The 57,671-nt window shown below is 41.0% G+C and carries 45 protein-coding genes and 1 pseudogene (1 of these 46 running past the window's edge); 2 read left to right on the top strand and 44 right to left on the bottom strand.

The window, feature by feature from the left end; translation table 11 throughout:
• Positions 1-1,407: the 5' portion of a PLP-dependent aminotransferase family protein gene (locus tag ACRRU2_RS15700; RefSeq protein WP_432503099.1), read on the bottom strand. 12 nt of this gene lie to the left of the window's left edge; the window shows 1,407 of its 1,419 coding nt (coding positions 1-1,407); it begins with the start codon at positions 1,405-1,407; its stop codon lies off the left edge, out of view.
• Positions 1,408-1,526: 119 nt separating this feature from the next.
• Here ACRRU2_RS15700 and ACRRU2_RS15695 point away from each other — a divergent pair, with 119 nt between their 5' ends.
• The gene (locus tag ACRRU2_RS15695) at positions 1,527-2,468 is read left to right on the top strand and encodes a DMT family transporter (protein WP_432503097.1); all 942 of its coding nucleotides are present in this window, start codon (positions 1,527-1,529) and stop codon (positions 2,466-2,468) included.
• Positions 2,469-2,515: 47 nt separating this feature from the next.
• On the top strand, positions 2,516-3,076 hold the full coding sequence (locus tag ACRRU2_RS15690; RefSeq protein ID WP_432503095.1) for an AAA family ATPase: 561 nt from the start codon (positions 2,516-2,518) through the stop codon (positions 3,074-3,076).
• A 211-nt stretch (positions 3,077-3,287) separates the two neighbouring features.
• On the opposite strand, the gene mutT is transcribed toward ACRRU2_RS15690, so the two are convergent.
• The 43 genes and pseudogenes from mutT to ACRRU2_RS15475 form a co-directional block, all read right to left on the bottom strand.
• Positions 3,288-3,674, bottom strand: a complete 387-nt coding sequence (mutT, locus tag ACRRU2_RS15685; protein ID WP_432503093.1) for an 8-oxo-dGTP diphosphatase MutT — start codon at positions 3,672-3,674, stop codon at positions 3,288-3,290.
• A 13-nt stretch (positions 3,675-3,687) separates the two neighbouring features.
• Entirely contained in the window at positions 3,688-6,840 is a 3,153-nt protein-coding gene (locus tag ACRRU2_RS15680) for a DUF3427 domain-containing protein (RefSeq protein WP_432503091.1), read from the bottom strand.
• Positions 6,841-6,956: 116 nt separating this feature from the next.
• The gene (locus ACRRU2_RS15675; RefSeq protein ID WP_432503089.1) at positions 6,957-7,148 is read right to left on the bottom strand and encodes a hypothetical protein; all 192 of its coding nucleotides are present in this window, start codon (positions 7,146-7,148) and stop codon (positions 6,957-6,959) included.
• A gap of 445 nt (positions 7,149-7,593) precedes the next feature.
• Positions 7,594-7,875, bottom strand: a complete 282-nt coding sequence (locus ACRRU2_RS15670; RefSeq protein WP_432503087.1) for a hypothetical protein — start codon at positions 7,873-7,875, stop codon at positions 7,594-7,596.
• A gap of 67 nt (positions 7,876-7,942) precedes the next feature.
• Positions 7,943-10,429, bottom strand: a complete 2,487-nt coding sequence (locus ACRRU2_RS15665) for a pPIWI_RE module domain-containing protein (RefSeq protein WP_432503085.1) — start codon at positions 10,427-10,429, stop codon at positions 7,943-7,945.
• Positions 10,395-13,508, bottom strand: coding sequence for a hypothetical protein (locus tag ACRRU2_RS15660; protein WP_432503083.1), 3,114 nt, complete (start codon positions 13,506-13,508; stop codon positions 10,395-10,397). Before ACRRU2_RS15660 ends, ACRRU2_RS15665 begins: the two co-directional genes overlap by 35 nt.
• Positions 13,505-14,566 carry a hypothetical protein gene (locus ACRRU2_RS15655; protein ID WP_432503081.1) on the bottom strand — a complete coding sequence of 354 codons (1,062 nt, stop codon included), beginning with the start codon at positions 14,564-14,566 and terminating at the stop codon, positions 13,505-13,507. The genes ACRRU2_RS15660 and ACRRU2_RS15655 overlap by 4 nt, the downstream gene beginning before the upstream one ends.
• A 232-nt stretch (positions 14,567-14,798) precedes the next feature.
• On the bottom strand, positions 14,799-15,197 hold the full coding sequence (locus ACRRU2_RS15650) for a hypothetical protein (RefSeq protein WP_432503079.1): 399 nt from the start codon (positions 15,195-15,197) through the stop codon (positions 14,799-14,801).
• A complete protein-coding gene (locus tag ACRRU2_RS15645; RefSeq protein WP_432503077.1) occupies positions 15,198-17,036 on the bottom strand; it encodes a DUF2357 domain-containing protein in 1,839 nt (612 codons plus the stop codon).
• Entirely contained in the window at positions 17,020-19,146 is a 2,127-nt protein-coding gene (locus ACRRU2_RS15640; RefSeq protein ID WP_432503075.1) for an McrB family protein, read from the bottom strand. The genes ACRRU2_RS15645 and ACRRU2_RS15640 overlap by 17 nt, the downstream gene beginning before the upstream one ends.
• A 5-nt stretch (positions 19,147-19,151) precedes the next feature.
• Complete coding sequence (locus ACRRU2_RS15635; protein ID WP_432503073.1) at positions 19,152-20,483, bottom strand: hypothetical protein; 1,332 nt, start codon at positions 20,481-20,483, stop codon at positions 19,152-19,154.
• A gap of 584 nt (positions 20,484-21,067) precedes the next feature.
• A complete protein-coding gene (locus tag ACRRU2_RS15630; RefSeq protein ID WP_432503071.1) occupies positions 21,068-21,805 on the bottom strand; it encodes a hypothetical protein in 738 nt (245 codons plus the stop codon).
• An 18-nt stretch (positions 21,806-21,823) separates the two neighbouring features.
• Positions 21,824-23,344: a DUF2357 domain-containing protein gene (locus ACRRU2_RS15625; RefSeq protein WP_432503069.1), complete on the bottom strand. Its 1,521-nt coding sequence runs from the start codon at positions 23,342-23,344 to the stop codon at positions 21,824-21,826.
• Positions 23,345-24,103: 759 nt separating this feature from the next.
• Positions 24,104-24,797 (bottom strand): annotated as a pseudogene (locus ACRRU2_RS15620) (hypothetical protein); the annotation flags it as partial.
• 1,399 nt (positions 24,798-26,196) lie between these two features.
• Positions 26,197-26,382 (bottom strand): hypothetical protein, encoded by a 186-nt coding sequence (locus ACRRU2_RS15615; RefSeq protein WP_432503068.1) that lies wholly within the window; start codon positions 26,380-26,382, stop codon positions 26,197-26,199.
• Positions 26,383-26,497: 115 nt separating this feature from the next.
• Positions 26,498-26,716 carry a hypothetical protein gene (locus tag ACRRU2_RS15610; protein ID WP_432503066.1) on the bottom strand — a complete coding sequence of 73 codons (219 nt, stop codon included), beginning with the start codon at positions 26,714-26,716 and terminating at the stop codon, positions 26,498-26,500.
• Positions 26,717-27,131: 415 nt separating this feature from the next.
• Positions 27,132-28,079: a hypothetical protein gene (locus ACRRU2_RS15605; protein WP_432503064.1), complete on the bottom strand. Its 948-nt coding sequence runs from the start codon at positions 28,077-28,079 to the stop codon at positions 27,132-27,134.
• Positions 28,076-28,597: a DUF6932 family protein gene (locus tag ACRRU2_RS15600; RefSeq protein WP_432503062.1), complete on the bottom strand. Its 522-nt coding sequence runs from the start codon at positions 28,595-28,597 to the stop codon at positions 28,076-28,078. Before ACRRU2_RS15600 ends, ACRRU2_RS15605 begins: the two co-directional genes overlap by 4 nt.
• Positions 28,598-28,770: 173 nt before the next feature.
• On the bottom strand, positions 28,771-31,824 hold the full coding sequence (locus ACRRU2_RS15595; RefSeq protein ID WP_432503060.1) for a type III restriction-modification system endonuclease: 3,054 nt from the start codon (positions 31,822-31,824) through the stop codon (positions 28,771-28,773).
• Positions 31,825-31,839: 15 nt separating this feature from the next.
• Positions 31,840-33,705 (bottom strand): site-specific DNA-methyltransferase, encoded by a 1,866-nt coding sequence (locus tag ACRRU2_RS15590; protein ID WP_432503058.1) that lies wholly within the window; start codon positions 33,703-33,705, stop codon positions 31,840-31,842.
• A gap of 23 nt (positions 33,706-33,728) precedes the next feature.
• The gene (locus tag ACRRU2_RS15585) at positions 33,729-34,385 is read right to left on the bottom strand and encodes a DUF4391 domain-containing protein (RefSeq protein WP_432503056.1); all 657 of its coding nucleotides are present in this window, start codon (positions 34,383-34,385) and stop codon (positions 33,729-33,731) included.
• Entirely contained in the window at positions 34,382-36,490 is a 2,109-nt protein-coding gene (locus tag ACRRU2_RS15580) for a helicase-related protein (RefSeq protein ID WP_432503054.1), read from the bottom strand. The genes ACRRU2_RS15585 and ACRRU2_RS15580 overlap by 4 nt, the downstream gene beginning before the upstream one ends.
• 90 nt (positions 36,491-36,580) lie before the next feature.
• A complete protein-coding gene (locus ACRRU2_RS15575) occupies positions 36,581-37,636 on the bottom strand; it encodes an SNF2-related protein (protein ID WP_432503052.1) in 1,056 nt (351 codons plus the stop codon).
• 135 nt (positions 37,637-37,771) lie between these two features.
• Positions 37,772-40,747 (bottom strand): UvrD-helicase domain-containing protein, encoded by a 2,976-nt coding sequence (locus tag ACRRU2_RS15570; RefSeq protein WP_432503169.1) that lies wholly within the window; start codon positions 40,745-40,747, stop codon positions 37,772-37,774.
• Positions 40,693-41,076, bottom strand: a complete 384-nt coding sequence (locus ACRRU2_RS15565) for a UvrD-helicase domain-containing protein (protein WP_432503050.1) — start codon at positions 41,074-41,076, stop codon at positions 40,693-40,695. The genes ACRRU2_RS15570 and ACRRU2_RS15565 overlap by 55 nt, the downstream gene beginning before the upstream one ends.
• Positions 41,069-43,972, bottom strand: a complete 2,904-nt coding sequence (locus ACRRU2_RS15560; RefSeq protein ID WP_432503048.1) for a PD-(D/E)XK nuclease family protein — start codon at positions 43,970-43,972, stop codon at positions 41,069-41,071. Before ACRRU2_RS15560 ends, ACRRU2_RS15565 begins: the two co-directional genes overlap by 8 nt.
• 92 nt (positions 43,973-44,064) lie before the next feature.
• Positions 44,065-44,418, bottom strand: coding sequence for an HIRAN domain-containing protein (locus ACRRU2_RS15555; protein ID WP_432503046.1), 354 nt, complete (start codon positions 44,416-44,418; stop codon positions 44,065-44,067).
• Between the two features lie 126 nt (positions 44,419-44,544).
• Positions 44,545-45,495 (bottom strand): helix-turn-helix transcriptional regulator, encoded by a 951-nt coding sequence (locus tag ACRRU2_RS15550; RefSeq protein ID WP_432503044.1) that lies wholly within the window; start codon positions 45,493-45,495, stop codon positions 44,545-44,547.
• Between the two features lie 89 nt (positions 45,496-45,584).
• Entirely contained in the window at positions 45,585-45,929 is a 345-nt protein-coding gene (locus tag ACRRU2_RS15545) for a hypothetical protein (RefSeq protein ID WP_432503042.1), read from the bottom strand.
• A gap of 14 nt (positions 45,930-45,943) precedes the next feature.
• Positions 45,944-46,150, bottom strand: a complete 207-nt coding sequence (locus ACRRU2_RS15540) for a hypothetical protein (RefSeq protein ID WP_432503040.1) — start codon at positions 46,148-46,150, stop codon at positions 45,944-45,946.
• 79 nt (positions 46,151-46,229) lie between these two features.
• The gene (locus ACRRU2_RS15535; protein WP_432503038.1) at positions 46,230-47,480 is read right to left on the bottom strand and encodes a vWA domain-containing protein; all 1,251 of its coding nucleotides are present in this window, start codon (positions 47,478-47,480) and stop codon (positions 46,230-46,232) included.
• Positions 47,458-47,811 carry a hypothetical protein gene (locus ACRRU2_RS15530; protein WP_432503035.1) on the bottom strand — a complete coding sequence of 118 codons (354 nt, stop codon included), beginning with the start codon at positions 47,809-47,811 and terminating at the stop codon, positions 47,458-47,460. Before ACRRU2_RS15530 ends, ACRRU2_RS15535 begins: the two co-directional genes overlap by 23 nt.
• A 174-nt stretch (positions 47,812-47,985) precedes the next feature.
• A complete protein-coding gene (locus ACRRU2_RS15525; protein WP_432503033.1) occupies positions 47,986-48,705 on the bottom strand; it encodes a hypothetical protein in 720 nt (239 codons plus the stop codon).
• Positions 48,706-49,434, bottom strand: a complete 729-nt coding sequence (locus ACRRU2_RS15520; RefSeq protein WP_432503031.1) for a hypothetical protein — start codon at positions 49,432-49,434, stop codon at positions 48,706-48,708. It lies immediately after the preceding gene.
• A 6-nt stretch (positions 49,435-49,440) separates the two neighbouring features.
• Positions 49,441-49,887 carry a hypothetical protein gene (locus tag ACRRU2_RS15515; protein WP_432503028.1) on the bottom strand — a complete coding sequence of 149 codons (447 nt, stop codon included), beginning with the start codon at positions 49,885-49,887 and terminating at the stop codon, positions 49,441-49,443.
• A 16-nt stretch (positions 49,888-49,903) separates the two neighbouring features.
• Entirely contained in the window at positions 49,904-50,830 is a 927-nt protein-coding gene (locus ACRRU2_RS15510; protein WP_432503026.1) for an AAA family ATPase, read from the bottom strand.
• Positions 50,831-51,261: 431 nt separating this feature from the next.
• Positions 51,262-51,639, bottom strand: a complete 378-nt coding sequence (locus tag ACRRU2_RS15505) for a hypothetical protein (RefSeq protein WP_432503023.1) — start codon at positions 51,637-51,639, stop codon at positions 51,262-51,264.
• A gap of 158 nt (positions 51,640-51,797) precedes the next feature.
• Positions 51,798-51,980: a hypothetical protein gene (locus ACRRU2_RS15500; RefSeq protein ID WP_432503021.1), complete on the bottom strand. Its 183-nt coding sequence runs from the start codon at positions 51,978-51,980 to the stop codon at positions 51,798-51,800.
• Positions 51,981-52,243: 263 nt separating this feature from the next.
• Positions 52,244-52,987, bottom strand: a complete 744-nt coding sequence (locus tag ACRRU2_RS15495; RefSeq protein ID WP_432503019.1) for a hypothetical protein — start codon at positions 52,985-52,987, stop codon at positions 52,244-52,246.
• A 564-nt stretch (positions 52,988-53,551) separates the two neighbouring features.
• Entirely contained in the window at positions 53,552-54,277 is a 726-nt protein-coding gene (istB, locus tag ACRRU2_RS15490; RefSeq protein ID WP_432503017.1) for an IS21-like element helper ATPase IstB, read from the bottom strand.
• A 1-nt stretch (position 54,278) separates the two neighbouring features.
• Positions 54,279-55,595 (bottom strand): IS21 family transposase, encoded by a 1,317-nt coding sequence (gene istA / locus ACRRU2_RS15485; protein WP_432503015.1) that lies wholly within the window; start codon positions 55,593-55,595, stop codon positions 54,279-54,281.
• A 25-nt stretch (positions 55,596-55,620) separates the two neighbouring features.
• Positions 55,621-55,770, bottom strand: coding sequence for a hypothetical protein (locus ACRRU2_RS15480; protein ID WP_432503013.1), 150 nt, complete (start codon positions 55,768-55,770; stop codon positions 55,621-55,623).
• A gap of 361 nt (positions 55,771-56,131) precedes the next feature.
• The gene (locus ACRRU2_RS15475; protein ID WP_432503010.1) at positions 56,132-56,500 is read right to left on the bottom strand and encodes a hypothetical protein; all 369 of its coding nucleotides are present in this window, start codon (positions 56,498-56,500) and stop codon (positions 56,132-56,134) included.
• Positions 56,501-57,671 lie beyond the last annotated feature (1,171 nt).

Genomic DNA, 57,671 nt, shown 5'->3' with positions numbered 1-57,671 from the left:
AGATTGTGACACTGCAATAAACCTTTTTACCCCTTCACTTAATTGTTTTTCATTTGCGAAAGAATAGCTTAAACGTATCCAGGATGATAGTTGTTTTAACGGATCACAAACTTGACCTGGGACAAAGGATATAGATTGTTCGATACTTTTGGTTAATAATAACTCAGTAGGAAGGTTATCCGGGAGCTGCACCCATAAATTAAGACCGCCGTTGGGACTGGTCCATTTCCAATCGGTTACAGATAGCTCTTCCTCCATGATCTCCTTTCGGATCTGCAGGGCGATCCGGATTTTCTCCAAGTGCTGCTGCAATCGCAGTGATGAAAAGTAATGAAGAAAAATTTTTTGATTGAGAAGCGGTGAGCCATTATCAGCTAACGATTTGACTGTTAGCAGGAACTTCATTAATGAGGATTGACTAAAAACAGCCGCAATTCTTAAACCAGGTGAGATATATTTGCAAAAGCTTCGGATATAAATAACTGTCCCAGCAGTATCATAAGTGTAAATTGGCGGTGGCGGGGCCTGATCAAAATAAATGTCGTGATAGGCATCGTCCTCAATTAATAAACATCGGTATTGTTCAGCTAATTCCACCAATTTTTTGCGCTGCTCGGCTGGAACCGTATAACCTGTCGGGTTATGGAAGGTTGGATTGAGATAAAACAGGAGCGGTTTATATTGTTTAAAATATAATTCAACCTGCTGTAAATCGTACCCGTCCGGATAGATATCAACCGTTACAATCTGAGCTCCTTGCGCTCTAAAAATATCAATCGCAGCGCTATAGCTTGGACGTTCAAATAAAACGACATCTCCTGGCTTAATAAAAGCTTGAGCGATTAAGTGAATCGCTTGCTGTGAGCCAGAAGTGATTAACAGATCATCTGCACCTAGATGAGTTTTATACTGGTTGATAAAATATTGAGCGAGTGTTTCGCGCAGCTCCAAATCACCTTGCACAGTTGAGTAGGTTGCAAGCACCTTTGGATAAAGGTCAAACACCTTCTTCACGTAATCCGAAAAATAATGATTAGGCAAAAGATTAGGATCAATCAACGCCTGAGAAAAATGATAGGAGGCAGGAGATTGGTGGATTTCAGATAAATGATTTTTTTGTACGTATGCAGAAACAATCGGATTATCCAAATATAGATATTCAACATTTTTCGTCGCATGTGATTGGACAAAATAGCCCGATTTATCTTTTACATAAACCTTGTCATGCTGTTTCAGCAATTGATAAGCCTTAAATACCGTTAATCGATGAACATTCATTTCAGATGCTAATTGCCGGATGGAGGGAAGCTTTTCATCTTCTTTCCATTCTTTACGCTCTATTCGACGCAATACATAATCGTAAACTTTTTTAAAAAGATAATCTCCATTTTGCACCGCTTTGCTCATATCGATTCCTCCTCCCCCTATTTAAAACGATTGTACCACGATCCAAGCTAATCTGTTCTATCTTTCTCAATCTGTTCTACCGTCTTTCTTTTATGATAGAAAAAGAGGAGGCGTTTCATATGGTTATTATTAATTATTTGTTCATGTGTTTGATTTTTGGAACGACATTTTTAGCGATTAAAATTGGTGTTGATGCAGGCGTGCCTCCATTTTTATCAGCTGGACTTCGTTTTTTCATTGCTGGTTTGCTGCTATTTAGTGTTATGGTTTGGAGAAAAAAAACGACAATATCGTTATTATTTCGGAAAGAGATGCTTTTTACAGGAGCAGGTTTAACCTTTGGGACTTTTGCCACATTATACTGGGCAGAGCAGTATGTCACATCAGGGATTGCAGCTGTCTTATCTGCTACAGGTCCTATGATGATCATCGTTATTCAGACATTCCTATTGAAGCAAAAAGGAAATCGCAAATCATTCATTGGTTGTGTCGTCGGAGTTATTGGTGTCACCTTCTTAATCTTACCCAGTTTCTCAATTGAGATTAGTCCCTTCTGGATGGTTGCTTGTTTGGCCATTATATTGGGTGAAGTTTTTTACGCATCTGGTACGATTTATACGAAGCATGTTATCCGGAAATTTGAAACGACATCACCGATTGCTTTAAATGCAGCGCAAATGATGCATGGCGGGATTTTATTACTCCTTTTATCATTTTTCACCGAGAACATTCAGCTTGATTATCTTATAAGCCCAGCTTCAATTGGCTCTCTTCTTTATTTAACTATTGTTGGTTCCATGATCGGCCATAGCATTTATTATTGGCTTGTCTCACGGACAAATCCTGTTTTTCCTTCTACATGGCTGTATATCTCGCCATTAATTGCCGTTATACTAGGAGTTGCCTTCTATCATGAATATATTTCTTGGCTAACCGGCATAGGCACTTTGACAATTATTGCAGGAACGGTTTTAGTTAATTTCGAAACATTACGGAAGCTGCTTTGGGGGAAGGGGACAATTCTTCAGGATGTTACCACGGGGGATAAAGTAAGTAAATAGTAATGATCAGATGCAAAAAGTAAGAATAATTGAAGGAGTATTTAATAATGGAAAATAATAATTTATTAAGGGATGACTTTATAATTATTACTGGCGGACCAGGCGCCGGTAAAACGACACTATTGGATGAATTACTGAAAAATAATTATAAATATGTTCCTGAGGTTGCCAGAAAAATTATTCAAACCCAAATTTCTTCCAATGGGGATGCGCTGCCTTGGGGAAATGTAACCAATTACCGTGATCTAATGCTGGATCAATCCATAGAAGGTTATCTTTCAGCAATGTCGAACCCTTCCAATCAACCTCTTTTTTTCGATCGGGGTATTCCAGATACCCTTGCCTATTCACATTTGATAAACATTCCTGCTTCGGAAAAACTTGAATCTGCCGTCAAAAGATACAGGTACAACAAAAGGGTATTTATTTTACCCCCTTGGGAGGACATATACCAAACGGATGATGAGAGAAAACAGGACTTTGAAGAAGCCGTCGCAACTTATCAAGTCCTGTTTAGAACTTACGAGAAGCTTGAATATGAGCTTATTGAGGTACCTAAAATTGGGGTGAAGGAGAGAGTGGGGTTTATAATTAAGAATTTACTGTAAGGGCACTTTCGAAAACTTTGGCGCAAAGGGTGTGATTGTTGAATAAAACTTTATTTTCCCCATCCAAAATAGGATGGGGGTGTACAAACCTTGATCCTTAGAAGTTTAGCGGTCTGCTTCTGCCAGATTACGATAAGGATAATATTTTCCCGGTGTAATAAAAAGACAGCGGGGGATATTTGACATTTAACGCATAGATGCTGACGGGGAATCACATCTCTGCTTTCAACATTCCCAAGAATGGAACATCCGCCGGTGCAAATATATACTCTCCTAACTCCTCTTTTCTGACCCAGCGGTAGGCATCATGATCCGTAAGCACGATCTCGCCACTCACGAACCTTGCTTTATACGCAATAAGATGAATCTTCGCCGTCCCGTAATCATGCTCGTTGTCGCCAAAATAAGCATAGGGCTCGATCGTTATCCCCATTTCCTCCAGCAGTTCTCTCCGTAGGCATTCTTCCGGCGATTCACCCGACTCCAGCTTACCACCGGGAAACTCCCACATGCCCTCCTGCGACTTCCCCTTCGCTCGTCGGGCAATCAACATTCGACCGTTGCCATCCTCAATAATGGCTGCAGCCACTTCAATCATGTTTCTTCACGTCCTATACAATCACTTTGTTTGCCACTGGGACCAGCGCTGCAGGCATGTCCTCCTTCAGACACCAGATGATACTCATCGGCTTACTTCCCTCGTGCCTGACATACTCAGCCTCACCTAAGAATACGAATGAAGCAGTATAGTTGTATTCCTCTTTATATTCTCTCACAAAAAGCACGATTCGATTGCCCGTCTTTCTATGGTTAATGTATCGTTGAGCTGTACTTGTTTGCTCGGAAATCCGACTCTGAGTCTGCCAGTGAAAGAGACGCTCATTCACCGCGTAATCCTCGTACAACGTCGAAGGGGAGAAATCTTTATCCGATTTATTCAGTGTTATAAAGAAAATATCTGTCTTCTTATCATCAAAATATTTCACACCCTCGCGGAAGCTTGGCGCTTTCTCCTCGTTCCAATAACCGAACGCTGCCAGCACCTGATCGGTCGAATACTTGCAGTGCAGATCGAGCGGACAAGCATAAGGCAACTCGTTTCTTTTATCCACAAAATCGATATGTGTACTATTAAATCTTAGAATGTCCAATACCTCATCCTTGAAAGCCTGACAATCCATAACTGATTGTATTCCATCTTCAATCCCATCAAAGCCTAAATTCGCTGGAGCTGTCCGATAGAATGTGTAGTAGAACATATTCAGCATCAGACGATCTTCTTCCGACTCCGCTTGCGCCCCGCCCTCCAAATAAGCAATTAAAAAATTCAACAGCCTGCGTGAATTCAAGCTCAATAAAGCTGGAATCCGCTTTGTCAGCTCACCTTCTTTGGGAAAAGTATAATTATCAAGAAGTCCAGCCTCCACCATCAGCCTCCGGAACATCCTCTTGCCGGAGCGCCCACCATAGAACTCGAACAAGGACATGCCGTGATATTGAACGAAGTTTTCCAGCGTTAGCTTAAGACCCGTATCTTCCTCAAAATACTTCATTTTATTCACCAAGCGCGAACGATTGGTTGTTGCTTGCTTCAGATTGCTGAGGATATAGTCCTTAGACTGCTTCTCTAACTGAATAAAGCTTCCACGCGGCAGACTAGAAAAACCATGCTCCACGTAGTGTTGAACGGAATGCTTCGTTTTGCCGAGCAGGGCACGGAACTTGTCTTGAAAGTTGTAGTCCTTATGAGCCTGTCCGATAAAATCAAGGACGGTCAAACACTCTTTCTCGTCTGCTAAGCGTAATCCCCGACCAAGCTGCTGTAGAAACACAGTCAAGCTGTCCGTAGGTCGAAGGAACAGCACCGTATTAACCTCCGGAATATCCACACCTTCATTATAGAGATCGACGACAAAAACCATTTTGATCTCGCCGCTCACCAGCTTGCCCTTCACGAGCTGACGATCCTCGTCGCTTGAACCACCATGTAGCGCTATTGCAGGTATGCCCGCATCTACAAACACCTTGGCCATATATAACGCATGATCAACACTAACGCAGAAGCCAAGTCCTTTGACATCATCTATGTCGGTGACGTATTTTCTCAAACTGTTCAAGATTTGGGTTGCTCGAATCTTATTATGCGTATACAAATCCTCTAACTCTTGCAGATCGTAGCCGCGTCTAGACCATTTCACCTGAGACAAATCTACGCTATCTGTTACGCCAAAATATTGGAACGGAGCAAGCAGCTTGCGATCGATAGCATCCGTCAAACGAATTTCCGCAGCGATCGTGTCATCAAAGAAGTATAAAATATCTTTTCCATCCATCCGCTCCGGCGTAGCCGTCAGGCCAAGCAATATTTTGGGCTCATAATGGGCGAGCAGTTTCTGATACGATGGCGCCGCCGCATGATGAAACTCGTCCACGACTATGTAGTCATAGAAATCAGTTGTAGTAAGCTCTGCTAGTTTCATCGAGTTAAAGCTCTGTATGCTAATAAACAAGTGATCGATGGACTCCGCTTGATTGCTACCCACATGCAGTTCGCCGAAGTTCAGATCCTTCATAATATATCGGAACATGTCTATGCTTTGCTTCAGGATCTCTTCGCGGTGCGCAACAAAGAGCAGACGTGCTCTCGGATTACGCTGAGCGAATCGCCTGTAGTCGAAGGCGGATATAACCGTTTTCCCGACGCCTGTCGCCGCGACGAGGAGGTTCTTCATTCTGCCGTACAACGTCCTCTGCGCTTCTAGCTTCTCGAGAATATCCTTCTGATAGTCATAAGGCATAATGTCAAAATGAAACGTCAGGTCGTTCCGTCCCTGCTCCCTTTTCCTTCCGAGTGCTTCCTTGAGTAGCTGTTCATGCTCCTCATCTGCGCTATGAAAGGTCTTGAATTCCCTATCGTTCCAGTAGCTCTCGAAGGTAGCTTCGATCTTCTTCAGCACATCATAGGAATCCTTCTCGGTTACTTTCAAGTTCCATTCCAAACCGCTCGTAAGTGCAGGGTTGGATAGATTCGAAGAGCCCACATATGCCGTCGTAAAGCCAGTATCCCTTTTGAACATATATGCTTTGGCATGAAGCCTCGTACGCTCCGCATCATAGGAGATTTTGATCTCCGTGTTCGGAAGCTTGCTGAGCTCCATGATCGCTTTATAATCAGTAGCTTCCATATAAGTTGTCGTAATGATGCGGAGACGGCCGCCGTTTACAGTAAACTGCTCAAGCTGCTCCATCAGAACACGAAGCCCGCTCCACTTGATGAACGAAACGAGAAAATCGATATGATCCGACGTTACGATCTCATGCTTTAATTCACTCATCATATTCGGCTCCGAATGCGCCCCAGTGAACAACGAGCTTTGCGATAACGGTGTTGTTGGACGAAGTACCTTTTCCAATCGAACGCCTCGAATATGGTTCAGTTTCGAATAAACGTAGGTCAGCACCTCGCCCTGTTCATCCAGCTGCAATTCCTCGTATTCTGCTTGCCCTAAGCTATCTTTGAGGGTAGAGATAATTTCATTACAGGTTCGTACCTGTGCGAATATCGCATCCTCGTCATTGCTATTCTGCTCCCGTACCGCTTTCAGCGCCCTGCGAGTGACCATTGCCAAATAATTCGAAAGCAGTTTCCTCGCTTCCTCGGCATCTAGAAATTCCTTTCCGATATCATACAGAGCAGGATCAAGCTCAGCAAGCTGCTTCCTTGTAACGTTATTAATGATTTGTTCGTAAAGACCTTGTTTCATGACTTCACCTACTTACATACCTAGCATTCCAGCGTGTAATTTTTCGTTAACTTCATGTATAGTGTTCGATTGTTCCAAATTTCATTGTCGGATTATATTGGCCTAACCTCTTTCCTTCATCTATTTTGAGCATTCAAATGCTGGCATTTCTTTGGTAGTTGATCTAGTTGGATATTGATTTTATACTCGCCTAGCTCCCCGATACGGGCGGGTTCGACCTTCGGTTTGTTTGGCTTTATAACTTTAGTAACTTCTGTTTCTGGCTTTGCCTGCTTTGATTGAAATAGGGCTACAATTTTTTTGAGCATAGTATAACTCCTTCAATCTTTTGTCCTGGTATTATTCAACAAATTGAATAGGAAGTCCTGCCCGTAAGAAGAAACTGGAAATAAAGTTGTCGGATATTGTAAACCCACGCTGAAAAAAGTAATTCCTTAGTCATATCACTGATTCAGAAAGTGGACAAAGCCGCTGCCTATCCATCGTCATCAAGCCCAAGCCAAGTGTGGGTGCTGGATATAATGAGGCTTGCTCCATACAAAAGAAAGCATCCGGGGGCTATACAAGTCAATCATTCAGCGGCTCCAACGGCATCGCATTGCCAAAAGTCGGATTCGGCCGACTGCTTGGCGCCGCCCAATCAACAGCGTTGTGAATCACTCATCGAACTCGTTCATTGCAATAGGTGGGTTAAGTTCCGTAAAAGTGGCAAATAGATATGATGACTTAATGAGATCATTGAGCTCCAACTTTTTATTGCATCGAATTAAGTAGTGCTTTAGCCTTCTCTCGTGCTGCCTGATTAACTCGGGAAGAGCTTTCTATTACCTTTAACGCTTCAATTTGGAGCCCATTTTCCGCTATTCTTCTGGCTGCATGAATGCACATTTTAATCCCGTTCTCGCCTTTTCCAACTTTTTTCATTTTTTCACGTATTGTTCTTTCGTCGAACCCCGGCTTATTCCAAAACTCAAAATATGTTATATAAACACTTTTCCCACACATTTTCAAGTCAAAATCCAGATCTGTTGCCATTATTCCTTCTCCTTTCGCTTAAAGCGACTAACTTGTCGCCACCTTTTAAGCTTCTTAAAAAGTTCGTTCATATTTTCAATTCTATCAGTTCTTCCTCTAACTCCACTTCAACTTCTTCGTCAAACTCAGCATCGTAATCATATCCGTCTTCATTACCGGATATATATTTTGATAATGAGTTTAGGACCCGCATCGTATATGGAAGAATGGTGTGCTTATCATATGTCAATCCTATACGTCTTAAATGATCTGCTAGAATCGCGAGCTCATCCATTTCCTCCTCGTCCTTTGCTCCTAAAGGAATGTATTCCACAGCCCTTTGCTGAAGCAGCTGTTTCGATGGTGATGAAAACTTTGTTGCATCGTTTGAGATCCCTTTCCATGCACTAGGTCTGCCGCCCACACAGTAAAAAGCACCAATAGTGTCTTTAAATATTCCTGATGCTTTGTTATAGTTTTTTAATTCATCATCGATAATGATTCGATATTGAGGAACATCTTCCGTTGCATTAATACGAATGAATTTTAATCGAGACTCATTGGCCAATCGTTCATTTAGAAAAGGAACTCGATCACGTTGTATTTTGGCATTACCTATGGATCGTAGCCAACCGTTTCTTAATGTAACATTTACTAGTACAATTACTTGCCCTGAACTACGATCTAGTTCATCTTGGATCGCATTTGAAACAAATGCTTCAAACACTTCGCTGCTTCGATTTTCTTTACGTGGTCTATCGAGAAACTTGGCGTCATCCATTTTCAATGCCGCTTCTTGTAAGGTCATCCAAGAATCGACACCTAATATCTTTATACTTAGTTCTGCGTCTACTAGTCTTGAAATAGCAGGTAAAAAATTATTGCCTGCTTTTAAGACAGTTATGGATAGCAATGTTCCTGGAACATTGATTTTATTGACATTATTACTAAACAGACCATAATCATTAAAGAGGTCCAATGCTGCATTAATAATTCGAGACATATCTCCAGCCTCATCTTCTGTTAATGGATAGATAAATTGAGTGAGACGTCCCGTCTTTTTCATTCCTTCCCTGACAGCTTTCTTTGGATCAGAACCTTCTCTCCATTTATCCTTTTCTTCGATTTCTACGAATGCTAGAACCGGATTGTCCTGCCGTTCCGCCCTGGAAAATTGTTTTGCAATTTGATTGACACGTTTGCTTTGAGCAAGTGATTTCTCTTTGTACTTATCTATTTCTAATTCAGCGACTATCTCTTCGTTGCTACAATGAACAAGTTCGACAATAACCTCTTTATTGCAGTTAAGTCTGAAGAGAGAGTCAGAAAGCTCTTCAAGAATAGTAACAGTTTTAGTATCTATTGACTTTTGCTCTGTAGTTAGCACCCTCTTAACCGTATCGAACATTTCATTAGAACTATAAATCTCGATAGTTAATCTTTCTTCATTTGGAGAAACTACTGGAAAGCGAATATCATTCATAGTACGGCCAGTAATGTCAGGAATTAACTGAAGCTCCTTTGCGCCAAAGTTAACTAATAAGCTTTTGACCAAGTTAAACAAGGCGCTTTTTTCAGGAAGACCAATTCCTGCTTTTACACTTTTCCCATAAAATAAATTGTTATTTACGACATAAGCAGTTATTTCGCCGTTTCCTTCATAATATGCCTTTGGATTTACGAGCAACGAATCTGATTCAAATGATTCTCCATTTAACACATCCCAGTATAATCCATCCAAAGCGGTCTCCCATGCTGTAAAGAAAGAGCTGCTTCCATAACGCTTCTTAAATTTCAACTGTGAGAAAGATCTGTCCTTGTTCGTTATATATGGATTTTTAACGGATACAAGTACCGAACAGGCATGCCCGGATCTCATAAAACATTTTCCATCTTTAATTTGTTCTTTGCCCAAATACCTTCTTGTCCCCAGAGAAACATTTAATATCGTTCGACCAGCATCTCCGCCACGGGTCTTTAATTCAAGCCGAATCACATAAGAGAAGGACTCATGACGATTGGACTTTTGAAGCGGATTGGAAATGCACTCATGCTTACCATTAAAAATAACATGATTGAATTCCAGCTCTTCACGCAGCTCATTTCCAAGATCAAGAAACTTGGGTTCTTGGCAAAACTTGATTGCAGCCATACCGGGAATCCACTGATATTTATCTACAAATTGATGGACTTCGCCGAAAGTACAGGACACCCAAGTAGGTTCCAAATCTCTTATATCTTGTGGTAATTCAGAAATCGAAAATCTTTTTAAATGAGCCAACCATCCAAGAGTCAGTTGTTTAATATAAAACTGAGGGATAGGTTTTGTTGAAACTAACCACGGCTGATCATGGATCAGCATTTTGTTATCAGAAGAAACACTGATTATCTCAGGAAATATACTTTTAAGCTTCTTTCCTAACGGTTCGACTTTGTAGACAAGTTTATAACCTCCATCTATACGCTCTTTATTAAAGAAATTACGCCAGCTTTCCGGCATTTTCATATAATAAATGTTTTCCTTATAAAATAAGGTTTCATCAATTTCTAGCGCAAACAGCTCCATCTTCTTCATTACAATTTACCTCCCGAATCATTTTATTTATCCCCTCTATAAAAGGACCATACAAGCTTTCAAATAAAGGATCCCTTTTGTGTTTCTGCATGATTGAAGCCCAGCTATCCAACATCGACATTCCTTCTGGTTTTCCAGCCGGCTTAGCATCAAATTTCGAGTCGCAGTAGAACACTCTGGCATTCTTGCCGCCACGCAATAATCGTCCGATCATTTGCCAAATCGGTATAAACGTAAACCATGCCATAATTTCTCTTTCTGAATCACTCAGAATCGACCAAAAATCAGGTTTTTTATACATCGTTTCAAACTTGGCACTACTAATTTGACGTAATTTGGACACAGCCTTCTCATAATAAATACTCTGCTCCTCTATTCGTTGCAAATATCTAGGCAAATAAGCGTGGAGAATTTGAACCATGTAATTCATGTCGTTAGGAATAGGATAAGGTCGTACTAGGAAAAAGACTGATCCGAATAACGCCTCTCCTTTTTGATCTAGTATGTTATAACCTCTTCCTACTGACATTAGCGGAACAACTAATACTTCAGCCTTTTCTTTATGAAATGATTCAATCATTGATCTTGAATAGTGATCAGTCTCTTGGCTTTTTTCCCTTGATAGAATCATATATCGACCTTCCCAACTATGATGACTACGAAATACTCTGCCGACAGTAGCGACATCGTCATAGGAGTTAACCACCAAGAGAACTCTTCTTTTAGTGCCGTTGCTTTTCCAATGATTCAATTCGTATTGAATATCGGATTTAAGTTGCTGGACCATCTCATACAGATTGCTGCTTCTAGTCTCTTCATCTCGAATTCCTGATACCTCCAGAAAGCCGACTTGACGGACTTTAAGTAATGGCTTGAATGTCATGCTAATTTCCGAGGGTAATCTTTCCGCTTTGAGAACCCATTTTGATCCTGTGCTCAAGTGATAATGTGCTGAATCGGGTGCATGGCTTGTACCGGATAAAAAGATAACCGCTGGCCCTTGTTTCTGATCAGAGTCCTTATAAACACGATACCAGTCATGAAGCAATAATCTGCCTACTCCAGTATATTCAACTAGTTTAAATGCTCCTGTTGATTCCCCATCTTTCAAGTCATATTTGTATCCTATCATTGTGCCTGTCATGGCTTCTTTCATGAATGGTTGATAATCTCTTTGCATTGTAAATAATGGAGAAAAATTAGCAGACATTCCAAGCTTTACTTGTATCATAGTGAAAGAAGTTAAAATGAATTTAATGCATTCTTCCGCTCGGCTTAAATAGATAAAAAACTCTAATTGGGCATAAAACAACTCACGGCTTACCCTTGGTTGAATTGTTCCTTTTAGCAGCTTCTCTGTAATTTTAGTAAGCAGCTTTTGCTTCTCTTCGATATTTTCCGTTTCAATTAACTTGTCAACAATACTAAACAAGGTAGGATCTTGATATGGTTCACTTGCATAATTCAGCAGGTGCTTTCGTATTTTGTTTTGACTTTCTTCATTATCTGAGATTTTGTCGCTTAATGAATCTGCTAGCGCTGCTACTCTAATAAGATTTCTGCTGATATTTTTACGCAATGTGTGAGAATAATCTAATTTGTTATATATCCTCCAAATCATGTGATCCAATTGACGGAGCTTATCCTTCCACTCATTTACTATAGGATCACCAGCAAATTGATACTGTCCGTTAGTCAGTTGATTAGATTCGTTAAATAACCGTTCAAAGATATCTTCTACATTTCCAAACACATTATATTCCGATAGAAAAGTCTCATCGAATTGTTTTTGGACTTCATCGGCTTCGTCTATGAATACGATATCCATCAAATCGTACATTGCTTCATAAATTGTTCTTTCGAGCGGATCTATCATAGCCGGTATTCTTGTTTTGAGAACACTTGCAGACGTAGCCACCCATACATCGGCCTCGGCAAGTCGTGAAAAATCGTGATAAACTCCACAGTGATTCGCCAATGGGCATTTCACAAATTTATTGTTTTGCTTTAGCTGAGTGCAGGGAAATTGATTGTTCCGTTCGTAATCCTCAGATAGTGCCTTAAGTACGCAAACGTCTGATAAGTGTTTTAAAGCTTGAAATTCGTCCTTAGACCAGTCACTAGTTTCAAAAATCTCGCTAGAGTTTGCAAATAAAAAGTTTTCTTGATGTGACTTCCTTGATGACTTACCAATGATCGGAACAGCATTTATACCTAACTCACGGAGAACTTTGACACGCTCTATAACTTGAGAAACACTGCCTTCTATAAACCCAATTCGGGCACCTTCCTGCTTCACAAGGCGATACGTTTCCATAAGCATGAATGTTGATTTTCCTGCCCCCAGAGCACCGCCAATATGCTGGTTTCCTTTATATACAAACTCACTAGCCCAATCTATAGACTCCAGTGCAACTGAACTTACTCTGTTCTCCCATGCCGAAGATTTACCAACGATTTTATCCATTTCCTTTGCCAATGAAAGTCCATTGAACGGCAGCTCTAAACTTAGTGTCTTTTTCTCACGATAGGAGGGCAGCAAACGTCTTTCATTTTCAATTAAAGTTTCCGGAATGCTTCCAAAAAAGCTTTGAGCTATCCCTCCTCGTATAATTCTTGAATACTCGAATTTCCCCTGAATGGCAAATGGGATATCGTTGATTTGCCTTGGGATTGGTTTATTTAGAATTTGTTCATAGGTGGTAATCCTATTGGTTAGAAATCGCGGAATCAGTTTGCTGGTTCTTCTCTCTTCATCGATTTCAAATATTCGATATTTCTTATCAATAGTTCGATAGGCTTCAACTCTTCGGGTCAGTATCTTCTTACTTCTTAACTCAGGAAACAGTATTCTAAGACGGACTATGATATCCATACGCTCGATGTTCTTTAAAATCGGTTCATCATAACCAACCAAAATTGACCAAGCTTTATCTATATCTAGTAACGGTTCAATCAAAAGACAACCCGTAATAAATATTTCTGTACTTATTATTGTTGAGATATCGGCTTTTGGAAGTTCTAGAGAAAAAAAATCCTTTGTTATATCTCCAGTTAAGTCCCAAAATGTTTTTCTCATAAAAGCACCCTCTTTAACATTTTGTCCACTTCATTTTCCATAATGATATTAATAAATTTCTCCGTGTCTTCTTTTAGAAGTACTGAAGCCCTTTTGCCGTAGGAGGGAAATAATATGTTTCGATACTCAGGAACAACGACGTATACTTGATGGCCATACTTGTCCAAATATGTTAGTGATTTTTGATTGAAGAAATTTGCCAGTGTTCTTGGATCTTTGAAATCTTTTACATCAAGAAATATTTTGTTGTTGTTAAGTGAGACAGCGAGATCATATTCATCAATGTTGGGAAATAATTCAACTCCATATCCTTTCCGTTTTAAGAAATCAGCAAGCTTCATTTCAGACATTCCAGGCAACAAGACGTATCTCTGTATACCGGGGAGCAGTCGGTAGACACGATTATTTTCAAAGTCGAACTGTTCAAACATTTCAAAATCAGCCAATGCATAACATATATTTTCTTTGTTGCAACGCCATCGATCATTCTTATATTCAAGTGTCCATCCACAATATGGGCATTTCCGAAAATTAACCAAGAGTGTAGTCACCTCTTCATAACATTGGCGAACGAGTGTACTCAATTCACGATCACGAAACGACTCAACGAATTGAGCAAGTTGGAATGACGATAATACAGCGTTTTGGGAATGTGACAGAAATGTACGGATTTGAGCATACTCTGTCTGCAATTTCCGACTTTCATCTCTACAGAATTGTAAAATGGCATACATATTTCTCTGCTGCGCTTCATTGGGAGAGATATACGTGTTTATAAAATCCTCCGCATCTGGAGTGATTCCAATGAATTCCTCAATCACTGGTGCTTCGCCTGGGTAATACTCTATTAATCCCTGTATTCCCCATTCATTTGATGGCTTATGTAAAATTTGAAGTAGTTTATGTAATTCGGCAGGAATCTCACCTCCTGATCTTGCAACTTCTTGTATAAACATAAGCATTCCCTTGTGAAGCTCATCCGGGATTTGCGCATAGTTATTTGGCCATTTTTGTAACCCAATAATAAGGTAATAAAGCATATTTTGAATTTTATTCAATGGACACACTCCTCGAAAGTACTTAACAATAATTGTAACCTAGCCATTTGACAACAACTTGTCACCGAATGTTTGTTCTATATAAAAAAACGTGTATTAACTTGGCTCTTTATATATTGCCAAATTAATACACGTTCTCTAAATACGGAATAATGCAAATGATCAATTCATTATTTTGTCTAGCTCGAAATGGCAAGGGTCTCTCCTACACATCAGTATATAATCCACCAAATTATGTCTCCAAATCATAGAAATAATGATCCTTAACAAAGTTAGCCCACAAATATTCAAACTGTCGCAGGCTTTCATCGTTTAGGTGCGGGAAAATGCTTTGCAATTGCTCAAGCAGGCTGTCATTTAAGGAGACAAAGCCTCCGACTAGTTGATTATCCTCCACGATAAGCAGGAACAGCAAATGGTTTTTCCCTACAAATTTTGAGGCATAAAGATTAGGAGTTGGTTTCACAATGACGAAACGAAAAATCTCTTTGTCTCCCCAAAGCTCATAAAATGCGGTGTTTTTGTTGCCTGAGCAGAAATTGATCCCTTTCTTGTTGACATCCATTCGCACTTCCGGACCTATTAAATACTCCTTCTTCAAGAGCCTTTGCAAATCCTCGTCACTGGACATTTAGATCACCTTCATTTCCAAGTCTTCTGTGGCGTTTTTCAAAAATTCTACAATAAGCTCCCTGAGAGCCTGATAACCAAATGGCTCCTCGTCCCCGGCCGGGTCAACAGGTGTAATTTGAACAAAAGCAAGCGTCTTATCCATCTTCTCAAAGTATGGATCTACTTCGTTCTGCTGCGGATACACGGCAACCACTTTGCTCACTGCATCCCGTTTCATTCGTGACCGGACCGGCTTCTGCACATCGTAATGCCATATTCGTAAATAGTCATTAAGCTGTTTCGTAACATCCGTTTCCTCTAGATCATTCCACAAATAAGCGTAACGGCGATACTTGGCATCCAATATAATCGTACTCATGAATTCACCGCTGCTCTGATAGACAGAAATACGAATATCCGGCGCCCGCTTTATATTCGCTTTAAAGTGGCTGACGCTTTCATCAGCATGAACTGCAATTTGGGTATCGTATGCCAATTCAACGTAGTAATCACCTCTTGGACTGTCAAATCGTAGCAGAGTCTCTGGCACCAGGCTGCCGATGGTCATTTCGGGATTCGCATAATCTGCCAGCCAGCCACTACTCCAGCTGAGATCATCCTCCAGCAAAATATCGATAACCAGACATAGCACATAATACTCAAACAGAAGCGAGGTTTTCTTGTAAGGAAAAGTTGACTTCGCGGACGTCTGATGAGTCTCCATCGACTTAAGTCCCTTGTAGAATCGATATACCCAAGCATAGCGCTTATCCTTTAGCATGCGCTGCGTAGGCTTCGGCTGATTGAACTGATGGGTCGTCTTAACCATGCTCTCCGTTTGTTCATAACGCGAGAACTGTCCAATATATTTGTTCACCTCGATCAGATGATCATCAATAACTCTAAGCATATCCTGTGCATTTGCCAGCTCACGCTCACTCTGATTAATTAATGCCTGCAGCTCCTTACGACGGGCATCAAAGCCATATTGGCTTGTAATCCGATTGAATCTCGTTCTATAATCACCCAAATCCTTCATCTTCTTGGCCATTCTGCTTTTCTGTTCTCTGCGATTCAATTCGAACATCAGCTGTGCTTTCTTCAGCTCTTTCTTGGTATAGCGAATAACATATTTAATCCATCGATTCTCTGCGGTGTCTTCTGTTAACTTTGCATGTTTTTCATAAAAATAAGAAGGCACCATCGGATTGGAATTTTTGGCGGAAGCACGCTTGGTCAACCATCTTTGACTTTTCGAATCCGGTTTGCGTGAAAAGGATCTTTGGGCATACTCCTGTCCCACATCCTTGGCAGGGTCCTTCATAATATCTTCCAACTGATAGTGAAGCTTGTTCATCTGCTTCCGAATTTGCTGATATACCTTAAGCGCATGCGGCAGCAAATCTCTTTCGCTTCCGATAGAACCGCTTCTGCGTTCCAGCACATTATAAGCTAATCCGGACATCTTCATCTCCAAATACTTTCGAAGATTCAGCAACTGATCCCATGTCATCGTTTTGGGCTGAATGCGGTACAGCGTTTCATAAGCGCAGCCTTCAATTTGAACTCTAACAGGATAGTCGCCTGGAACCAGCATATCGTCAGAGTCTCCATTGACATTCACCACCAGCGCACAGCCTGGCTTAACGATTTGAAATCCATCAGTATCGTAAGTCTCTACAAGCAACTCGTCATTGGGATTGGAAGACTCAAAGCGAAAACGCATTGCGCTATATTCCTTTACTGACCTAATATCATCACCGATCTGATCGTGCGGATAAAGCGTTAAAGACTCGCGCTGGACCCATATCCTCTCATAATTCAGCACGTCCAAGTATACTCTAGGATGCGTAATCATTGATATGCAGCTCCCTCGCCTTGCGCTTGATTTCCTCAATTGAAAGTTTGAAATGGCTTATCGTCTGAGCGTCCTCTCCTGTGAACAAGTCATACAATTCACTGCCGGTAGGAACGCTCTCTTGACTTGCAAGCACGCCGATCAGATCTCCATACTGCTCTACTGAGCCTCTAATCTTTGTCAGAATTCTTTGCTTCACCTGCAAATCAATCGCATCCTGCCGCTCAATCTCGGCTTCTTGATTATTACCCAACGGAATATTATTCAAATACATGCCAATCCTCTCCAGTGCTCGAAAAGAGACGCCTTTTTGTGTGTCAAAACGCTGAATCGTTTCATGCAAACTGTCAAAGAAGCCGAGCTCGCTCTCATTAAAAGCTGACCAAGTATCCTTATTAAAGTTCCAAGCGCGATATGTCTCTCGATTGCGATACAATTCTGCAAAATCATCACTCATCTGTTCTTGAAGCTCGCGCGAATCCGTAATCGCCCGCTTATGAGTAACAAACTTCATTTTACGAGGCATTACGATATTGGCCCGATCCAGCAGCCGATCTGAGAAATCCTTCGTCGTCTCATCCATATTTGCTGTCCCGATAAAGATCACATTGTCCCCGATCGGAATCGTTTGCGGATACCTAGCCTGGTTATGACATACGCTGTCCTTGCTCCACAGTTTCAGCTCTCGATAGCTTTCTTCCCCGTCCATTTCGAGAAGAGAAATGAATGGCGCAAACCAATACTCAACCTGCGAAAGATTCATCTCGTCAAAGACAACCATGTGCATTTGGTCTCCATGGTTTTTAGCGTGAATTAGAAAATCGACTAGTCCCGTTTCAGAAGGAATATATAAGCCCGCGCTTGAATTGTGATAGCCTATAATATCCTCTGGCTCTGTATACGACGGGCTAATCGGCAATACGAGAAGTGTTCCTTCCTCCTTGGAGAGCCCTAATGTTTTGGCGTAAAGCAGCGCCAACTGGCTTTTTCCAGTACCGCTCATACCCGACAAAATTGTCATCGGATTCGTCTTGACACTAATATGAAAGTTCACAAGATCCTTACGTTCATAACACAGTCGTTTAACGAGAGCGTTTCTCTCCAAATCCAGCAAAAACTTCCCTTCTAGCTTTTGCACATCAGAAGCCGGACGAGCAACTGGCTTTGCCGACCTCGCTATCGAATCGTTAATTACTTTCGGTGCCATAACTTCAACTTCAGTGGCTGTGATTGAAGAAGAATTAGCAGAAGAAGCTTCGACAGCAGGCACTTGCTTCGTTTCTTCCTCGATCATAGACTCACTTGAGTGCAGCTTTGTGCCTTCTGATGCAAATTGATCATGCAGACCGATTAAGTATCCCGTCTCGACGAACACAAGATGGTCAGGACTTGCAATCACCTGATGCTTATTAAGCTCATCATCATTTATTCTAAGCTTTATCACCTCATCAGGTGATGTATATAGCCAGCCATTCTTCCTGGAAGAATCCTTTTTCCAGCCATCCACAAACGAGTATATGTAATTGTCACTTATTGCATAATCAGGTTGAATCATATTGTGATAAAAATCTTTAAAGTGGATAACCTTCGACTCCTTGATCGACTCTTCAAATTTGCTCGCTCTCTGATAAATTGGAATTGGCATAAACTCTGCATCTAGCGCAATATTAGACGACATATCTTCTAACGATATGATGTCCAGGTTTTTGAATACTTTCCCATCCGAAGTGAAGGTGATTTTAGGTCGAAATACAATAATCTTACCTTCTAGTTTCTCTTTAATCTTTTGTAACTTTTGCTCAATATCTGTTGTATAGGTATAGCTCATATTCGACAAGTAGTTTCTGGGGAAAGATTCCTCCATACCTATATAGACTGTAGACAAAGCCTTTTCTTGAAGTAAGTAATCAAGCTCAATAATGGGTTCTGGCTGAAAACTTATTGGATTGACATAAAAGCATATTTTAAAAGCATTGCGCATTATGGTAACTGCAGCATTGGGATCCTCTCCAGAATTCGGAAATTCATCCGGGTTGGTAGCTAATACACCTAACATATAGTTTTGATTGCATTCTTGTAGCTGAGCTCTAAACTTCCTATCTTCTATCATCGTTCTTATACCTCCATCAATTGTCTTTTATAATGTCCGATTAGTTCTATCATTTCCTTCTCATTTCTTGCTAAAAAGAAGACTGGTTGAATATTATGCTTTCGGCAGAAGGTCTGAAGCGTTTTAATAAGCCTGGAGTCTAACCCATCCCGCTGAATATAAAGCTTGGAGTAATCTTGAAGTTTACTTTTATATTGGCTCCATTCCTTAAAGTTAATCGCCGTAATCTCAGGGTAAATCGTATGAAACATATGGAATTCCCCTGTGTACACAACCGCAAATTCAATATAAGAGCCTTCTCCTCTGCACTCCTCAATAAATCCCTCCATCTTTTGTTTAGCAGTTGCTTGCTGAAGCCGAGCTTGCTCCCACTCACTCTCATGCTGCCTTTTCGAACTCTCGAAAATCTGAGCCAACTGCTGCAACTCCTCTGCCAATCTGAGCTTCTCATCCTCTAGCAATCTTCTTTCTTTATCAATCAGGCGGCGGTTCTTATCTTCCTCCTTAAGCTTTTCCGAAAATTCCTTGTTCTCTTTCTTTAGTGTGTCGTGTATTTGCTGATATTCTTCGATAGTTTGACTAATCTTCTCCAGTTCTTTACTTTTTTCTTTCTGCTGGAGCATCAATTGATGAGTAATCAAGAACACCAATCCCGTTCGAATCCACAGTTGTTCATGGGGATGTGTCATCGCGTACGCATAATTCACGAGATACAGCGGATCATCCTTGAACTCATTCTGTCTGTTAAGAAACTCAACGAGTGACAACGGTTCGACTGCAGCAATTACCTCAGCGAGTCGTTTATGTTGCCTATCATCGAGAAGCCGATTAATTTGCTCTAATGCGTGATCAACTGAATGATCCTTGAAATAAGCAGAGGTTGCTTGTAAATAGGCCTCCGCTTCTTCTTGAGTCTCAAATGCCGTATGTATATCAAATAATGGTTTTTTGTTCTGGATATTGTTAAATAGTTGGGTGAGCATTTCTCTGACCGTATCGGGTTGGTAGGCAAGTGCAATGGCAAATTTTGAGTAATCCGGAATTTCACTTGCGTTAGCGAGAAAGAGGAGCAACCCCTTAGCATCGTAGGAACCGAACAATTCATCGTTTTTTTGATTTTTATAGGCTGAAAGGTGTAAGAAAAATGGATTTATCCTATCCTTCTTTTTCCTTTTCATATTCATCGTTTGTCCGCGAAAAAAGTTGCGGATATGAATTTTCTTCTGCTTTAAGCTTGGACTTTTACTGAACCCAGGCACAGCCTCATTAAATTCTCTCAGAATTTGACTTGCTGCCTTATCATCAATAAGTTCAACAAATAAATCGATTTCGTTCATGTTCATTGCTCCTCTACTAATCTTTCATTGTTCTTCTGTCTCACTCACATAGAAAATTGTACCAAATATGCAACTGAAGAACTACTAATATTATTTTTTTCATTATATTCCTTCAATTTACAATCAGGATTCCTCTGAGAGGATGATTCTTGTACTACATGGAAAAATATATCTTATTTCTTTGACATTATGTTGTCAGCGAACAAATGTTCTAAACTCTATCCTTGAGGGAATAAAAAGCACTCCTGAAACAGCAAATAAGACGCCGATTCGCTCAGCGTCTTACATTAATTAGAAACGATAACATTATATCGAGGTGTTTTTTCAATGTTCTTAGTCAATAATGCTATCCAATCGAAATTTAATTTTTGTTACGACATTGAAAATTGGGGCATCAAGCTACAACTTCATAAATCGATACCCCATCATATGGTAGCCCTTAACCCTTTTCTTATACATGCTCATCAGCATCGGGAATTGCATATCTATATAATCGTATATCTGCACATCTTGTTTGCTTTGGGGATTATGATGAAGCCGGCCCGCATATTGTTGGGGAGTCCCTTTCCATGAGATGGGATGCCTTACTTCTTAAACCAAGAAACTTGACACCTTGGTGCGCTCTTACGGAAATCGTCACAACTCATCACACGGAATTGATCAAGATTTTCGAGATAGTGTAATTCTTCCGTTGTTAAGTTTTTTGATAGAGTATGAAGGATAAACTTACTGGCAGCTTCTCTTGCACCATCAATCCCTTCCATTTTTATGAATAATGGGAACTCGTCGTAGATTTGATTGAAAGCTTTAACTGCTAATTTATAAGTAAATGGCTTGGTAGGTCCAGTTTTGTAAGTCCATATTTCAATCTTTTCTTTAGTTGGAGGGTCAGCAGCATAGTTGCTACTCTTAAGCTTCTTTTTTCGAGTATTTTGATTAATTTGACTTAAAACAAGATGTCTCTGTTTCACTTCTTCAATAATTTCAAACGAATCGGCTAAATTTTCCCCATAATAACAATAGGCGACACCTGAAGCATGCAGTTCATTACGATCATCATCAGTGAGCTGCCAAAGTGACGGGAATTCGGTTTTTATTTCAACATCATGGATCTCAATAAAAAGGCGTCCATTTATTCCATGGGATATTCGAAAGATTCTCGCTTCTCCTCTATGCCCTATAGGAAAATAAGAAAAGTCTTGATCTGATACGTGTTGTTCTTCAATTTGGGGTGTAATAATTTTCATTCGAAGCTCGTTTAGAACTTCAGGGTCTAGTCCCTTTCCAAGTTGTTCACACTTACTAACCAAGGGTGTTATCATAAATGCCTCTCCAATCCCTTAAGATAAAAGTACCTCTCTGATCCATTCTCTAAGAACTATATTCTCCTTCATGATATCTAAACTGATAGCTCCTACACCATTTTGTGAAGAATCTGGATTCGAGGAAAAAAATGTTTTCGTTGAGCATCCATCGATAACTGGATATATGGCTACTGCTGCTTGAGAGTTACGAATTGCATCACGGTAAACATGCATTTTGTAGATATCCTCTTTTAGAAAATCGGACTCCAAAGTATTTTTAAACTTCGCATCTATATGAACCCATTTCCCATCCCAATGAATGCTTATATCGGGGCGGAGTTCAGTCGAGTAAGACTCTTTTCCTTTAGAAAAGGTTTTGTTGTAATAAACAGAAAGAGTACTATGTTTTAATTGATAATCTACTCTCGTCCCTTCTTGAAGGATCATTCCGGAAAAATCAGACGTAACAAAACGAATACTGCGTTTGTTTAATTGCAGAGAGATTTCGATAGCATCCAGTACTTCAAAAAAGCACCAGTATTCAAACAGATCCGAAATCTTTTTCGACTCGACCAATTCTCTCAACTGACTTGTTTCCAAAGGATAACAGGTTCCTTGAATAAATCGCTGATAGAACCCGAACCATTGTCTGTAGCCTTGTTTACGCTGCAATATGGTACTATTACCTATCGATCCTTGAAAACGCCCGACTTCCGCAATCCAGGGTACAGCCAACATCTGCTTGAGATAAAGCTTCAACAGCTGATTCTCTTCTTTCAAATGATCGATACGATAAATAGAACGGCTACGATGGGCTTGCTGAATATATTTATCCATCCAGTCGGTTAGCTCTAATAATTCAGTCAACTGCCATTTGATCCATTGATTTTCTCTTGTATCGAAATGAATTCTTTTTATTACCTCATTAACTCTGGTTGGGAAGCGTTCATTCATCCGCTGAGATATCACTGTTTGAGCCAAAGGGTGCTGCTTGGATAAGCTAGTCAAGTGGCCGTTAACGATCATATCCATAAAACTGTTTTCATTGAGGTAAGTTGCTAACCATGGATCATTCCAACGTTTGTCTATAACGACTTGCGTATGAGGCTCCCTTTCAATCGATTCCCAAGCCTGCCTCATTCCATCTTGATAAAGAAATTGATCACGAAAAAATACCCACTGGTGATATTGAATTTGCTGCTTATCCCGATATGAAGTATCTGCGCTTTGTTTCGATTCCGCGAAGTGGTGAAACGGCAAAGCAGATAATCTTCCACTAATCGATAACCAAAGCTGGTGAACCCTGGATTCATCCCATTTATATGATAACAATCGATAGGTGTCGCCAAAAACATTCACCCAACCTACCCTGTTCTTAAACTGCAACTGATAGAAATTTTGATGGATGCTTGTAAGTACTGAAGAATAATTGGATTGTATATATTCTGTTACTTCATCCGAAATTTGCTCCAATTCAAGTAAATACGTTTCAAAATCATATAACACCCGCTCATTATATGGCTGATTATTTTTAAATAACTTATATGTTATATTCATGGTCGTTTCACTACGTAATGAAGCTGCAATATCCAGTTCTTAACAGTTGTCGATGCATATTCTTGATCTTCTCCGTTGAACGGGGAAAACGGAAAAGCGAATAATCTTCAACTTCTTCATTGATGGCAAAAGGAAGTTCTTCATAATCATCACTAAGGCAGAATCGGAACATTTGATTTAGCAGAGAGTCCATTTGGGCCCGGTTACCGTGCAGTTTGGGCAATATTTTTTGGAGAATTGCCATATCAAATAAGTCATCATCACTCCAACGTCGATCTTCTGCCATCTGATCAAGGAAAAAGAAAATTTCATCAAAAACACGATAACCAAATAGATGGCCTTCCTTCTTTAACAATTGATTAAATTGATCGGCTAGCTTCATTTTATCTTTTCTGCTCGCAATAGCTGTAGTAATTAAGAATTGTTTACTATATAGACCGCGATGGAAATCACCCTTTTGCGTGAACCATTCTGTCATTGCTTGAACTGAAGTTACTGATGTATCTATGGTTTTCTTTTCTTGATCCTCCCAATAGGTTTGAAAATTTATTTCATTACACTCCAACACATGCGCACGGTCCAATACTTTAGGGCTGAACATATATGTCGTCTCATCAATATTGACGGTTCCGATGAAATAGAGATTTTCCGGAATCTCCAAATCCGTTGGCACGCTATAGATCGTATTATCTTCATCTACAAAAGATATTCCTTGTTCAAACTCTTGATGCAACGAGATTTTTTCCTGAATAAGATTACTATCTTTCGAAACCCGACGGCTCTCCAAACAACTTAGAAAATCAGAAAAATAGTACTCGACCTTAGCTAGGTTCATTTCATCAAGAATGACAAAAAAGGGCAGCTTCGGATGTTTTTGCGCCCTAAGCATTATTTTCAGCATCTCGGTCACTTGATATTTTTGCAGGATTGGATTGTAGTATCCCAGTAATCCCCGATGATCCAGCCAGTCCGGGCGCACGGATAGGAAACACCACTGTTTCACAGGAATAATTTCTTTTTCCGGCTTACTCTTATAAAATCTGATGCACTGACCGTTCTCAAAAATTTGCATATATAAAGAGCTTCCAGCTTGAAAATGGTTCTGCAGCCATTCATTAAATTGTTTGCGAAATCCTAACCTGGTATGGCCTCGTTCTTCTTTTTTTATTAATGCAGGTTCGTTCATTTGATCGAATTGAAGAATGATTTCTTGTCCTTTGTCCAAGTCGGGTAATTCCAATGTTTCCATAATCGCTACTGGGACAATCATTCTGGAATAATTGAAGTTGTAAGGGTGAAGCGTATACTCAAATACATTTGTCGTTTCGGCCTGGAGATTTTTTGGTTTTGATATGGACATAAATTCGGCGAATAGTTGTGCAATTTTGGTTTTCCCTGTCCCTGAAATGCCTGATAAAATAACAAAAGGCTTTGATTTAAGCGAATAAATAAATCTGGCTAACAGTTCTTTAGAAAAATGGAATTTTCGACTTCTTACATAATTGTAAAACGCATCAATCATATTGATTTGATTTTCTTTCTCGAATCGATCATACAGCTGCTCCCAAATTTCTTGGCCATTTTCTACTTGTTCATATACGGCCTCCCGTATGGTTTCAAGTTTGGTGGAATCGATTATGCTCAAAGTCTTATTTGGAAATATTTTGTAATCAAAATATATTTCCCCTTCAAACAACCACTCCACCTTTCTTTTGTTAGGGTAATGCTCATCGTTATCCCATTCATAATTCCCGTTAAATCTCCCAATGCCAACAATACATTTTCCGCCGCGGTTAGCAAAAACTACATCTCCAATTTCAATATCATTATGGAAAGCCCACAATGTAAAGCTATCATTCATTGGATTATAGTCGATTTCATAAACCTCTTTGTATTGCTCTACCAATTCCTCCTTGGTCTCATATTGATCTAAATTCCCAAGCTCGGGCCAGCCTATAAAAATATTGTTATGCTCTAACGCCGTATTCCATCCCTCCGCGTCTGGTCCGGGCGCTATTTTCCAGCTTCTGATTACTCTTGTCATGGAATCATTCCTATCCTCGATTAGTGAGTCTGATGATATTTGCGGTAAGCCAGGAATAAGAATATCATTCCCTTTTCGAAAATGAGCTTTCACCAACGTAGTCGCCAACATATTTTTAATGAAATGTTCCATACCGTCAACAAAAGCATTTCGATTAATGGACCATGTTCCTAAGCCCAGTTTATTTCCTTCCACTTCGCATCCTAACTGCTCTAATATGGAAATGGTATGTTTACGGCGTAATTCATTATTTAGTCCACCATCCCTTTGGGTATAACGGATAGGAGTCTCGATCAAAACCTCTTCAGTGGTGACTTCTTTATCGGGGAATAAGTGTTTTAGACTGACTTCATGGTGGTAATTGTTATTAACGTATCCGATGATGTAATAGGATTGCCCATTTGAGAAAAAACTGCGTTCCCAACTACCCAAACGAAGCATTACGCTGTAATGGCCATATGTATAATCTTGATCCGAGATTTCTGCAGTAAATGAAAGCCAATGGATGTTACCATCGTCTGTATTGGATATTTTATATTCTCTAAATTCAATTTCCGCTTCACCAATATGAAGGGGAAATGGTTCAAACTGATAGTCCTTTAATTGTTGGTATATCGCTATTGCTGCTTCATAATCTTTCATTTATTACATCCCTCCGTGTTTCCAACTTTTTCAACATTATGACTTATCCTATTCAAAAAAATTCCAACAATATGGTTATCTCCAGAACTGGTCGATCCAGTCCCCCTTATCAGTGGATAATGCTTTTTCAATTTGGGTTATTATCAGAATAGTCTCCGTAAATTAATCAATCGTAGGGATTGGGTTTAAGTATCATTCCTGGATTGACTAGAGAAAGCATATATTGATGCTCCTCAAAAGTGTCATTCAACTTGGATAGCAATGCGATATCCGATACTATAGGAATGACCTGTCCATCTTCATATACACCCGTAGGAACCGCTCCTTCTAATATCGGGATTGCAGATTCCATCCGAATATATCCTTTATGTCGTCTCATGGTCTCAACTATCGGGTCTACATCTCTACCAACAACCTCTTGATAGAATGGGGTTACAATTAACGCCAAACCATCCACAAATCGATTATTATCTCCTAAAAACTTTTCTTACATTTCCAAAAATAAATGGCCCTTTCAATAGTTTTTTCGATTTCTGCTTAGAAAGCGCTTGAATCGCCGATGCATACATATTCCGAATATGCTCATTAATCAAGTCTTCACTTTTATCATCTAAAACAGATAAATCAAACTGGTATGTCCAGCCTTTAGACTTTAGAGCTTTTTCAGTCAGTTTAACTGTTTGCATTGAAACAATCTCCTCTCATCTGCTTCTACTATTAGTATAAACCTATGATAAGACACCCATATGTCACGAAACATATGTTCTTTTAAAAAAATAATCCCTGTTTCATTTCGTCAAAGTTCTCGAGGGTGTTCTAATATCCTAATTAATTATTAAAAAAGAAACAGTCCCCCAACAACAGAATGTCAGGGGACTAATGGGTCTTGTATTTCTCTTAATAGAGAAATGATAAATGGGATAAAAACCCTAATTATGAATGCTACACCTCTTATTCGGTTTCGTGTATCCCCCATGCTTCCGACTGTTTTCGGTGGTTTTGTGACCATAAATATGACCATTGTAACATTTCACAGTATCTGTTGAATACGGAAACTAAACGAACAAGAAGGGGCTATATCAGACACCCTTTAGCACACATTCATTCCTCATCTTCGACGTCGTTTAAAGTCCACGATACTTTTTCTTGTCCGGCGGAGCTTCGGGTAATAATTTTTAATAACTCCGCACGACATCTTTTATCAAGATACCCTGCAGATTTTGAAACTTTATCTTTAACTATCCTACCTACAATTTTGTTTCCATCAACTGCACAAAGCTCAAAGGATTTTGTTCTTACGTTAATTCCAGTTAATCTTCCTTGAAGGATTATCTCTTCCTCTCTCGAAGTTAATCTCTCATTAAGAATGGTGAATATCTTATCTGCCTTATCTGGGTCAAAAGATATCTTTGTTTCATCATTTTGAACTTGTGTCGTAGTCCAATTAATTTCTACTGGAACATTTAAATCACGTATACTCTTAGTCCAGTCCGTATAATATTTTAGGGTTCTCGTTCCCAATGATGAGATTGCGTCAAGTAATGGTTCTTCATCATCGGAAGCATTGAATAGACTATAGAGTTCTGAAATAATCTGATGTTGAGGCACTTCATCCATGGACATTTGGTTTTCATGCTTCAAGTCAATAACTGCAATAAACGATCCTGCTTTAACAGTCTTAAGCACCCACGAATTGCGTTCAATAATATCTTGTGGAATTGGACCACGGTTACTTGGCTGGTTGAATAATGTATTCGCAACACTATCAGTAAGTGCTTGCAAACCACCAAGTATTGTTGTTAGTGTCCTTACAGGTATTTGTCCAGAAGGAAGATCTCTTGTTTCTAATCTAACCTCTAGTTCCTCTGAATGGCTTCGCACCTCTTCATTAAATTTATTTTTCAAGTCGGTAAGTCTCTGCTGTAGCGAAGCAATCTCTAAATTTGAGATATAATCTGGTAACCCTATAGCTTTATGATTCGCTTTGCAAACTTCAATAATTTCTTCTGTCTCTTTAATACGATTTGTTAGCTCATCGAAGGCGTTCATGGTTTTACACCTCCTGCCGTTATTGATATCAGCTCTTGCTGTTCTATCTGTATCATTCCCTTTGGTTCCCGGGATCTATCAAAGCCGAACTGTCCCATCCAATAGGTCTGCATTATTGTATGATTCTGTTGTGGAAAAGTTTGCAGTTGTTGCGAGCTCCAATGTTCAAATGATAAACAAAGATAAGCATCACAATCATAACTTCTGGAAACACGATTAATTAAATCTCCAAGTATAGCAGCTTGTTGCTGATCCTGAATATCCTCGGGATAGTAGAACAACACAAGATCCATATCATTAGGATCAATTTTTTGGGTAAGATAACTTCCATCTAGCCACACATAACGTGGTGGAAGGACTTGAAGTAATTGATCAAGCCACTGTCTGAAATTATTATATATTACTGTCCGGCGAGTTGAAGTTGAAAAGTCATATACAAATTGCTGTTCGAACTCATCTAATTTATAGGTGTGAATCCCAGGTGTTAGATTGCCATTCGGCGAGAATTGTTGTATCATATCCTGTTCTCCTCATTTTTCCCATTTCCACATTATTCTATCCCCTAATTATAACCTAGTGCATAATACTGTCAACGCTCTTTAATAATTGTCAAGATAAAACATCTCCTGTTGTCCTACTAATAAAAAGCCGAGGATCAGCAAAGATTGATCCCCGGCCCAATATAGTATTATTACCCTTTAACAACCTCCATTAACTTCTCATAGCTGTTAACCACATCATACTTCAACTGATCTGAATTAAGTTTGGCAAAATGTCGCCGTGCACATTCAATTTTTGCCTTTTCGACTTCACGCAACTCCATAGAATCCAGAGAGCCTTTTGTCTCTGCAATAAAGTAAATATGCTTGACGTCGCCTTCTCTAAATACAATTGCCCAGTCTGGATTGTAGTCGCCGACTGGAGTCGGAATGTAGAAGCCTCGTGGCAGCTTGGCGTAAATGTGTACTTCCTTGCTTGTATCCAGCTCTTTGGCAAATTCCCGCTCAATCTTCGAGTCTGTTACTACATAGTCGTAGATGTGCTTCTCAACAGCTATCGCATTTTGACCAAGCTGTCCCTTCAGCGTGTTCTTCGTGAACACATCCGTATCGAATGTATTATTGATCACATCATAAGTGATGGATTCAATGATGGTTGTCGCTTTTTGTTCATTTATCAATCTGGATGCCCGGAGTATAAATTCCTCAGGATTCTTCTGAAACAGCATGAATTTAGCCTGTGTGATGCCTTTCAAGATAGCAGCGATCGTTTTCCTAGTGAGCTTTGTTTCATCCATCATCTTACCGATCAAGTCGTACTTAATCTTCGATGTTGCAGGTCCGTGAACGTATTCTGTCTGCGTCTCTCGCTGTATAAAAGCTCCACCTTGCTTCAGTTGATCACGGGATTCAATCTCGTTCATTTCCCCGTGCTTGATGGAGTAACGTATGGAGGGTACGTCTAAGCTCATATCAATCGCCATAACACACTTCCGTACCAACTCTTCTGAGTCGAACTGAACCGTGTATACCGATCTCTTATTGATCCGGTTCCATAATTCCTTGAACTCTTTCTTGTAAAAGTTGCTGTTCACTGTAATGGATGGTATCGTATTTTTCCGATCGTCATTCGTCATATCCGATTTGCCTTCAACGTAGATCGATTTGACAAGTTCGATAAGCTGCTCCTGATACCCATTCAGTTCATCGGGCAGTTTGACGGATTGTTCTTCTACGGCAGCAAAGTAGACATCCGTCAGATTGTAGTCATCATCCGTATAGCCGTTACGAATGAATGCATTTTGCAGCTTGGTCGCAAGTCTATCGTCGATTTTCAATTGTTCACCGTGGGCATTCACAAGGACTTTTTCCAAGAAGAAGCCATTATCTGCCTTGCGTGGTCGATCCGACAACGTAGCAGCAATTTCACTTTGAAGTTGCTTGGCAAATTGCTCGTAGGATTCACTAGCTACAACAGTCAAAGCATTGATCTCATGAACGTCAATGCCCGGAATACTTGAGTCAATTCGTTCACCAGATTGATTCACGCAAAGTCGCAGTCCACGGCCAACCTCTTGACGCTTCTTGATCGTGGACTCGCTATGCTTGAGTGTGCAGATCTGGAATACATTCGGGTTGTCCCAGCCTTCTTTCAACGCTGAGTGGGAGAATATAAACCGTGTCGGCTCCTCGAAGCTGAGAAGTTGCTCCTTATGCCGCATGATCAGATCGTATGCATCGACATCATCAGAAGCGGTTTCTCTGGCTGATACTTTAGAGTCAATAAACCGACTGCTCTTTTTATCGATCGAAAAGTATCCCTTATGCGTATCCTTCACTCGGATTGCATTCAAATATTGAATATAAGGATCATCCGCAAACAGTGACAATTGTTCATTCAGGAGTTCCATGTATTCTTCTTCAAAAATATCCGCATAATCACCGTTCTGTTCATTACCGTCTTTATCATACTGCCGATACTTGGCAACTTCATCAATGAAAAAGAGCGATAGCACTTTAATCCCCTGATGGAACAATACCCGCTCCTTCTCGAAATGAGACTTCAGTGTCTCCCGAATCTGGATTCGACGGAAATGAAGTTCACTGACATCTCCCTGTACGTCTCCAGCGTACAAGGAGACACCATTAGTGAAGCTAATACTGTTATTCTGTCCGTTGATTTCAGATACTTGGTAGCCTTTATACTGCTCTAAATTGTCGGATAGATCATAGAGTCTATCGCCGGTTTTAATCTTCCTTGATACTTTGGTTAATCCAGTTTTAGTACGTTTTTCATATTCAAGTCGTGCTACAGGAGCATGCTTGTCGCTGACATCAATGCCTTCCAGGTATACGTAACTGTTCGTTCCACTTGTACCTTTGACCGAGATGCCTTTAACGCTAATCTTCTTGACCAGCTTCATGTTGTACGCATCCAAAGCGTCAAGACGATAGACTTTGTTGTAATCTTCCCGATGAGTTGCCGAATATCGAAGCGTAAACAACGGTTTGAAATCTTTCAAAGCCTCTTTTGTTTTCTGACCTTCCACAGATTGAGGCTCGTCGATGATCAAGATCGGATTGGTGCTCGCAATAACATCAATTGGACGCCGGGAGTTAAAGTCATCCAGTTCCATTGATATTCTTCTTGCATCCTTACCCCTCGCATTAAACGCCTGAGAGTTAATAATCATGACGTTAATACCAGCATCACTGGCAAAATTCTCGATGTGATGCAACTGCTTCGAGTTGTAAACAAAATATCGAGCTTTGGAGCCATACTCCGCCATGAAGTGATCTTCAGTGATCTGAAATGTCTTAAGCACCCCTTCACGAATAGCGATAGAAGGCACGACGATTATGAATTTGCTCCAACCATACTTCTTATATAACTCGAACATGGTACGGATATAGGTGTATGTTTTACCCGTACCGGTTTCCATTTCTACTGTCAAATTGAATTTGCCTTCAAGTCGTTCAGACATTTTTAATCCATTATTACGTTGAGTCGATTGGATGTTATTCAAGACTTCCTGATCAATCAACTTAATAGGATTGTTTTTGAATCCATATTCAGACTCATTGCCTATTGTTTGTTGAAATAGATCACCTATTTCCACGCTTTTCTGCCGTCGACCTTTATCAAGCGTAAAACGAGAGGATTCGTTGGGTTGTCCTTGAAATACGTCAACAATGCTTTTCACAGCATTCAATTGGAACTGTTGATGTTTGAATTTAATTTTCATCGCTGTTCATCCTCCTTACAACACTTGAATTTCAGTGCTTGGGGAGAGTAGCTTGAACAGTTCTTCGACATTGATACGAGAAGAATCATCTTGGAAAGAACTATCACGGAATACAACGCGAAGAGGTTGATCCTCAGCGATTTTTTTGATGACTGACTCTGATACCTCATCATCGAAACAAGCAATCAAGGAGTTGCCTGCAACATAACGGACGGTTTTACCTTCAATTTCTTTGGATTCCATAGGTAGTGAAAGCTCTAGTCCGCACTCCAGCATCACTTGGATGAGCAAGTCCTCGCCAGTACGATCTTCCTTGATATTCGTTGCCACATCATCCAGATTCAATTGGCCCAAACTGTCCGGCGTGTAGTACACATCCTTCATGTTGCTAGAGTCCACTCGATATACACGGAATCCGTAGTCAATGTCTGCTCCTGTTTCTTCTTTTATTTTCTTAGCAGCACGGCGGATTCGTTCTTCTCCAATTTCGCAGATTGTCTTATACCCATCTTTGAAGGCTTCAGTACTCTCATTTATTTGTTCTGGTATTTGAACCATAATAAATCTACGTGTTCCACCATCTTCTGAATTCAATTGTATAACTGCATCAGCGGTTGATGCGGAACCAGAGAAGAAATCTAGAATGATATCATTGTTTTTACAATTAGCGATTTGCAATATTTGTTTCAACAATCGAGTTGGCTTAGGTCCATCGAAGTATCCCTTATTATCAAATAATTTTTTTAATTCTTGCCGTCCTTCCTGATTGTGACCCACATCCTCATGAAGCCATATTGTCAAAGGAACCATTCCGTCTTGCACGTCTTTCAAGAACCTCTTTAATCGCGGGGTATTGTCACCTGATTCACCGAACCATATCCGATTATCTTGAATTAACTTCAGCATATTTTCTTTTGAAGTAAACCAACATCTTCCCCTAGTTGGAAAAACTTCTTTACCACTTGGGGTGATTATTGGATAATCATAATTCTCAGTATATGTCTTTACCGTTAGATCCCCAGACGTCCATGCCCCTCTTGGATCATTGTCAGGATTTTTATACCTATTATTTGATTCTTCTGATCTAGGAAGTAGTTTAATGTTTAATGAGTCAATATTTTTCGCATAAACAAGAATATAATCATGATTGGCCGAAAAATACTTTGCGTCATTCTTTGGAGAAAAAGCCCTTTGCCATACAATAGTTGTAACAAAGTTGCTTGAACCAAATATCTCATCGCACAACTTTCGTAAATTATGCATCTCGTAATCATCTATACTAATAAATATAACTCCATCATCTTTTAATAAGTTCCTTGCTAATTTGAGCTTTGGATAAAGCTCAGTTAACCAGTCACTGTGAAATCTCCCATTAGACTCGGTGTTTTGAAACAATCGAATGCCAGTTTCATCAACCTGTCCGGATTCTTCCAAATACTCGTCTTCTGATGCAACAAAGTTATCTTTATAAATGAAATCTTTTCCCGTATTATACGGAGGGTCAATATAGATACACTTCACTTTGTTCAAGTAAGACTCTTGTAGAAGCTTTAACACCTTAAGGTTATCGCCTTCAATATACATATTACGTGTTTCATCCCAATTAACACTATCCGATAATAAGGGTCTCAATGAGTTATCAATAGAACAATTTGCGGTGAGAACTGCTTCCTTTTTCCCCGGCCACGTCAATTGATACCGTTCTTTTTCACCTTCAACAAGGTAGTCGGACAATTCCTGTCTCAACAAATCAAAATCAACCGCTCGTTTGATTGTTCCTTGTTCATCCCTTGCCTCGGTAATTACGTTAGGAAACAATTCTACAATCTTGTCGATATTGACCTGAGTCAAATCAGTAGATTTCATTGTCAACTTATTCATTATTCAATTAAACCTCCAGTTACTTAGTCGAGAAGTTGATTCAGTTGTTTACGTTTACGTTGCAGTTCCATATTCAATTCAACCTTGCTATTGAACTGCTTTTCACTGCGAATCTTGGATTCTAGCCGCTGACATTCTAGCGTCAGCTTATCTATGCTGGCTTGTCGCTCCAGAACAGCTGTAAGCTCAATATCTGGCTTCGAGTTGATCGGCAGCAGTTGACGGATGATGTTTTCGTAGACCGCCTTTAGATCAAGTCCTTGAACGATGTTCAGCTTCACATCTTCTACAGGTTGCCATTCTGATTCATGATAGGAACGTACAACAGATCGGTTATCGTCCGTCTGATTCCGTTCCTTGTAGGCGATAGCGAGTTTTACCTGATCTTCGTAAATGATGACATGCAGAATGGGATACGGGATCGCCTTGTCGATGCTCCGCAACAGATCAAGTGAGTAGGTTCGCTCCTTCAAGTGAATCTCAAACACCTGAACTTCCTCAATGTCATCTTTCGGTTCCAGACGGATCGTTTCTTTAGATAGTTTGTGCTTCCAGATGATCGATTCGACTTGCTCAGTAAACAGTTCCTTCAGGTGCTGATTCGCATGGAGCTTCTCATAGAATTTGTTCTTCGGAATCTTACGATTCACAAGTGTGCTTGTTGGTAATTGAAGCATCATGCATTCACCTGCCGAATGACAACAAAAGTAATGAGTTCAAAGTCTTCAAGCCCTTTGACCGAATCGATTAATGCTGTTGTGCCTCCTGAGATGAACAAGCTATCCAGATCGCCTTCTTCCTTCACCTGAACAATGGAGCGGATTGCTTCCTCCAGCAGCATGGAGTAGGCATCCATCCTCCTACCGTCTTTGGTCGCTTGATTGAAGCTATGGCAAGCATCTAGAACGGGATCTGCTTGTCCTCTACATAGAGCACGCAGGACATCGAGTGTCTTCTTGACATCTATATGATTAATTATGACTTCACCATCATCACTCATGTAGACCAGATAGAAGGGATGCAGACGGTTCTGCTTGTCCGGGTTCAATTCTTCATTCACATTGCGAAGAACGAATATGACGCCAGGTTTAACACCTTTTTCTTCATCAGCAAAAACAACAGTATGCAGTCCGCTTGGCACGGTATCAAGTTCACCATTCTCTTTGACGTAGTTTACGAAATCCATACGGAAATCATTAAGCCCTAAGTCCGTTATGGATACTCCCGTGTTCATGTCATCGAGATCAACAACTTCGTTCTGCAAACGATTAAGCTGCTGCTTCCGGTATTCCAGATCGCTGGACTGATTAAACAGGACGTTATCGTCGCCGGTTGCTGTCATATCCATAATCACCATACGATTCTCAACACGTTCTTTCAATTGAATGTACTCATCTAGCGTCATGTTGGGCCAGAAGTTCACCAACTGAATGGCTTTGTTTTGAGAGCCAATCCGATCTATTCGTCCAAACCGTTGGATAATCCGTACTGGATTCCAGTGAATATCATAATTGATGAGAAAATCGCAATCCTGCAAGTTTTGCCCTTCAGAGATGCAGTCGGACGCAATAAGTAGATCTATTTCGCCCTTTACATCTGGCATTGTCAGTTTCTTTTCCTTAGATCGCGGCGAGAAGCAAGTAAGCAATGTACTGATGTCATTTCGCAAACCAGCGGTATTCTTATTCTCATCGCTACCAACAATTTTAGCGGTATCGATGTTGTATTTTATTTTCATGTATTCGGATAAATGGGTGTACAAGTATGCCACTGTATCGGTGAATGCACTAAATATGATAAACTTCCGATTACCTGAATTGATTGGCTCACTAATTTTTTTATCGATGACTTGTTTCAAAACATTTAATTTCTCATCATGTTCAGGCGTTATTTTCTGCATTTCTTCGTGAAGGTTAGACAGAATATTGTAGTCGTTCGACAAGTCTTCTTTCCATCGAAGCACGTCCATATCGGAAAGATTAATCTTAATCGTATCTCCGATGGAATAGTCATCATCAAGCCAGTCGTCATCATCGAGATTAGCGTCTTCTATTTCAGTGTATCCAACTGGATCTGATTTTCCACTTTGCTCATACGCCTCAATTCTCTCCAGTGTCTGACCCAGCTTGGAAATAATTTTGGACAGTGTCAACCGAAACGATTCTACCGAGCTCTCTAGCCGTTTGAGCAAGTTGATCCTCATCAGAAGCTGCAAGCTGCCTTCCCGATCCAACTGCTTAAAGCTCCCGCTTCCACCCTTAACACTTGTATCGTACAATTCTTCATACTTTCGCAAGCGACTTGGTTGAATATACTTGAATGGAGCATAGATGCCGAGATTAATTCTGGACAACTCCATAAAGATATCATTATAACCAATGACATCCGTTCTGTCGGTCAGATCACAGAACTTGGATATAGGCGGTAGCCGCTTAGGAAATTCACCGATTTCCTCAGATTTGTAATACTTCTGAATGTGCTTCCGAGAACGAGCTATCGTCAGGCTATCCAACAGCTCAAAAAAGTCGAAATCCAACATACCAAGCAGCGTCTCTGTCTTCCGCTCAGTTGCATCCAACTTGGACCATTGGTTAAAGGCTGACTGGGCCCGCTTAAAGATATCGTTGATGCCTCTCTCAGTGCCCAGCTTATTATTGATTTCTTCAGGATTTCCTTCATACGCCAAAGCAAGCTGGTTGCGAAGATCCACGAACTTATTATTCACCGGGGTTGCCGACAACATCAATACTTTAGTCTTGACGCCGCTCTTTAGTACTTTCCACATCAGCTTCTGATACCTTGTCTCCTTATCTTTCTTCGCTTCGTTATTGCGAAAATTGTGTGATTCGTCGATCACGAGCAGATCATAGTTGCCTCAGTTCAGCCTGTCTAGTGGAATGTCGTTAGATTTGCCTCTCTCACGGGAAATGTCCGTATGATAAAGTACATCGTATCTTAGTCGGTCAGCGTACAGAATATTATTGGTCACGTTCTGTTTATAAGTGAGCCAGTTATCGGCAAGTTTCTTCGGACACAGCAATAAGACCGATTTGTTACGAAGTTCATAGTATTTGATGATCCCGAGAGCAGAGATTGTTTTACCTAAACCTACACTATCTGCAAGAATGCATCCATTGTATTTTTCCAGCTTATTAATCGCACCTAGCACAGCGTCTTTCTGGAAGTGGTAAAGACGTTTCCAAATTTCCGTTTCCTTGAAGCCGGTTGCTTCGTTTGGCAGTATATCTTCTGTAATGTCTGACAAGAATTCATTAAAGATATTATATAGAATGACATAATAAATGAACTCAGGAGAGTTCTCTCTATACACAGATGAAATATGCTCTGCTACCTGATCTGTAACGTCTTCAAGCTTGCTCTTATCGTTCCAAAGCTGATCAAAGAGATCGATATAAGTTTTAGTAATTGGAGCTTCATTAAACTTATTGACCATTTTTGAAAGTACATTACCTTTCTCGTAACCGAGATCGACTGTTGTAAAACCATCCATTGGCATATAAGTATAGGTTCCGTTTTCCGACTGCAAATTTGCCATTCCTTGCATGGATCCAGAAGTGTTATTTGACTTGAATTTGACCTTCTTTCTAATCCATTCGCTGCACTCTTTTGCAATTGATTTCAGTGTCATCTCATTCTTGAGTCGAATCTCAAACTCTGTACCGTATAAACTCTTTTCTCGACTCCTTTTCGGAATATAAAATTCCCGTTTTTCTTTCTTAAAACTATCTGCAACGAAGGTAGGAGAAGTGAAGATGAATCTAACTTCATCTACCTGATTCAGCTCTTTCATTAACGCTTCATATGCATAAATCGAGAAGCATGATGCAGCTATTGACAGCTTTGAACCCTTACGGATCGAATGCTTTAAATCATCGCCAAGAAGTTGGCTAATATTATTGATGACTTCCATAGTCCACCTCAAGTTCTGTCAAAAGTCACTTAACCCTTTTCATTTCGACAATGTATTAGGAATGTCCTTGTTTTTGCGGTCATACATTACCACTTCACGCAATTGAGACTACCTAAGTATATGCATCCTAGAATGTCAGGATAGCTTCACATAGCACCTTTGTCCCGTAAAGAGCAGCCCAGCTTCTTTCACCTTATAACCAAAAGTCTCTTCCCATTCCGACGCATAAACCTGCACCTGCGGACGGTAGAACTCAATGAAAGTCTGGAGCTTTTCTTCTGTTACACTATCAGTCTTAAAGTCAACGATGACCCAACCGTCTTCTTCCTCGAAAAGGAAGTCGATAACCCCACGAACATAGACATGCTCAATCGAAGCTGTTCCTTCCGAAGCAGCTGCAACCTCTTGTGCGACACCCCTAACATCGCTAAACAAGCTAACTTCATCAGCCCGTTTGCGAATCATCACAGGTACCTCGAACAACCGCCGACGCGCACGCAGACTACGCTGCCAAAGCTCGCTGCCCAGCACATCTTCTATTGCCCAAACAGCTTCGCTGATATACTCCGAAGGCATGCCTTCCTCATCCGCTAAAAAGCATACCGCATCTCCAAGTTCCTGCTCCGGCAATCCTTTACCGAGCATTTCAATAGCCCGGTGAACGACGCTCCCGAATGCCATACCTTTGCCATCTGCGGACCATTCTGGCATATCGCCGATTGATTTGGTCTGGTCGGTTACTGACAGCACCGCGTAAGTAGGCTCACTAATCGCATCTAACCTCTGATTCCGAACCTCCATCACGTTTTGTAAATCCGCCCCAATTGTCAATTCAGTCTTTTTCTCCGGCTTCATCGCAGGTACATCCAACTCGCGTGCAACATCCATACCATCCATAAGCGGAGTCCAAGGGCACTTTGCCGGTTGATCAGGATACAAGCTAATAACGAGTATTTGCTTCGGACGCGTAGCGGCGACATATAGCAGCCGGTCTTTCTCCGCACTTGAAAAAGCACGCTCCCGCTCGTTCATTTCATTCCAACCTATGGGATGAGCGATCAGCTCCGTTTTAAACGACCCACTCGATTTACTAATGGTAAAATAGCCTGCAGCCGGATCATTGGTCCGATCTATATACTGTGTCGCATCATGATCGGACTCCCCGCAAGGACATGCCAAGAACACAACGGATGCTTCTAGTCCCTTGGCTTTATGCAGATTCATTATGCGAACGGCTTGATTGCCGCCGGCGAATAGACTAGAGGTCTCCATTCCTCGGCCGGAGAGCATACTCTCAATCATCTGACATAGCACCGTCCAGCTAGAGCTTGCCGCCAAATCGCTATAAAGCATTTGCAGCATTCTCACCAATGTTCCTGCACGAACCGACCCCGAGGGTAACTCCGATACGTAAGGCAGCACACCTAGATCATCAACAATATTACTAAAAGCTGCCGCCGCGCTTAACGTGCGAGTCCAATCCAGATATAGTTTTAACCTTTTAAGAACAACAACTACTGCTCTTGCCTCATCGCCGCATGCCTCCAGCTCTGGCAAGTTAAATAACGAGAACCGAAAGCCTTCCTGCTTGTATGCCCATAGCTGCCGATCGCTTAAGCCGAACAGCATTCCTCTCATCACCGCAAGCAATGCCGGTTTATCTGCTGAATCTTCTAAGCAGCGGGCTAGCTGCAATAGTGCCAGCTGTTCTTCATATATCGTTGAGCTGCCAGAAGTATCTGCTGGGACGCCGCATAAGTCCAATTGCTCCGCGTATACATGGATGAACTCCCTTGTTTTTGTTAATATTAAAAAGTCACTCGGAACCGCATCTCGGCTTCCTCCATCACGTTCTGTAATCTGCAAATTACCATTATGACACGCCCAAGAGATATATTGTGCGATTTGCTCAGCATCCGCTTGTGCAACTGCAGCTTTACCGCCTGTCATTTTGGGATAATTAAGCACGTAGATACCATGTGGCGTATTATGAACGCTTTTAGGATCGTCTGCACATGTCTCCATCCTAACAAACGCAGCTTGATGCTCCGATTCTGAAGGCGGAAGTTTGCCGACAAACTGGCCGTTTATGAAATCACCGATGGATTGTGCGGAGCGGAAATTGGCTGTTAATTTTAAAATCGAGCCACACTCCTCGATCCTCGCCTTGACTTCGTTATATATAGAAATATCCGCCCTGCGGAAACGATAAATCGACTGCTTGGGATCCCCAACCACGAACAAAGAACCCGGCTGAGGTGTAAGCTTCCGCCAGTCTTTCTCGAATCCCCCATGCTCTGAAGTTCCTGTAAGCAAAAACATCAGCTCAGCTTGAATCGGATCCGTATCCTGAAATTCATCAACAAGCAGCCTCGGATATCGTTCTGCGAAATACGCTCTTACTTCGCTATTTTCTCGCACCAGATTAGCAGCTTCCATGAGCAAGTCTTGGAAATTCACTTTTCCTGCATCGTAGCGGCAATCCTTGCAATAATTGAGTATAGGCAGAACGAAACGGATCAGCTTCGGATACATATATTCACGCCATTCCTGTAGGAACGGAAAAAGTACATTGATTTGCCAATCAGAAAAAAGCTTCTTCATTTCACCGGCGTGTTCTTTCGATGTCCACCTGTTAAGCGTCACATCGAGTTTGCGGTCAAACTCCTTTGCGGTCTCGAGGATCCGCATATCATCCGACAAGTCGATGTACCGCATCTTCTGACGTGTCTGTCGAACAAGCTTTTGAACCGCATCCCAGCCCTTTTCAGGCTGGGTAGTTGGAATATAGGGCGCCGCAGCATCGATTAATGGGAATAATGTATCCCGAATGCGATCAAATCGTGGCTGCTCCCGCTCCTCGCAAGGAAGCTCGACGTCAGTAAACAATGACACGCGATCATATACATCTCGAAGTGTATTAACATCAACGCGGAGAGACAATAATTGTTCGAATTGGATTCGTGCCTCACCCTCAAGCTCTGCCATATAAGCATCCCAGCAGCTTGCCCGAAATTGCATATCGCTTTCTTCGTCCATTTCTTCAAAGGAAGGATCTAGCCCTGCCTCAATCGGCCGTTCACGTAAGAGCGATCCGCAGAACGAATGTATCGTACCGATAAATATGAGGTCAAGATTCCAATCGCTTCGAACAACCGCTCGTGCTCCAAAGATTGCTCCTCTGCTCTCCGAAAAGCTTTTTCCAATGCCAGCCGGAAACGTTCCTTTAGCTCATCCGCAGCTTTATTGGTAAATGTAATGGCTGCAATTTGGTCGACTCTAGTACCTGATTCGATCAGTGCAAGAAGCCTGCCAACCAAACTGGTCGTTTTGCCTGATCCAGCTCCCGCCTCAACAAGAAATGTCGTATCTAAATCGTCTGCAATCCGATCACGGTCTGCTTGGTCAGCAGGCGCCAGCCGCACCTTTTGCTCAGTCAATACCCTCCACCTCCAGCAATCTGCTCAATACATCCTCGTTCATAGATGAATTTCGCTTCATCTCCATCCATTCAGAATGAGGACCACAAACAGCCTGATAATCACACCATTGGCATATCTTCGAATCTTTAGCTGGGATGTAGATTCCACTATTTCGAGATTCCAGCAGCTTTGCAACGATGACAGCCATTTCTTCTCTCCGGTTCTGGGTTCGCCTTACGTATTCGCCCCGCCCGCGCTCAGTTGGAAAACTATATTCAGCTTCTACAACTCTAGCTTCCGGATCCATGCCTGTCTCACGAAGCCACTGCTCTGCTGCGAGCGAGTACAATGCATGTTGCAGCTGTGTACCTCCACAGAAATAATCCGAGTCCTTATATTTGCTAGTACTGCCTGTTTTGTAATCGATAATGCGGTACTCATGAGGTCCGATGCGATCAACTCGGTCGACGAAGCCTTTCAGCTTTATGCGAATCCCGCTAGACAAAAGAACCTCTATCGGCTCTCCATTATGTGTTGTGAGCTCCAATTCGAATAGGAATGGTTGATCTGTTTTATCGACTTCACTGCGATAAAATACTTCTGCATCACGCCGGATCTCTTCACATTCCTTGGTGAATACATGCATACTAGGTGCAGGAATAGACAGAGCACTCTCTCTAATGATTGTTTCTACGATTTCATCCAATCGGGTTTTATTATGTTGAGCAGGTCTCTTCCCCTGATCCGTAACTTCTTCTAAATACCTTCTGAAAACATCATGCAGCAATGTCCCTCTTTCGCTGGCTTGCAGCCAGCGAGTACGATCGAACTCTGTAATCTCCTTCGGGCGAAGCTTCAGTATGTAATAAAAATAATATTGCAGCCCGCAACTCGCATATTTCTCCAATTGACTTACGCTTACGGTGCTGGAGCTAATACCATTACCTGCTTCTGGTTCTTCAAGAATGGCAAAGGGATCCGCTTCTAACCACCCATCATAAGCAGAAAGCTCTTCGCCTGAGCGATGAATTTGAGCTGAGTACCCTTGCGCAAGGGCAGGATACGTGACAAGTATGGATCTCATTCCATTCTTACTATTGCCATCCGCATTCCTCAGCACTTGAGCCCACGCATCCATTCCATCAAGCGGGACAAAGCGATCAGATGCATGCAGTATATCCATTACACTGTGTGGTTCTTCTAAAGAATGCTCCAATGCGCCAAAATCCAAAGAAGGATTTTTTGACTGCAGGCGTAAAATTTGAAGCATTTCAAACGCCGGGCTTTGGATCTTCTGTTCAGCGGTATCATAAGAAGAATAGCTTAACCATACTTCTCCCCGTATCAAAGAGAGTCTGGATTCACGTTCGCACCTAGCCTTTTTGGCGCGTTCTCCTATTGTTTCTAAGCTCAATGACAACGCAATGCGCTCTTGATCCAATAGCAGCGGATCTTGTACTGCTGCTATACTCCAAGCTCGCTCATCCATGCCTGCTATCCAAGTTTGCTCTCTCCCGCTATATCCGCCATTATGCAAGGAGCTGACAAAGATAGCACCAGGTTTTGGTGTCGATGAGACATGTATCCGAATTCTGCTTAATAGTTCCTTCACATACTTAATAGCTAAATCTATCGGCATAGGTTCTGACGGACTTTTTATGTAGCGTTGATTGAGCTCCTTCAAGGCTTCCCCAACACTGGCATCATCCGGTGACTGAACCGGAACGTATTTTTGAACAAAATCTGTCACCCAACTTAACAGTAAGAGCGGATTCCATTCATTTCCTTCGGGTATTCCATTAAACAAACCGTTCATTATTTCATACAAAACTGCACCTTGCTCTTGATCTTCTTCACTCATTCTGTCTGGACTCAGAAGTGCAACATATCTTTCTCTTCCCCAGCCTACTCCAGATTTCTCCAGCATGTGAACCCAAGCACCGCGGGACCACTGTACATCTGCAATAGATATATAACCATGTCGGAGCATTTCAGTGAGCCTCTTTACTGGGTAATCTTCCTCAATCCAATTCAATATCCCGATAGCTGCTTTGCCAGCAGAGCAAAATACTAGCGGCAGTCCATTGGAGAACGTACATGTAACCCCTAATGTTTTGGCTTGCGAGTAAATAATGGGTGCATATTGTTCATAATTAGAAACAATAATTTCCGTCTGATCAAGAGCCAAGGCTCCTGAAAGTATTCTGCGAAATCCTTCTCGGATTTCCGCTAAGCTTCCGGTTGCTCGAAACATGTTGAATCCATTCATTGAAAAATTTTCGTTTATGTAAAAAGGAGCTTCCGAATCAAAATAGCATAAGCGGCCGCCAGATATCTTGTCGATCATACGTTGCTCCACCTGCGTCCACCCTGTCGGTGTAACGGCCAAATAGACGATATCGCCCGCTCCCTGCTTCAAATATTCGGTCAATCCTGCCTCGTCCGTCTGTCTATGTTCTTGAAGATAAGCTTCATATCTTACGAGTAATTGTTTCAAATAATTACCTTTATCTAAATTAGTAAATTGCTCTGCATAAACGTCGTCAGCATGGATACCACCAAGCCGCATTTCCAAGATGGCGCGATAAACTTTACTAACAATACCCGGCTTCAACATAGAGCCCGTGATGTAGCTGTCCGGATCTTCCTCGGCTACTTGCTTCATCAATAGACGGACCACCCAAACAGCTTGACCCTCTTCAAGTAAACTTATTTTTCTGCGAAATAACTCTAACTTCGCTCTTGCTGTTACTATTCCACGAAGTGTCTGTACTTCTATGTTATAAATCGCCCCATAACGTTTACATAGCTGTTCGAGCAGTTGGTTACCTGTAGCATAGGTATCAGCCAACAGCACCTTTGGAGTCAATGGAGCCTCATTGATTTTTTGATATACCTGATCGATAAGATCCATAATTCAACCTCCCCGCATAATCCATTATACCTACTTTCGCCAGCAAACACTCCATCACCTTCCATCAATAGGGAAGAATTGAGGTAATTAGATTATTTTCTTGAGAATGTAACATCTGTAATCAAATTAATAATAAATACTTCCTCAGATTTAGGAGTTAGTTCTACAATAACCGTATCTTTTATCACAAAACGTACAATTCCGCCTACTTGATGCTCAAAGGAATCATAAATACGGCCGGCGCTTCTGCATCCTTTCGGCACTGTATATATACTATTAGCAACATAGCCAATTTTACCGATTGGGGGTATCTCCACTCTTATGGCTTCCTGATCGTATGGGTTATCCGGATCTTTAATAAGCTGTACGAGCTGGCCCGGCTTTAAGAAACTCGTTCCATAATAATGGTTCAAACCTGTAATTGCGACGTAAACTGGAATCTCCATATTCCCCACCTCTTTCCGACTAAGACTATCCCTATTATATAAATAAGTATGGACAGCAGGGTGTCAGCGAATATACGTTCTATAAAACGAAATACCTCGCAAGTAACTTTGCGAGGTAAGGAAATATTACTGATACATTCTAATCCATTCTGACAATTGTTGTTTGAGTGATTCCCGAACTGCCTTAGGTTCTAGAATCTCAGCTGAAGCCCCGTATTGCAAAAGCCATCTTAGAAACTCTTTTTCGTTATTGACTGTTACTTCGAAGATAAGGCTGCCATCTTTCTGATCCTTCATGCGAGGATGTACAAACAACTCCTCTTCCTTGATATAGCGGGCTACTTCGGCGTTAAACCGGACTTTAAATGTAGTATTTTTTTCCCCGCGATCAACAGACCAAGTATTTTTTAAGTATTGCTTAATATTAAAACCGCTTTTATCGAAAGATTGATTCAATATCTCTACTTTTTGAAAGCGACTAATTCGAAACGTCCTAATCCCTTGCTTTGAATGACAATAACCAATTAAGTAAAAACGCTGGTCACGCGGAATGAGAAAATAAGGATCAATTTTCCGTTCCGTCGTTTCATTACGATATTGAGCATGATAAATGGTATCCATTGTCTTCTGCTCCAAGATAGCTTGAATAATTGGTTGTAAGAAATTTGGATTCTCTTGTCGGTAGGCAGGAGTACCCATTTGTATAATTCCTGTAATATCTTCGAGAATATGATTCAATTGAGACTTTTCCTTGCGATGTGTTCCCATAATCTTGTCATATGCGGTATCAAAACCGGGCGGTAGATTCTCTTTGTCCAGCATGGATGGAAGCAAAGAAAAGACCAGTGCCTCCTGCTCAGTAAAGTTAAGAGGATACAGGAAGAATTTACCCATAAAGCGATAACCTGTGCCTCTTCCTTCTCTAGAAACAGGTGCAATTAGCTCAAGTATATCCATATCCCTATAAATAGTGCGAATGTTCACTTCGCATTTGAAAGCAAGATCTTTTGCCGATATTCCAGGGTTTGCTTGAATTGCATTTATGATGTTAAAAATGCGAATGACTTTGTCGATCATAAGAATCCCCTCAATTTCCCATAATAGGTAATACTCATTATTACTATCGTATCATGGTTGAGGTTATTTCTGCACATATCTTTAGAATATTAAGCCTTTTCCTCGACTGTCTTTTCTGCCGATGAATTACTTTCTGCTAATCTCTGTGTGTAATCTCTCCTTTTTATTTGAAGCCATTGTTGTTCTAACATTAATTCATTCTTTTCTTTTTTTAGACGAGCCATTTCCTTTGAATGTTTAAGTGATAGTATTTTATCTATCCCCTTATAACACATCCACGGAAGCCAAAACACTATTCTTACCATAAATATTAAGATCAGTATGGTTTTGTCATCAACAAAACACCGTAGAGAAGCAATATTCAGACTCTTGCTTTTATTTTCAAGCTTAGCTATTAATTTGTACATATTTTTAATATTTTTATCAATTTCCACCGCTTCGGTGTCTGCTATCTCAGTACCTTTATATTCTCTATACAGATTTTATATTCTTGAATGGTATCCAAGCTTGCTTTAATCAACTCCTCATTATCTTTCAATTTTTCGAGTGACTTTTTCTCAAAATCTTCAATGGTTTCTCTTTCTTTTAACGCGTAAAAGATTCCAATGAGGATATACGCAATCCCAAATACAGTAAAATAGAAATTAATGTCCATACATACACCTCACTTTAGATGCACATTCTTTTTCTTAAATATCAAGATCCATAATATACATCTATCGCTAAGAACGAATTCACTGCTTTCGTTTCATTCGGCGATACTTTTCTTGATGAAGCTCCTTACGCTTCTTACTAGAATACTCGAAATTTTCCAAATGACTGTACAGCTTCGCTGATTCCTCGACCATGACCAGGCTGTTCATGGTCACCGACATTTGGAGCATTTGATCCGCCTGGGCTTTCAGCAGTTTCTGGCCATGTTCCATATCCCCTTGATCAAATGCCGCCATGGCTTCTTCGATAACCTTCGCAGATTTGGTCAGCTCAACCTTCTGTAGCACTTCGGGGTTTCCGGGCACGTGCAGCAAGTTGATATCTGATGTGAAAACAGCCTTGACATCAATGGTGATGCTGCAAGCTGCAGCATTCTCCGTCACATCAACGTACTCCCAATGTAATTGGAGCACATTATGTTCACCCTGCGAATGGGGAAGAAAAGCCAATTCTACGAGAATAGATTTCACTTCATCCTGATAAAAATCGCCGGTGTAGATTACGGGATGCCCTGCTTGATTATCCGCCGGATACCCATAGAGTCCTGCAATTTGTGTTCCTTCTGACGGAATCAACTTAAGCTTTACATTCTGAGCAACTACGGAAAGCAGCCCATGCAACTCTTCCTGAAAAATCGCCGGTATGTTTTCCGCTTTATCAATATAGTAGAAGTTGCCACCCCCATGCTCCGCAATGCCTTCCATTAATTCTTCATCGAAACCTTCGCCGATACCCAAAGCACTGATCCCTACACCAGAAGAACGGTATTCCTTTGCAATTGCGAGAAGCTTCTCATGATCCGTGATCCCTTCATTGGCATGACCGTCCGACAACAGAATCACACGGTTTACCATGCCATCGGCCTTGTTCTTTAGAACATGTTGCGCACCTTCTATTAATCCTCCGCTAAGATTCGTTGTTCCACCCGCTTCGATTGAATCGATACGCTGCTTGATCAAATCCTTGTGCGCCACTTTTACAGGCATAAAAACGGTTCTGACATGGTCATCAAATGCTACAAGACTTAATAAGTCATTGACATTCATTTGTTCTGTTACAAATTGACACGCTTTTTTGCTGTAACTCAATGGTTCTCCGGACATAGACCCGCTGCGGTCCAGTACTAGAGAAAGATTGATTGGAGCTCGGTCTTTGGCGTCTTTTGACCCTTCGCCCCCATGAGCTCTGATGAGGAGATAAATCTTCTCCGTTCCCCCTGTCGGCAAAAATGGCTTACTCCATGAATGGTTAAACAAGACAGTGTGATTCATCTTGCATCTCCTTCCTCCGAATAGATTTCTTTATCTTCTTGGCAGCGCGGCTGTTTTTGGCCGTTACATAATTCGCCCACTTACGAAGACTGATATATTCCAAAATTCCAAGACATGTGATTAAAATAACGGTATCTGTTTTTTCATCTAACTCATAACGCCAATAGGTCTGATCAAAGCAGACCGCAGGTTTTCCTTTCCACATTAAAAAACAAATCTCATCTTGCGGAACCTTCTTTAAACGATTTTGAAACTGATAGAAGTCGTATTGATAGGTTGCTGCTCTCTCTTGATAACGTTCGAAAGTATGTTTCGTTATGATGAGCTTCATTTGAACTACCCCCTCCTTCGGTTCGTCCTCGTACCCCTATCTTAATCCTTCTCTTGGACACCAGCCTGTCAGCGAATAAATGTTCGCAAACAAACCCCGCTTCTTAGCGAAGCGAGGCTGCATCATCATATTAACTTCAATGAATAAAAAAATCACTTCTGGCTCTTCAGCTAATCACTGATCAGAATAAAGCATATCCACAACCTCAGGCAGCAGTACATTTTCATCATCGTCGAATAAGTACAGGTTTAAATCACTATTCAATAAGATTAAACGATTCACGTCATATTCTCGTTCGGATGGCGCATCGGCATTCAGCAAGCTGCTTGCCGCGCTGCGCATAAATTCACTGCCCTCGCATAATACCGATAATTGAATATATTGCTTCTTTTTAAAGGCAGAATAGAAATTGCGCAGGGTTATTCGTTCAAGCTCATCCGCTAATAGAGAAATCTCTTGATGGATGGAGCCTAGAGCATAGTCAAATTCATCTACGTCTTCTCCAGCCTCCAGCAGCGCTTGGCGCATCAGCTTGTATCGATAGAATACTCCCTGGCTGAGCCCATACAGCTCTTCGAACGTTTCTTCATCATTATCTTGCAGCAACTCCAGCTGTCTGATGTTTAATCCATTCCAATAACGGAGCGCAGCTGCAATAGTGGGCTTCTTCGTTTGCAAGCTCCCTATACAATCATCTATGAACTGGTTGAAATACTTGGTGATCTTCAACACTGGCCCAATGTCAAATTGAACAGATTCGAGCCAGTCTAAATAGGCTGCCCATAGCAAGCTTCTATTCTCTTCCTCGTCTATTTGCGGGGATGCGCCACCGTATATCCCACAGCCAGCTCCTGCTACCCGGTCCATCATATAGTCATAAAATGAGTTTATCATTTACATTCCTCCGATTCCCATTATATCGTTCAGCTCTTCACGCCAGAAAAAATGATCCTCCGTTTCGTAATTAGCATCCCAATCCAGCAAATTACGCAGCTCGCTTGTTCTAACTGGCACTTCCCATACCACAGCTTTATTCAGCAACCTCCCGAGCGGCGGCTGCAATTGCTGCGCAATTTTCTCCAGCATATGGATGCAAAACACCTTGTTTCCCAAATGAGCAGGATTCAACTGGCCATCCCTCTTGTAGTATTTCGGATGATTATCCAGTACGTCACTCTTCATCGCTTGGATGATTCCCTGAACAGATTGATGCAGACACTCTATACCCCCATCCAGCAGATCGCTATTGAGTTCATGGGCATCCAGCCAATTATATGCTCCAACTAATGCGTCAAATATTCCTTTTGACAGCTCAAGCAGTTTTTCATTATCCCTATCTCGTGATCTTCCCCGCAATAAAGCAGAAAATGAGGTCACATATCCGCTGAAGTAGCGAAGCTTATGATCCGCATGCTCAACCGAAAAGGAGCTGTATTGAGCTAGCGCATCGGCTATTTGATCAACGTCGTACAATACCGGTGCTATGTCAGTACCAGCAGCCTCCAGCCTGTCCAACAAAATTACAAATCCCTCGCCTATGCTAATCTCTCTATCGCTTCTGTTTTGAAGCTGAAGAATAGCCCATAGCCACAAAGGTCTTTCCATCCACTCATTTTTATTCATTATGACTCACTCTCCTATATCCTTCATTGTATAGCTATCGAACTCAACGCTTAGCTGAGCCAGCTTTTCGACTTGTTCCTCTGTCAATAAGCAGCACCGTTCATTTTTTTCAAAAGCTTTATAAGTGTATTTCAACTGATCACCGTGCCGCGTAAACCTCATTTGCACCTCGTCACATGCCCGTCTAATAATATTGCGCCATTCCGGCTTATAGCTTGGGTCCTCCGGCGGAAACAGCGTCCCGTCTACCACTTCATCCAAGCATTCCGGAGTAAGCTTGGCGATCATTTCATATATCGCATCTGTCAACGGCATCGTCTCGCTGGCCTCCGCCCAAAGCTTCTCATTGTCCGGAAAAGCTTGCATTGAGCTGGTAAATCCGAGCTTATTCCAGCTCATTCTTTGATTCTCATAAGCCCCGAGACATAGTAAAAACGCTAATTGATTTTGCATAGTATAAGCAGCTCCTTTAATAGAATCCTATTTTCCCAATCGATGTAGAGGGTTTGGCAATACTGTGTTCTGCCCGCCATATCTCGTCCTCTGCAAGCTCAATATCTACTGTTTTCAAGGTTTGCAGATCGTTGTCGTCTCGCTCAGCCATATAGCTGATAGCTGTCTTAAATAAACGGCGCATCAATCGTCCATTGCCTAAATTAGCCGAAGGCAAATCTGCCATGCGTTGCATAAATCTTCGAATGCAATGATGTGCCTCATCCATGCTCTCTACTTTCATTTGTTCATTACTTGCTAAATATGTGAAAATACCGCATAATTCTTCTGCTTCGTAATCTTTGAATTCAATCGTATGTGTCAGTCTTGAACGCAACCCAGGATTGGCATGCTCAATAAACCACTTCATCTCTTTCGGATACCCTGCGAATAATACTAATGTATCTGGATTATTTTCCATTTGACGAATAATTTCTGACAATGCCTCCTCAGAATATCCGCCTGCTTGCCGATTATTCATTAAACTGTAAGCCTCATCAATGAATATCGTTCCACCCTTTGCAGCTTCAAATAGTTTAGCCACTATAGGCGCTGTCCACCCTACATACTGGCCGATCAAATCTTTACGCGAAACCTCCATGAATACATCATTGCTAAGCACCCCTTCTTCACAATCTACCTTCTTGCTGATGCGGTAGCCCCTTATTTTTGCTGCATCAAGCAGCACTCTTTCGTAATAAGGCAGCGATGGTCGATCCAATGAAAAGAACGCCATATTAGACTCAAAAAGAACGGCTTTCTCAAAATAAGCAATAGAATGAATAGCTGATTCTTGTATATAAATTAGAAAGCGGCTCGCTTGCTCAAAATATTCGAACGGCTCTTTTACTAATGTGGAAGACATGAATGAATCTTCAACTACAATAGGATAATTGCCGTGCATCCAATAAGACTCTCGAAGTTTTCCCTCATTCGCGTATCTAAAGTTCAAAGCTCCAAACCCTGAGGCTGCTTACTAAAACTGCTCGTAAACTCATGCGCCGATATAATCGGAAGCCGGGCTAAGCTATTATTTTCAAATTTTAATTTTAGTAATTAATATCAAACGAATAAGCCCAAATAAGAAACCCCACCGACCAAATGGTCAGTGGGAATAATTACTCTATTTAAGGATATAGCCTTTTTCCACAATTAAAGTCTTTAGGGATAGCACTAACTTTCATTTTTTTTGTATATGATCCACGAGTATTATCATTTTCAAGCACTAATTTTACTAACTTCCATTCTTCGATTACTTTTGCACTTAGCTAAATTGAAATTCTAAAAGCGTGACCATCTGATAAATATAGACTATCTGAAGGTAATGTAATCAGCTCAATTGCAGTGATTTGTTATATCTATACTTTTATACTGAATATCTGGAATATCTTGATTAACTCCATTCACAGTTCTTCTACTCCATTTTACGAATTCCCCCTCTGGAACATAATCCTTTTTACTTAAAGTGTTATCCGTATCTCGTACCGCAATAACTACAAGATCATGTAATGCAGGGGGATACATTTGATAATTTATTGGAATCTCTTCTTTTGAATATGGATTAAGTGTGATATCAATGTACAAATTCGACTTATCTTCAAATATAATTGGAAGCATTTTATAATTTAGGAATATAAATATCCTGTATAAAATAAATTCTCTTTCTTGTTCGAAATATTTAATTTCAGATAATTTGGAAGATTTAAAGAACATTTATGCAACACTAGTGATTTTGAATACATAACGCAAAATTATTAATAGAATGAACAATTCGTTCCCCTTCAGTAAGCGCAAAAGTGCCCCGTGCTATGTGTATGTAAGGAGTAAGCCCCTTCGACCATTGTCGCTGTGACGCATTGCGATAAGTGAAATTATAAAACGCCTAATAAAAATTGACCAACCCCTATTAATAAAGATAATAAAAATAATGCTAAAATAACTAAAACTACTACCTTAATTAGCTTCCATCTTTTATTTTGCGAATTTAATTGCTTCTCAATTGTATTTAAACGATTTTCAATATTATTTGGAACTTTATGATTATTATTATTCATGCGTAATCAATCCTCCTTTTAATTAAATAGCCATCACTCTGCCCGTAGACGATTACTCCGATCAGGTGCGTGAACTCCGCGACCCGGCATACATGCTGCGTTCCTAACTGATCATGGCATCCCCCCTTCAAGCCATCTCTAATTCCGAGAGGGTTTCTTTAGGCATTATTACAGGTACTGCTCCTTTTATATCAATATCAAAATACCACTTGCTTTATGCGAAGTGGTATTTTGATATTGATGAAAAGTACAACACAGAAATGTTAAAAAGACATATAATGTGACTCTGGCAGTGTAGTAATTTCTCCAATCCCTTTAACGATTATTGTAAGCGTTCTATCACCTGCAATTCTTGCCCAGCCTGTTTTTTTATCAGAATTAATCCCATGACTTGTTCTAGCTGGAACGTGTGTCCATGAGTTACCAGGATGAAAGCCATGTAATGAGCTACCCGTCTCCAAAATTTCTAAATATTCGTGCGTACTAGAATCTTTTTTTATTTTTACAGAACCTGTAATCCAAGAAAGATTAGCACCAAATGCAAGTCCATCACCCCAGATCGTTTTGGTAGCCACATCAGTATAGGTACTTGAACTAGTGTTGTTTAATGCACTAGTGTTGTTTGCCGAACTAGGAGAAATAGAAAGAGGACTGTTGTTTGTACTTTTCCCTAAATCAGCATAATAACTCAGTAGAGCTGCATACTCATCTAAATTATCAACTATGATTGCGCCATTATCAAAACCACTATCAAATTTCATCATACTAGTAGTAATATTTGATTTTTCCGACTTAAATCCAGTAGCATTTAGCACTTCTTCTTTGGACTGAAATTTTCCCTTGACTGCATCGATATACTCTTGAGGTACAACATCAAAAACAGAAACTGTTTTCATATCAATCGTACTTTTGTCCTGAGTTATTGACTCCGAATCAGCAAACGAAGAACTTGCCAGTGAAAAAATAAGTACTAGCGAAAAGAACAAAGAAATAATTTTTTTAGACATGTAATTCCCTCCAATTTTTTTGTTTTATATGTAAATTTCAATGGTGTATGAGATGACCTTCTAAAACGGAATATTGTAGAGTAACTAGCGTTGCACTTCACAGTTTACTGGAAATTATCTGTATTTGTATACTAGTTATTCCATATTATACATACAATTTCCATAGGTCGAAACTATTAATTTAATTATGTTTTTTTGTCTTAATTTGTAGGAGAATAAGATATTTTATAAGTTATATAATTTTCATAGGTCAAAACTATTAATTTTATTATGTTTTTTTCTTAATTTGAAGAAAAATAAGATATTTTGTAACTACTTAGGTCTATTAAAAGCTAAACTGGCTGTTAAAGCGTCTGTAAGAGAAGAAAGAACGGGACAATGCTGTTTGAGCAACCAGACACTTTTTGTTTGATCTAGTCCATGCGAAGCGGGTATCCCAAAGAAACCGGAAAATGGCCGGTTTGTGAAGCGCCATACGAGCTCCGTCCGCGCCTGTGTTTTGCGAGTGAAAAGTGCTTAGTTTTGCAGCCAAAAGTGCCGAAGAGACCTGCCAGTAACCTTTTGCTACATGGGAATACGATCCATTGCCTGCTTGAAGCGAAAACTCTCACCCGTAAAGGAGAGAATATGAGCGTGATGAACCAAGCGATCCACAAGCGCAGAGGTCAACTTGGTATCACCAAACACCGATGTCCATTGGCCAAATTCCAAATTGGATGTTACAATCACGCTTTGCCGTTCATAACAATCGGCGATGACGTTAAACAACAGCTCAGAGCCGGTTTGGCTAAATGGCACATAGCCTACCTCGTCTAAAATGAATAAATCCGCTTTTTTGAGTTTTTCCCGGAATCGGCTTATCACTCCTGATGCAAACTTTTCTTGCAGTACAGCCACCAGATCCGACGCCCGGTAAAACTGTACCGTCTTTCCCCGGCGACAAGCTTCCACGCCCAAAGCTGTTGCCATATGCGTCTTGCCTGTACCTACCGCGCCCATGAGCAGCAGGTTTTCTTTGCGTTCCAGCCACTCTAGCTCCCGGATTATCTCGTGGCTGCTTCCGCCAGGAAACGAAATGTGGTCGAACACATAGCCTTCGAAAGTCTTAATGTGCGGAAATCCTGCTTGTTGCACCAGCTTTCCTAGCTTGGCACGGCGTCGTCCGTCGAGTTCCGCTGTAAGCAATTGCTCCACGATGCTCTTCACTTGCTCGTCCTGTTGAAGCGCTACATGATCTACCACATGAGCCAACCGAAGCTGTCGGCACAAATCTACTAACTCCGTCCTCATGTCAGCACACTCCCGTCAGTCTGTTATAACGCTGCAATGAAAACTCGGCTTGAGTACCTGGCGGTGAAATCGTTTCTTGAAGGGTTGCCGGTATATCCCGACTCCCGTATTTCATGCCTAGGATGGAAGTGACACGTTCCACGTTCACTTCCGAACCAAGTAAATCGAACGCTTCCTGAATCTGTTCGATGGCATATACGCTGCACCAGTGCGTGAGCGCCCGAAGACGTTCTTTTCGTAGATCCAGATCGGTGACGGTTACATAGTGCTGTAACGCCTCGGGCAGCATGCGAATGAACGAGGAATGCGTGACGCTTCGCGGCTTTCGCAGTAAGTTCGCGAAGACCTGTTGCCATGGGATGTCCGCCGTTCGCCCTGTGTATGGCCGAGGAATTTCTCGTACCAACTGGTGGCTGCTGTTCAAGATGACCAAACGATCCCAAAACTTTTGAATCAGTACCTCACTCCCCGGCGACAGCATGCCGAGCAGAGGAACCGTTGTTTCCTCCACACGAATCTCACCATATTTATTGACCACCGCAGCGGTCAGGCGAAACGCCTCAAATGGGACTGCCGGTAAGGTGAGCAGCTTCTTTTGTTCCTCTTCCCACAGTTCAGCTATGCTGCTGCCTTTGGCGTAATGCTTTCGATTTCGATCCTGCCTCGCTTGCTCAGCAAAAGTGGCGGCAAGTTGCTCATGGCTTTCGTAGACAGGGATCGGAACGGCCCAATTTCGTTTGGAGTAACCGCATTTGTTCTCGACATGCCCTTTTTCATGTCCGCTGTACGGGTTGCAAAAAACAGCTTCAAAGCGATAGTGGGCGCAAAAGCGCTGAAAACCATCCGTTAATTGCCGCTCGCCTTGCTTTTCAATATGGACAACGGCAGCAGATAAATTGTCGAACCAGATCCGCTGCGGAACGCCTCCCATTTGTTCAAAGCATTGCTTCAGGGCTTCTAAAAAGCACTCCTGGTTCTCTGCCGGGGTTGGGTACACAAATGCTGCATTGCTGTAAGGAAGGGATACGACCAACAGCTTGTAGGTCAGTAACTGGTGCCCCCTACTAACTTCCATGGTGGTGAAATCTACTTGCGCTTCACCCGGTGGATGTTCTAGGCGCTCATAGGTTTTGGCTCGTTCCAGCTCGAGTTCGCTCTTTCGTTTGCTTACATAAGCGAGCACGGTTCGTTGTCCACCTGTAAATTGATGTTCATCTCGCAGCCTCTGAAAGATGCGCACCCCCGTATGCCGCTGTTTACGAGGGAGCAGCCGATCTTCCTCTAGCCATGTGTCGACGATGTCCATAAATGGCTCCATGACGGGGCTTCTTCTTTTCTTTTTTTCAACCGGTTCGTTCGTTCCAGTTGGTCTTATCTGCGTATTTTTTGGCTGTCCGCCAATGAATGCGTGCTTGCTTTGAAATCTCATTTATTGAAAGGTCTTCAGATTCACGTAAAAATTTGATATATTGTTGTTGAGGCATTTTCAGCATCCTTTCAGTCTCCTTCGTCTGGTCTTCGCAACCCTAACGATAGGAGGGATTTGGGATACTGGCAAGTGCCTTTTTTGCACTTTACTTCAGCATTTTTACGCTGCAATCTTCGGCACTTTTATTATGCAATAAACACGCGCCCGCTGGTCTCCTCAAACCTCCGTTTTTCTCTCTTTCTTGCTTACCTTCTGCGAGAAGATCATCGTAATGTTCACAGATGGCGTGGATCACTTCTACGAATCAGTTTTTTTCGTTATCACTACCAAAAGTACCTACCCATCGATGTCCTGTAAAAAATGGTCTTCCAAAAAACGAGTAAAGAAGGACAGCGGATTTTTTATTACTCTCTTCCTCTTGGACATTATCCTACTTCGTCTTCTTCGAATAGAGTGAAATCCTTTACATTGGTTTCGCCTGAAATCTGTTTTAAAAATTGAATCGCATCTTGATCAAGTTGAACTTCTATTAAATCATTCCGTTGAGGATTGTCATTAAATTCAATTTCATCAGGAGCTTTGATTTTTACATTAGCGAAATCCTCATTGTCTTGGAGTAAATCCATTTCGTATTGTTCGATAATATCCGCAGCTTCCATTCCATTAAACTCAGTAGATAGATTCCCCCACTTATTTCTCCACTTGGGATCTATCACCGAGATCAACATTTGATAATCGGAATTATTATCAATGTTCATTTTCCCCTCAATATTTTCCGTATATGTTACATTCATAACTTCAACCCCTAAAAAGTAATGTATATGTTAAAGCTACTAATAGCTTGTATAAAACAAAAAACCTATTAGGCAGAATCATTCAATAAAGAATGAATCACCCAATAGGGTTTAAATCTCTCAAAAAGGCTCGTAAGAGCAAATAAAAAAAGGTTACTCCCGTAGTTTATTAGACAATTCCCGATACCGCAATGTAAAATTGTCAACACCTTGAATAATACTTTTTTGCATGTCCAAGAGCATATCTGACATTTCATTTTTATAGTTTCTACATCTTCTCCATTGTTTAACCTAAATATAAGAGATATAAGAGAGATGCCCCTAGATCCGTTCTTGCCTTAAGGTATTCCGCAACCCTACTTATGACACGGCCCAGTATAAACAGCCTCGTCCTGGTTGGTTTTTGGAACTAACCTGTCCCGTAAGCGTAACGAGAGAGCGAACCTTAAGCATCACTTGTTTCTATACAAGAGTCCCTAACAAGTAAACTAGAAACACGATAATACTAAGGATTAACATAATTCCTCCAACCTTATAACACAAAGACGTTCCATAATCATTTGGATATTTCTTTGAAATCATCACTGCTGGCAACCAAAATACAATAGCGGACATAAATGGAATGTGATATCCATGGCTTCCATTCGTATATATATCCCAGTTGAATAACTTAAATAAATAATGGCTCAACATGAAGTCGTTTTGAAATTTAAAATTAAATAAAAACCCTAAAAATAGAACAACTATTGCAAATGATCCATAACCAAACGATCTTTTTATTGTCACTCCACTTCACCCCCATTGCAGATTATTGACATTTGGCTGTAATTCTTGTCGATCCACTTTTTCCAATTATATACTATACGTAAAAACAGCGATTTTGTTGCACTAACCTGCCCGTCCCTCGGTTTTAAGGGTTTATCTCACATATACTCACTCATTCGCAGGATTTCATCACCATTCATTAGATATGGAGGTGGAGAAAGCTGGGAGCGGATGCCGTTAGCCTAGTGACTGAGCATGCGGGAACAGAGGAATTGCTTCAGCTATTCCTCTTTGCCTAACTCTACTGCAAACAAACTCCACAAGCGCCCTGGTGTTTACCATCCCATGGCTCGACGGGTCTATGCCCTTACATTCCATCGTCATACTTATCCAAGGTGTGGAGACA

Source organism: Paenibacillus sp. GXUN7292 (assembly GCF_050864975.1).
In the GTDB taxonomy this organism is placed as follows: domain Bacteria; phylum Bacillota; class Bacilli; order Paenibacillales; family Paenibacillaceae; genus Pristimantibacillus.
Note: the sequence above shows the minus strand (reverse complement) of the source record. Positions and strands in the feature narration are given on the sequence as shown.

Coding starts and splice junctions, on each gene's coding strand:
- ACRRU2_RS15695 (WP_432503097.1), top strand. CDS start 1,527: ATGGTTATTATTAATTATTTGTTCATGTGTTTGATTTTTGGAACGACA.
- ACRRU2_RS15690 (WP_432503095.1), top strand. CDS start 2,516: ATGGAAAATAATAATTTATTAAGGGATGACTTTATAATTATTACTGGC.
- mutT (WP_432503093.1), bottom strand. CDS start 3,674: ATGATTGAAGTGGCTGCAGCCATTATTGAGGATGGCAACGGTCGAATG.
- ACRRU2_RS15680 (WP_432503091.1), bottom strand. CDS start 6,840: ATGAAACAAGGTCTTTACGAACAAATCATTAATAACGTTACAAGGAAG.
- ACRRU2_RS15675 (WP_432503089.1), bottom strand. CDS start 7,148: ATGCTCAAAAAAATTGTAGCCCTATTTCAATCAAAGCAGGCAAAGCCA.
- ACRRU2_RS15670 (WP_432503087.1), bottom strand. CDS start 7,875: ATGGCAACAGATCTGGATTTTGACTTGAAAATGTGTGGGAAAAGTGTT.
- ACRRU2_RS15665 (WP_432503085.1), bottom strand. CDS start 10,429: ATGAAGAAGATGGAGCTGTTTGCGCTAGAAATTGATGAAACCTTATTT.
- ACRRU2_RS15660 (WP_432503083.1), bottom strand. CDS start 13,508: ATGAGAAAAACATTTTGGGACTTAACTGGAGATATAACAAAGGATTTT.
- ACRRU2_RS15650 (WP_432503079.1), bottom strand. CDS start 15,197: ATGTCCAGTGACGAGGATTTGCAAAGGCTCTTGAAGAAGGAGTATTTA.
- ACRRU2_RS15645 (WP_432503077.1), bottom strand. CDS start 17,036: ATGATTACGCATCCTAGAGTATACTTGGACGTGCTGAATTATGAGAGG.
- ACRRU2_RS15640 (WP_432503075.1), bottom strand. CDS start 19,146: ATGATAGAAGATAGGAAGTTTAGAGCTCAGCTACAAGAATGCAATCAA.
- ACRRU2_RS15635 (WP_432503073.1), bottom strand. CDS start 20,483: ATGAACGAAATCGATTTATTTGTTGAACTTATTGATGATAAGGCAGCA.
- ACRRU2_RS15630 (WP_432503071.1), bottom strand. CDS start 21,805: ATGATAACACCCTTGGTTAGTAAGTGTGAACAACTTGGAAAGGGACTA.
- ACRRU2_RS15625 (WP_432503069.1), bottom strand. CDS start 23,344: ATGAATATAACATATAAGTTATTTAAAAATAATCAGCCATATAATGAG.
- ACRRU2_RS15615 (WP_432503068.1), bottom strand. CDS start 26,382: ATGGAATCTGCAATCCCGATATTAGAAGGAGCGGTTCCTACGGGTGTA.
- ACRRU2_RS15610 (WP_432503066.1), bottom strand. CDS start 26,716: ATGCAAACAGTTAAACTGACTGAAAAAGCTCTAAAGTCTAAAGGCTGG.
- ACRRU2_RS15605 (WP_432503064.1), bottom strand. CDS start 28,079: ATGAACGCCTTCGATGAGCTAACAAATCGTATTAAAGAGACAGAAGAA.
- ACRRU2_RS15600 (WP_432503062.1), bottom strand. CDS start 28,597: ATGATACAACAATTCTCGCCGAATGGCAATCTAACACCTGGGATTCAC.
- ACRRU2_RS15595 (WP_432503060.1), bottom strand. CDS start 31,824: ATGAAAATTAAATTCAAACATCAACAGTTCCAATTGAATGCTGTGAAA.
- ACRRU2_RS15590 (WP_432503058.1), bottom strand. CDS start 33,705: ATGAATAAGTTGACAATGAAATCTACTGATTTGACTCAGGTCAATATC.
- ACRRU2_RS15585 (WP_432503056.1), bottom strand. CDS start 34,385: ATGATGCTTCAATTACCAACAAGCACACTTGTGAATCGTAAGATTCCG.
- ACRRU2_RS15580 (WP_432503054.1), bottom strand. CDS start 36,490: ATGTGGAAAGTACTAAAGAGCGGCGTCAAGACTAAAGTATTGATGTTG.
- ACRRU2_RS15575 (WP_432503052.1), bottom strand. CDS start 37,636: ATGGAAGTCATCAATAATATTAGCCAACTTCTTGGCGATGATTTAAAG.
- ACRRU2_RS15560 (WP_432503048.1), bottom strand. CDS start 43,972: ATGGATCTTATCGATCAGGTATATCAAAAAATCAATGAGGCTCCATTG.
- ACRRU2_RS15555 (WP_432503046.1), bottom strand. CDS start 44,418: ATGGAGATTCCAGTTTACGTCGCAATTACAGGTTTGAACCATTATTAT.
- ACRRU2_RS15550 (WP_432503044.1), bottom strand. CDS start 45,495: ATGATCGACAAAGTCATTCGCATTTTTAACATCATAAATGCAATTCAA.
- ACRRU2_RS15540 (WP_432503040.1), bottom strand. CDS start 46,150: ATGGACATTAATTTCTATTTTACTGTATTTGGGATTGCGTATATCCTC.
- ACRRU2_RS15535 (WP_432503038.1), bottom strand. CDS start 47,480: ATGAATCACACTGTCTTGTTTAACCATTCATGGAGTAAGCCATTTTTG.
- ACRRU2_RS15530 (WP_432503035.1), bottom strand. CDS start 47,811: ATGAAGCTCATCATAACGAAACATACTTTCGAACGTTATCAAGAGAGA.
- ACRRU2_RS15525 (WP_432503033.1), bottom strand. CDS start 48,705: ATGATAAACTCATTTTATGACTATATGATGGACCGGGTAGCAGGAGCT.
- ACRRU2_RS15520 (WP_432503031.1), bottom strand. CDS start 49,434: ATGAATAAAAATGAGTGGATGGAAAGACCTTTGTGGCTATGGGCTATT.
- ACRRU2_RS15515 (WP_432503028.1), bottom strand. CDS start 49,887: ATGCAAAATCAATTAGCGTTTTTACTATGTCTCGGGGCTTATGAGAAT.
- ACRRU2_RS15510 (WP_432503026.1), bottom strand. CDS start 50,830: ATGCACGGCAATTATCCTATTGTAGTTGAAGATTCATTCATGTCTTCC.
- ACRRU2_RS15505 (WP_432503023.1), bottom strand. CDS start 51,639: ATGTTCTTTAAATCTTCCAAATTATCTGAAATTAAATATTTCGAACAA.
- ACRRU2_RS15500 (WP_432503021.1), bottom strand. CDS start 51,980: ATGAATAATAATAATCATAAAGTTCCAAATAATATTGAAAATCGTTTA.
- ACRRU2_RS15495 (WP_432503019.1), bottom strand. CDS start 52,987: ATGTCTAAAAAAATTATTTCTTTGTTCTTTTCGCTAGTACTTATTTTT.
- istB (WP_432503017.1), bottom strand. CDS start 54,277: ATGAGGACGGAGTTAGTAGATTTGTGCCGACAGCTTCGGTTGGCTCAT.
- istA (WP_432503015.1), bottom strand. CDS start 55,595: ATGGAGCCATTTATGGACATCGTCGACACATGGCTAGAGGAAGATCGG.
- ACRRU2_RS15480 (WP_432503013.1), bottom strand. CDS start 55,770: ATGCTGAAAATGCCTCAACAACAATATATCAAATTTTTACGTGAATCT.
- ACRRU2_RS15475 (WP_432503010.1), bottom strand. CDS start 56,500: ATGAATGTAACATATACGGAAAATATTGAGGGGAAAATGAACATTGAT.